Raw genomic sequence first — 57,671 nt, forward strand, 5'->3', positions numbered from 1 at the left:
GAAAGCCGTGAGCAGTGAATAGATCGCGGCTCCATGCATGAGCGGCGGGATGAGTAGCAGCACAGTCGGATTGATGTTCGCCACCGCCGCATCCACAACCTCTTCGAGACTCCGACGCGGCGGCCCGCTGAGGTTCGCTCCGGACAGCGCGGCGAAGAAGAAGTCCTCGTGCCGCCACACCACGCCCTTGGGCATTCCGGTTGTACCGCCGGTGTAGATGATGAAATGGTCGTCGTTGCTTCGCGGGCCGAAGTCGCGAGTATCAGTCTGCGCGGCAAGGGCGTTCTCATAGTCGTCGCCGACGATCAGCACGTGGGAGATCTCCGGACACTGCGGAACCACGGCCAATGCCGTCGGCGCGAATTCCTCTTCGACGAGTAATGCCACCATTTGAGAGTTGGTGTAGATGTACAGGAGTTCTGCATCGGTATAGCGGAAGTTGACGTTGATCGGCACTGCTCTGATCTTCAAGCAAGCCAGGAGCGCTTCGACGTACTCGACGCAGTTACGCATGTGAATACCGACGTGCTGCCCAGGCTCGACGCCGACGGACTGCAGATGATGTGCGAGTCGGTTCGATCGCAGTTCGAGTTCGGCGTAGTTCAACCGCGCGTCTTCCAGAATCAAGGGAACCCGATCGGGGATCGCATCGGCAACGGCCTCGAACAGATCGGCAATGTTCAGGGTCATCGAAATCCTCACTACACGCGTCTTCGCTTACCAGTACAGGTCTTTCGCGAAGCTAACACGTTGGTCGCACCCTGTAGTCCGAATTGCGTAGCGGTCCCGCTGAGCGAGACCTGACGCGCTGCTCACCTGGCATCAACGGTGCGGATACCTCTCTGACCAAGCCCGATAGCCGGAAGGTAGGGTAGCCTAATGCATTCACGCACCACTCTCCGGAGCCGCACGTCGGTCCGGGTCGCCATGCTTGCCCTGGCGACTGTTTTTGCCGCTACGGCCTGCGGTTCTTCCGACGCCGGCGGCAACGCAAACGGCAACACTGATGTCGCAACCGGCGGCAAGCTGTTCAGCACCGCCGACACGGAAACCGCGAAGCTCGGCAGCGATGCTGCGCCCGGCGAGTTCCCACGCACCATCACCCATGCTCTGGGCGAGACCACCCTCGAGGCCAAGCCGACCCGCGTCGTCGTCCTCGACAGTGGCGAACTCGACGAGGTCCTATCGCTCGGGATCACCCCGGTCGGCATCGCCAGCCCGGAAAGTGCCGCCGGTCAGCCGTCGTACCTGGCTGACAAATTGGTCGGCGTCCCCGATGTCGGCACGACCAACAACCTCAACCTCGAGGCGATCACCGCACTGCAGCCAGATCTGATCCTCGGCAGCAAGTTGCGCCAGGACAAGCTTTACCCGCAGCTCGCGGCAATCGCGCCGACGGTCTTCAGCATCCGCCCCGGCTTCCCGTGGAAGGAGAACTTCCTCCTTGCCGGTGACGCACTCGGCGAGGAGACCAAGGCCGAGCAGGTTCTCAACGACTACCAGACGCACGCGGATCAGGTCCGTGAGTCGATCGACGGTTCGCCGACCATCTCGCTGGTTCGCTTCATGTCCGGGAAGCTGCGCCTGTACGGCAACCTGTCGTTCATCGGCGTCATCTTGAAGGATGTCGGCCTGCCACGCCCGGCGATCCAGGACATCAACGAGTTGGCCGTCGAGGTCAGCCCGGAAACGATCACCGAGGCAGAGGGTGACCGAATCTTCTACTCCAGCTACGGAAATCCCGCAGACACCGGTCAGACCACCGTTGTTGCCGGCCCGCTGTGGGCAAGCATGGACGCAGTCAAGGAAGGCCGCGCCACCGAGGTGAGTGACGAGACCTGGTTCCTGGGCCTCGGCCCGACAGGCGCAGGCCTGGTTCTCGACGACCTGCAGGCCAAGCTCGGCAAGTAGCCGTCACCGACACAAAAAAGCCGCCCGACTCTCCGGAGTCGGGCGGCTTTTTTGTTCAGCGGTTGTCTTGCTCGAGGTGTTCGTTCATCGTCGAGTGCAGGTCGACGAGAAATTCCTCGAATCGACTGAGCAGTTCGGGCGGGTATTTCTCCATCATGGCGTCGAGTCGCACGGCAAGTGGGCCGAAGAACTCGTCCGCGAGGTCCTGCACATGCGCACTGCTGTGCAGCGTGACCACGCGACGGTCTGCATTCTCACGGGTCCGGACGATATGTCCCGCCTTCTCCAGGCGGTTGAGCAACGCGGTGGTTGCGCCCGACGTCAGCGAGATCCGCTCTCCGAGGCGGGCGGGCGAGAGCGGCGCCCCCTTCTCCTCGGCAGCGGTGATTTCCATCAAGGCAGTCGCGTCGGTGGAATGCAGGCCGAGCCACGACGCGAATCGATGACTGAATTCGGTGAACGTCCCACCGTACGCGCGGAATTCGTCCATCAGCCGCTCCCGCTCCACGGAGATGTCGCGCGGTGCTTCCACCCCGTGATCCCACCTTTCCTGTGCCAGACGGCGGCCGGTCGAGCCCAGCGCGCACGTTGACAACTTACCGCCTCAAATATACCTTCACTGTGAAGTTACTTCACAATGGAGGTTTATTCGTGAACATCTCACCCACCACTCGCAAGTGGTTGGGCCTGATCGCCATCGCACTCGGCGTGGCACTGATCGTCGTCGACACCACTATCGTCAACGTCATAGTTCCCTCGATCATCGAAGATCTCGGGATCAACTCCGTTCAGGCTCAATGGATCCAAGAGTCCTACGCAATCGTGTTCGCGGCGCTCCTGCTATTGGTCGGCAGAGTTGCGGACCTGGTCGGCGCCCGTCGCATCTTCATCGCCGGTGTCGTCGTGTTCGGCGCAACGAGCCTGCTGGCCGGACTGGCACCGAACGGCGGCTTGCTCATCCTGGCGCGATTCCTGCAGGGCGCCGGCGCGGCCATGATCCTGCCCACCTCACTGTCGCTTCTGAACGCGATGTTCACCGGCAAAGCCCGCGGCCAGGCCTTCGCAGTCTGGGGTTCCACCATCGGTGCTGCCTCCGCCCTCGGCCCACTACTCGGCGGCTGGCTTGCCGAACATGCCTCATGGCGTTGGGCATTCGGCATCAATATTCCGCTTGCTGCGCTCATTCTGATCGGCGCGGTGCTGTTCATCGCGCCCTCACCCCGCACCGCTGGGCGCATCGACGCCACCGGAGCGGCACTGTCCATCGCCGGCCTGGGCCTGCTCGCCTTCGGCCTCGTCGAGGGACGTACGTATGGGTGGCTGACGACGAAGGAACCCTTCGATCTGTTCGGCCTGTCGTGGTCCAGCGGACCGTCGCCGGTTCTGGTGGCGTTGGTTCTCGCCGTTCTGTCGCTCGGTGCGTTCGCCTACCGTCAAACCATGCTCACCCGCAGCGACGATCCGTCGCGGGCGCTGATGGACGTACGGCTGTTCTCCATCTCGTCGTTCCGCAACGGCAACATCGCGACGCTGATCATCGGGCTCGGTGAGTTCGGAATCGTTGCGGTGCTTCCCCTCTGGCTTCAGTTCACGCTCGGGTACAGCGCACTCCAGGCAGGGCTCGCGCTGGTTCCCATTGCCATCGGCAGCTTTGTCGCCAGTGGTGCGAGCTTCGGAATGGCGTCGAAGGTCTCGCCGTTGGGCTTGGTCCGTATCGGTTTGGCCCTCGAAGCGCTCGGTCTCGCCGGTCTCGGATTCATCGCTGCGACAGACAGCCCCTGGTGGACTATCGCCGCAGTGCTCTTCTTCTACGGCATCGGTGTCGGTTTTGCGACTGCGCAGGTGACCAACGTCGTGCTCGAGGAGATTCCCGAGCAGAGCGCCGGTCAAGGCTCCGGCATTCAGAGTGCGTTCCGCCAACTCGGATCCGCACTGGGCATCGCTGTCCTCACCACGGTCTTCTTCAGCACTCTCAATTCCACGCTGAACAACGACCTCACCGAGTCCGGTGTCGACCAAGCTCAGGCTGATCAGTTGACGCGTGCTGTCACCGACAGCGCGGGCGCCGCCATCGACTCGCTGGCCGGGTCACCGAGCACCGCTTTCGTCGCCGACGCTGCACAGTCTGCAATGACTCACGGGATCACACTCGGCGGATACCTTGCGGCCGGATTTGTCGTGGTCGGCCTGATCGCCACCGCGCTCATCCCGAACAAGCCTGCCCCGTCGACCGAGGAGGAAACAAAGGCAGCAGCCGACGCCTGACGGCCGGATCGGTGCAGTACGGTGCCGGTATGCGATTGCCCTGGTCACGGTCAGCACCGTCACGGTCAGCACGGTCACGTCAGCCTGCAACGGTGCTCAGCGCGGCCGACATCGTGGCCGTCCGTGAGCAAGCACGCGAATTGGTAGTCCCCGGGTTCGCGACGTTCGATGAAATCTGCGAAGCCGCCCGAGACTGTGTCGAGGGCGGTTTCGAGAACGATGAACTCGGCAGACAGATCGACGCAATAGTGCGTGAGGTCTGGGACCGAAGGCTCGGGGAGCAGACCCAGTGGGCGGGTCCCGGCGACTTCGAGCGCGTATCCGCCGCCTTCGCAGAACTCGAGCGCAACGGCATCGTGGCCCGCATGAACTTCACCTGCTGCATGCAGTGCGGCACTACCGAAATCGACGACGAACGCACGCCGTCCGAACCGGACGAGAACGGGTATCCCTTTGCTCAGTGGGCGTACACGTTCTTCCACATGCAAGATGCGGAGCGTCTCGGCGACGAGCCGTCCGATCTCTACTTGTCCTACAGTGCGTTTCGTCCGGCCCACGATCTCGATCCCGCGCTGGTCTCCGCCGCGTTCGGCGGCGACGAAACCGCCAAGGCACAGATGATCGCGCACACCGATCAGACCGTCGGGCGCCAGGTAGCCGACGCACTCCGAGCCCAGGGACTGAGCGTCGACTGGAACGGTGACAACAATCAGCGCATCCGCATCTCCGACGTGCGCTGGCGCAAACCACTACCGCAGTAGGAGATTCAGCTGGGTGGCAAGACGCGGTCGATGAACGTATTGCTGAAGACGCGGTGCGGGTCGTGTTCGTCCAGCGTGGCGATAGCGAAGTCCCAGTTCCCGTCGCCACCGGCACGGAAGGTGGCAGGCACTGTGCTGGTGAGGAATTCGTCGTCCTGGTACGCAGCTTGATCGGTGAATGCCCATCCCTTGGACCACTCCGGACGGAAAGTCGCGTAATCGCCGGAGTAGTTCGCGACCATCCACCGTTCCATCTCGCGAAGGAACGCGGGCAATCCCGCGGTGCCGGGAATCGAGACCACGTTCATCCAGATCGCCGTATCCCAGTCCTGACGATCCGCCCGGGGCCGCACCGCTGACAGATCCGGCACGCCGGCGCTGTCGACAAGGACTTCGCCACTGTCATCGACACCACAGAGACGCACTTCGAACGGCATGTTGACGGGATACTGCCCCAGCGACGCGTAGTGCGTCATTCGCTCGTTCAACCAACTCGTCATCTCGTGGACGACTCGGCCGAGGTTGGACCGCTTGGTGATCACCGCGCCGCCGCCCGCTACTACGCGCAACGTCGTGTGCCGCAGGTAGAACAGAACATCTTTTGACCAGCCCCACAGATCGTCGGTGTCGGTCAGCGCCAATCCTGCTGCTACAGCTCCGAACTGAGAGGCGCCGAACAGCGGTGTCGCAGCTTGAAGGCCCTGCGCCACCATCCCCAACGGGGTGGTGACTTCTTCGGGAATCGCGTCGGAGAAGAAGTAGTTGTACGGCCCGCTCACCTCTCGGGACTCCGGTGGTTTGACCGGGGTCGGCGTCCAGACCTTGAGCCACGGTGTTTGCGTGAACGGGAACCAGATCGCCTCCACCCGTCCGGATTTCTCGACAAAACTCTCGTAGGTACGCCCTGGTGAACCGGGAGCAGCAAAGAGTTCTTGCCACGGAATGTCGGTGAAACTCTGGCACCGCAGCCGATAATTCTCCCCGGCTTGCAGTGTCACGGAGGTGACGAAGGTTCGGCCCAGGTGAGTCAGGAAAGCCGTGATCTCGTCATCTGATCGGTGAAAAGTCTTCAGCGCGTAGCGATTGCTGCCTTCGTCCCACGCCACCACCGTGATCTCGGTGATCAGGTTGCTCAGCGAACCATACGACTGGCCAGGGGTGATCGTCTCCCCCACCGCCGGATAGGTTGCCCCGTGAGCACCGATCGCCAGCGCGCCGGCGATGGACAGCTCACCGATCGCCGGAGAGTTGGCCCACCCGAGCCCCTCGCGCTCGAGCGCTGTCAGAATCGCTTCGATACTGGCGCCGGCGCCCGCCGTGACTGTTGCGGGCGTGCCGTGCTGCACCACAACCGAATTCAAGTTCGCCATCGTATCGACCAGCAGAACTCGATCCGAAGGCGCGCCGGGCACCACCGTCAACGGACTCCACCCGTGCATCGTTCCCTTCGCACGCACTGTGTACCCGTTGTCGAACGCCCAGTTGGCGAGGGTGACGACGTCGTCGATATGACGTGCCGTCGCCGTCCACACGCTGTCGAGCATGATTTCTCGCGACCAGTTCGCGTATGCCTGCTGTGACAACGGAATGTCCGACGGAAATCCGGGCGGTGGCGCGATGGTCGATGCCGAGCCCCAGGGAACAGCTCCCGCCGGTGCCCAGGAAATACCCGCGAGAGCAGCTGCGCCGACACTCGCTGCGAGAAATCCGCGCCGGCTCACACCGTCTTCTCTCGAGCTGTGCTCCGCCTTGCGCTCTGCTTGATGCACCACTGCTCACTCCGTCAGCCGACTCGGTTCATGTCAGGGACGAACGTAGAACAAATATGATTACGATGCCAGTGGTTCCGTAATAAAAGATTTAGATGCTCACTGCACCATCGGAGCGAAGACGGCGTAGATCGCTTCCGGGGCGCCGTCGAAAGCACTGATGATCAACCAGGCAGTCAGGACCGTCAGCGCCGGCCCGATTAGAATCTTCTCGAGGTTCCCACCTGCGCGGATGGACAGAAATGACGGCAGCCGTTGTTCCCACCACCGCTTGCCGCCGAGCGGAATCAGGGGCGCGAGAAACGGCACCCCTTCCTTGGTGATCGCATCGCCGAGACAGTGTGTGGCGCAGCCCAGTGCCACTGCAACACCTAGCCCGGTGGATCCGGCCTCACTCGGATACCACTGCCAGGTGAGGGCCGAGAGCACCAACGCAACGGCGGAGACGGCGAGCCAACCCTTCTCCTTGGCCAATTCACCCGCCAATCCTCGGATCGCCAACCCGAGGCAGAAGAACAGCGTGATGATGATGGCGGGCTTCCCGAACTGAACAACCAGCGCCGAGACCCCGGCACCAAGACCGGCGGCAAACAGTGCGGTGTGCGTGAGCGTCCGATGCCCACCACGACGCTTGCCGTCCTTCTTGCCTTTGGTGATGCGGTAGAAGGTCACCGAAATTGCGTCGATACCTTTGGCCAGCGCTTTGCTGAGCGGACCGAATGATCGGGAAACCGTCGACTGACCGGTATCGAGGTCGGGAAGCAAGGCGGCTCCCGCGCACACACCGGCAAAGGTCAAGGTTTCAGCGGTGGATGTGGGCCCTCCCCAATCGAGAGGCAACAACTCTGCAACCACCAACCCCACAGCAGCACCGGACATCGCGTGGGTGGGGCCCATGACCATGAAACACAACACCTTTCGAAACGCGCCCCGCATCAGGCCGTACCGGACCCTCTGCAAGACACCACACACATGACGCCGTCGGCGACGGCCCCGGCATGCTCGCCGAGACCGCCCCGAACGTAGCAAGTGCTACCGACAGGGTTGACCAACCTCCGGACCCGGTTGAGTACGGCCGTACCGTTCCAGGTCAAAGCGGTTCATGCGGAGCTTTTTTCGCTCGTCAGCCCGCAGCAACCGCGCATGACAGGGCAACGCCTTCCTCCAGCGGAGCGACGCCTGCCATGTTGAGCACCTCTGCCGGAACACCCTCGATCGCCGGAGCCCATTCGACGGTCGGCAACGCCGGCACCCCTTCACGCGCAATGAATGTCGCGGCGTCGCCAGGGACTTCGATCGTGATTGCGGCTGTACCCGCCTCCTCGGCGCGCACGACCTTGCCCTCGTCGATGAGCTTCTGCAGTTCCTCGTCGGAAATCGGCGTCGCGGCACCACACGCTACTTCCGGAGCCACACCCGCCTCTGACGGAGCGGTCGCGATCGATCGCACCGCCACCGGCGACCCTTCGGAAATCGGGTTGGAAGCCCAGGCGATTCCCGGCGCCACGGCCATACCGAGGACCGCCACCGACGCCACCACCACACCGGTCCGGCTGGCCCGCTTGCCGTTCACTTTCAATCGCGTCATCGTTGTTCTCCTTGATCGAACGTTCTCGAATTCTCGGCGCGGTCGCATCCGAGAAACCCGAGGTTATGAAGCCAACACTGCAGATCTGTTGTCGGTTTCTTAGGAGTTGATGAGAATGCGGCGGCCCTCGCTCCGAGCGAGGCCCCAGGTCGCAATCCGATGGCACCATGGCTGGAGTGAGTACACGCGAGCGCATCCTGATCGTTGACGACGACGCGAAGGTTCTGAATTCGCTCGAACGTGGACTCCGATTGTCGGGCTTCGACACGGCAACTGCCGTCGACGGACGATCGGCCTTGTCATCGGTGAACAAGCAATGCCCGGCCGCACTCGTTCTCGACGTCAACATGCCCGGCCTCGACGGCGTCGGAGTGGTAACCGCCCTGCGCGCGATCGGCAACGAGGTTCCGATCTGCGTACTCAGCGCCCGAAGTTCCGTGGGTGACCGCATCGCGGGGCTGGAGGCGGGCGCCGACGACTACCTCACCAAGCCCTTCGAATTGGCCGAGCTCGTCGCCAGACTGCGCGCATTGCTACGACGCACGACGCGAGCCACTCCGTCGGTCGACCATCCGATCACGGTCGGACCGCTGACGGTCGATCTCCGTGGCCATCGAGCGCACATCGACGGTAGGCGAATCGAACTCACCAAAAGAGAATTCGACCTGTTGTCGGTACTCGCCGAGCATGCCGGTGTCGTACTCAGTCGCGCACAACTCCTGCGACTCGTCTGGGGTTACGACTTCGCTGCCGACACCAATGTCGTCGACGTCTTCGTCACCTACCTACGCAAGAAACTCGAAGTCGACGGCGCGCCCCGCGTGATCCACACAGTGCGCGGAGTGGGCTTCGTCCTGAGGGCCGAACGATGAAGCGGCCGCTGTCACTTCAGACCCGGGTAGCCATCGCGTCGGGCCTGGCCGCAGGAATCGTGATTGCCGCGATCGGAATTGCGTTCGCGGTCTTCTTGCGCGTCAACGGATCCGAACAACTCGAACGCACTCTCGATTCCGTCACCCTGGGCGTCGCAGCGAGTGCGCCGAGCCCCCTGTTCATCGAAACACCAACTGCAACCACAGAACCATTCGTGGTCAGCCCTGGATTCAACGCCACGACCGTCAGCGCCTTGGCTACCACCGATGTTCGCAGTCGGGATGTTCTCGTGCCCGGCGACAGCGGCGCCGCACTGGCCGTCAGCATCCCCGAAGACCCACTGACCCAGGCAATCCGTGAGCAGCAGTTCCAAGTGGCCGCTGCGGCAGTGGTCGCCATCCTTGCCGCGGCCGGGCTCGGCTGGTTCCTCACAGGCCGCGCCGTCCGGCCTCTACAGCAATTGACCGAGACCACCAGTTCGATCGGCAGCAACCTCGACGTCGAAGGACTCTCGCGCCGGGCACCGTCGGTGCGCGGAACGCGCGAAGCCGAAGAACTGTCGGAGGCAATCCACAGCATGCTCAGCCGCATCGAAACCGATAGAAGCCGCACCGAAGAGGCGTTGGAGTCGGCACGCGATTTCGCTCGCGTCTCCGCCCACGAACTACGCACACCTCTCACGTCGATGCGTACCGATCTCGAAGTTCTCGCAACACTGGATCTCACGGAAAGCCAACGCCGCGAACTGTCCAGCGAGTTGTTGGAGGCGCAGCGCCAGATCGAGCGCACCCTGACCGATCTCGAGACGCTCGCCCTGGGTGAAGTGGCCGATCCGGAGGATTGTGCCGACGTCGATCTCGTGGAGGTTGCCGATCGTGCCGTCGCTGACGCAGGCCGTCTGCACCCTCAGGTCGACGTTCGTTTGAAAGCACCGGAAGAACTTTCGGTTCAGGCCTTTCCCGCGGGCATCCGTCTGGTGTTGACCAACGCCGTCACCAACTCCGTTCGGCACGGCAATGCCGACGAAGTCGAGATCACCGTCCGATCAGGGGCTGCCACCGGTTCGGCGACGGTATACGTCGACGACAACGGCACCGTGATCGCGCCGTCGGAACGCGAAGCGATGTTCGAACGATTTGTTCGTGGTACCGGCGCCGGCGACGCCGGAAGCGGTTTGGGGTTGGCCCTCGTCGCGCAGCAGGCGCGGCTGCACGGCGGTAGCGCGCGACTCGACGCGAGCCCCCTCGGCGGAACTCGATTGATTTTCTCGATCAACCCAATTCGACGTGCAGAGCCTCGAGCAGTGGCTTGGCTGCCTCGTCGAAGAATCGGTCTTGGGTATCTCCACCGATCTGTACCAGCGCCACATCGGTGAACCCGGCATCGGTGTACGCCTTGACTGACTCCACGATGACATCGAGATCAGGACCACACGGAATACTTTCCGCCACATCCTCTTTGCGCACGAACTGAGTCGCACCTGCGAAACTCGCCGGTGTGGGTAGTTCGGAGTTCACAGACCACCCTCCACCGAACCACCGGAACTGCTGATGAGCGCGAGCGATGGCCGTGTCGCGATCAGGATCCCACGAGATCGGAATCTGACCGATGGTCCGGCCTGCTGGCGCCAACCCGTACGCCCGTCCGTGAACATGCTTCCACTGGTGCACCAGATCCGAATCCGGTTGCACGGCAATCAGGTCATCGGCCATCGGACCGAAACGCTCGACGGACTTGTCGCCGGACATGGCCAGCGCCAGGGGAACCGGGTTCTCCGGGAGATCCCAGATCCGCGCGGACTGAACGTCGAAGTACTCCCCCTTCCAGCTCACCAGATCTCCGGCAAGCAGTGCACGAATAATGCTCACTGCTTCCTGCAGCATGTCGTGCCGGGTGTCGACGGACGGCCACCCCTCACCGACCACATGCTCGTTCAGGCTCTCGCCACTTCCCAATCCCAGTGTGAAGCGCCCGTCCGCGAGGATCTGGATCGTCGCGGCTTTCTGCGCGACCACGGCAGGGTGGTACCTGACGGTCGGACAAGTCACATACGTCATCAACCCGACTCGCTCGGTGGCATGGGCAACTGCTCCCAGCACCGACCAGGCGTAAGGCGCATGCCCCTGCTCGGTCAGCCACGGCGAGTAATGATCACTCATCACTTCGAAGTCGAAGCCGACTTCTTCGGCCCGAACTGCATGGCGGACCAGTTCTTTCGGGCCGGCCTGTTCGGTCATCAAGGTATAGCCGAATCGTGCCATCACTGATCAACTCCCGGTATCTAGGCCTGAAACGAGTTCGGAAATCACACTGCCGTCGAGGTGGTCGAGAAGGTCGCGGGCGTCGTCGTACACCGTCGCCGCACCCGCGCCTTCGAGTTCGTCGGTCGACATGCCGCCGCTGCGCACTCCCACAGCCACAACGCCCGCCGATGTCGCCGCCTTCATGTCCCAGACGGCGTCTCCGACCATGACCGCATCGCCCGCGTCGACACCTGCCTTCGCGAGCGCGATTTCGATCAGGTGCGGATCAGGCTTGGCCTCGTCGACGGATTCCGAAGAGGTCGCGGCGTAGATCATTTCGTCGATGTCGAGCGTCTGGCGCAACAACTCCAGTTCGTCGTCGGGCGCCGAGGTAGCGAGCACGACGTGCAGTCCGAGCGAGTGAACTCGGCGGATCAATTCGCGCGCTCCCGGCAGTACTCGGAGACGGTCAGCCGACTGCCGGTAGTACTTGGTGTGAAGTTCCTTGGCCCGTGGCCCGCACCCGTCGATGTCTTCGCCGAGCAACGTCTCCAGTAGTTGGTCGCCGTCCATACCGATGCTGCGGTGCACCCGCCACGCGTCAACCGGGCGACCTACCTCGAAGAAGGCTCGCGACCACGCTTCTACATGCAGATAGTTGGAATCGACGAGCGTTCCGTCGATGTCGAAGAGAACTGCACCTGTTGCCATGGGAATTGACTGCCCAACACCTCGGTTCGCGAAACTTGTGCCCCGAGCATTCTCCGCTCGAGAAGCGGATCATGGAGAGTGCGGACAGCAGAAGTGCACGTCGAACAGGGGTGTCGTCATGGAGTCAGTGGTTGTGTTCCTTCTCGCATGCTTCGTCTACTGGTTCGCACTGCTGTAGTTGGGCAGACAAAAACGGACCGCTGCCGGGAAGTGATTTCCCTTGCAGCGGTCCGCATTCGGTAAACCTAGGCGATGCTCATGTCAGCGGGTCACTGACCTGCGCGTACACCTTCTTCGACGCGCTTGCCCAAATCTGCGTCGACGTTCTTCCAGTACTCGAAGACACGCAGTAGAACTTCTTCGCTGACGCCCGCAAGGGCGTGGCCGACGATGTTGCTCACCAGGCGCTCACGAGCTGCGTCGTCGAGAACTTCACGGACCAGCGTTCCGGCCTGCGTGAAGTCGCCGTCCTCGGCGTGCTCGATGTATCCGGCGCGCACTGCCTTGCCGTCGAACGACCACAGGCCTTCGTCACCGGCAACAGACGGATCGGCGTGAGGTCCGCCGTACGAGTTGGGTGCGTACACCGGCGTCGACGGGGAATTGAAGCTGTAACGCATGGCGCCCTCCTTGGAGTAGGAGTTCACCTCGTTCTTCGGCGCGTTGACCGGCAGGTCGGCGTAGTTGGTGCCGATGCGGTAACGATGTGCGTCGGCGTAGGAGAAGACGCGGCCCAGAAGCATCTTGTCCGGGCTGAATCCGATGCCGGGCACCACGTTCGACGGCTCGAAGGATGCCTGCTCGATCTGCGCGAAGAAGTTCTCCGGGTTACGGTTCAGCGTCCACTTGCCGACCTCGATCAGCGGGTAGTCCTTCTGGGACCAGACCTTGGTGAGGTCGAACGGGTTGAAGCGGTAGCCTTCGGCCTCGTCGACCGGCATGATCTGAACCTTGAGGGTCCAGCTCGGGAAATTACCGGCCTCGATGGCGTTGTACAGATCCGCGCGGTGGTAGTCGGGATCGCTACCGGCGAGGCTGTCTGCTTCTGCCTGCGTCAGGAACTCGATCCCCTGATCGGTCTTGAAGTGGTACTTCACCCAGAAGCGTTCGCCCGCAGCGTTGACCCACTGGTAGGTGTGCGATCCGAAGCCGTCCATGTTGCGCCAGGTCTTCGGGATACCGCGGTCACCCATCAACCAGGTCACCTGGTGAGCCGTTTCGGGACGCAGAGTCCAGAAGTCCCACTGCATGTCGTGGTCACGAAGACCGGAGCCTGGCAGTCGCTTCTGCGAACGGATGAAGTCGGGGAACTTGATGGCGTCCTTGATGAAGAACACCGGGGTGTTGTTGCCGACGAGGTCGTAGTTTCCCTCTTCGGTGTAGAACTTCATCGCAAAACCGCGCGGATCGCGCCAGGTGTCCGGGCTGCCCTGCTCACCGGCGACGGTGGAGAAGCGGACGAGCGACTCGGTCTTCTTACCCGGCTGCAGGAACGCGGCCTTCGTGTACTTGCTGACGTCGTGTGTGACGACGAGTTCACCGAAAGCGCCGCCGCCCTTGGCGTGGACGATGCGCTCCGGGACACGCTCGCGGTTGAACTGCGCGAGCTTCTCGATCAGGTAGTGGTCGTGAAGGAGCACCGGCCCCTGAATACCCGCGGTCAGCGATTCGTCATCACTTGCGACCGCGATACCGAAATTGTTGGTGGTGGGCTTGGTCATGGCGAAGCCTCCTAGCGTTGTGGGCTGGGCGTCAGAGGAGCGGGGCTGCATCCGAGCCGAACGCATGGGCTGCATGCGAAGGGGCCGGCTCGGAGGTTCTGGACGCATCAATTCGATTCTGCGAGACCGTGTCCGACGCGGTGTCGGATTCGGCAGAATTCTTCAGGCAATCTTCGCAACGGCCCCAGAACACGACCTCGGCTTCGTCGATTTCGAAGCCGTGATTATCGGAAGGTTCGAGGCAGGGAGCTTGGCCGACAACACAATCGACGTCGACGACCTTGCCGCAGCCGCGACAGACGAGGTGATGGTGGTTGTCACCAGTTCTCGTCTCGAACCGTGCGGGTGAACCCGCCGGCTCGATGCGTCGCAGCAATCCTGCGTTCACGCATGCCTTGAGCACGTCGTAAACGGCCTGTGTGGATACCGATCCGAGCTGCTGCCGCACGAGTGCTGCAACAGAATCGGCGTCTGAATGCGGTTGGGCTGTAACCGCATCCAGCACGGCGAGGCGCGGAGCAGTGATCCTCAACCCGACGGCGCGCAGTTGCGCTCGGGGGTCGAAGTCATGCTCTCCGTCTCGCATGTTTCCCAGTATGCCGCTTTTCTGGAATTAGTCAAGAAAAGGATTGCCTAAGTTGAATCGAGACCGGCGTCACACCCGGTGACATCACATCCAATACGTCGCACGCAGCGACTCACCCCAGGACGAACCAGATCGCCTTGACCGTCTGATCTGTCTCGTTGCGCAATCGGTGAGGAACATTCCCGACCAGGTGGATCGCTTCGCCCGACTTGAGCAGCCGACGCATTCCGTCGATGTCGATAGTCAGAGTCCCTTCCAGCACGTACCCGTAGTCGTCACCCGAGTGGGTCTGCGGTGCGTCGCCCGGCGCAGAGTCGGCGCCGGGCTCGTACTCCGTGAGGAGGAACTGGACGTGATGGTTCTCAGGAGTATTCGCCAACCGTTGCCAGCGGACACCCGATCGGAATGTGAGGCAGTCGGAAATGCGCGGCTCGTGGGTCTTCGATTCGGACTCGGATTCACGTTCCGGATCGACGCTGTTGCCGAGCAATACGTCCAACGACAGGTTGAGTTCGGTCGCGATCGCAAAAAGCGTGTTGACCGCCGCCTGACTCTGTCCCAGTTCGAACTGGGACAGGAACGACGGTGATACGCCGAGTCGCCTCGCCAGTTCGCGAACCGGGATTCCCTGTCGCGTGCGTTCGGCACGAACCGTCTTACCTACCGACGTCCCCAAACCGTTGTCCTCCGCCTTCTGTTTGCGCGCCGCCGCCTTGGTCGGCGCCGTCTTCTTCTGGGCCGTCGTCTTTTGGGGAGTCGTCTTGCGCGGTTGCGATTTCTTCGATGCAGCCGCTGTCGACTCAGCCGCCTTACGAGGTGGCTTTGCGCCGGTTGCCGTCATGTCCGAACTCGCTTCCGTAGGTCTCGGGGACCGCCTGTGCGGAGCCCAAGCCTAACGCTCGACGCAGGAGAAACTTCTGAACCTTCCCACTCTCCGTCCGAGGAAGCGACGCAACGGTCTCGACTCTCTCCGGAGCCTTCTGAACAGCAAATCCTTCGGACAGCAGGAAGATCCGCAGGTCTCGAACGCTTGGTGGTTCACCGTGCGGAACGACAAAGGCGCACGCGCGCTCCCCCAGTTCCTCGTCCGGATACCCGACCACTGCCACCTCTGCCACATTCGGATGAGCCTCGAGGACCCACTCGATGTCGGCAGCACTGAATTTCTCCCCTCCCCGGTTGATGATGTCCTTGATCCGCGAAGTGATCCGGATCTGACCTGGCCCGTCCACGGTGGCAACGTCGCCAGTCCGGAAATAGCCGTCCTCGGTAAATGATTCCGCGTTGATCGAGCTGTCGACGTAGCCGACGAACAGTTCCGGACCACGCACCAACAGCTCGTCGTCTTCGCCGAGCCGGAACTCGTTTCCGCCGATCACAGCTCCTTCGTCCTCGGCCTGCAGACCGATGTCACCGAAAGGATCACCCATCACGAGGGTCGGAAGTTCCGTCGATCCGTAGGTACGAACAACCGCTGTCCCCATCACGCGGTGGGCTCGACGTACCAGCTCGGGCGGAATCCCGGCCCCACCACACACGAATCGAGTCAGATGGGATCGTCGATATCCGTCCTCCTCGTAGGCGTCGGCAAGACCGCGGAGAAACGGTGTCGCGCTCACGGTGAACGTGCATTGTTCGCGCTCGATCAACGCAACTGCCTCCGCGGGATTCCAGCGTTGCATCAGAACCGTCGAGCAGGCTGCCGCTGCGGGAAGAACGACCGCATACGACATTCCGGTGATGTGGGGCAACGGCGAAGGCATGAAGATTCGGTCCTGCGAATCCACGCCGCAATGCGCGATCATGCTCGAACTCTCGGCCATCAGGGTCCGATGAGTGTGCAGAACGCCTTTCGGAGCCGAAGTGGTTCCCGACGTGTAGAGAACGAGGGCGACGTCGTCGGGATCCGCGCGGTGGTCGGGCCGGTTCGCCTCCATCCCGAAGTCCAGAAAGTCGTCGAACGTGGTGCGCCGCAACCCACCTTCGCCTCGAGCCTCCACCAGAAGAACCTCTCGGCCCAGATCACGGAGCACAGTCCCGAGTTGCTCGACGTGACGATATCCGCGGTATTCCTGCGGGGCGACGATCACCGACGGCTCAGCTTGCTCGATGATGAAGGACAGCTCGTGTGCGCGGTAAATCGGGACCACCGGCAGGAGAATGCCGCCGGCAAGCCACGTGCCCCAGGCCGCAACCACGGATTCCCACCAGTTCGGCAGCTGAACGAGTACCACTTCTCCAGGCTCGAATCCCGATTTATGCAGTGCGCCTGCAAAGCTCGTTGCAGCGTCCACCAATTCCTGGTAAGTCCACCGCACACTCTCGTCGACAAGGGCCAGTGCTTCGGGATCTCGACGCAGTGCGTCGAGAAGCATCTCGGGCAGCACCCCGCCACCGGTCATTGCCCGCGGACGGGTAGCGCTCAGCACGACATCACCCGCCGAACGGCTGCAACGATGTCGTCAGGTCCGACTTCCCACTCACGTTCGAGCACCGGCGCATAGGGCGCGGGCGCGTACCGTGCTCCCACCCGCACCACCGGCGCGTCCAGAGAATAGAAACCGGAATCCACCGCCATGGCTGCGATCTCGGCTCCGACACCGAAGTCCACCACCGCTTCCTGGGCGACGACCATCCTGTTGGTCCGACCGAAGGATTCGAGAATCGTCTCCCGATCGAGCGGAGCAATCGTTCGTAGATCGATGACCTCCGCATCGATCCCTTCCTCTGTCAACGTCTGCGCCGCAACCAAAGCGTGCATTGCCATACGCGACCACGAGACGATGGTGACGTCCGAACCTGGTCTCGTCACCGCTGCCTTTCCGATCGGAACCCGAAAATCCTTGCTCGGCAACGAACTTTTCTTCTCGTACAGCAGTCGATGCTCGATGAACATGACCGGGTTGTCGTCCTCGATCGCTGCCCGCAACAACCCGTATGCATCCGCGCCCGAACTCGGCATGAGCACAGTCAGTCCCGGTATGTGCGCCAACAGCGCCTCGAGACTCTGCGAATGCTGCCCACCCGACGATCTGCCGGAACCGAACTGCGTCCGCACCACCAACGGCAGACTCACTGCGCCGCCCGTCATGAACCGAAGTTTTGCCGCCTGATTCATCAACTGATCCAGGCACACCCCGAGGAAGTCGAGGTACATCAGTTCCACGACGGGCCTACGGCCCGCCATCGCGGAGCCGACGGCAAGACCCATGATTGCCGATTCGGAGATCGGCGTATCGAGCACTCGACCCGGATACTCCGCGGCCAATCCCCTGGTCAGACCGAAAACATTTCCGCCGGCAACGTCGATGCCAGCAAGAAACACATCCGGATCGGCTGCCAGAGAGTCGTCGAGCGCCGCTTTGATGATCTTGGACTGGGACACCGCCGCACCACCCGCGTCGACACTCACGTCGAGGTGGCCCGGCGGATAGACACGTCGCGGTGAATAGATGTACTCCATCACGCTCGACGCCTCCGGTTGCGGCGACGCCCGCGCGAAACGCTCCGCCTCGTCGACCACCGCCCTCACCCGCTTGTCCACCAGATCGAGGACATCGTCCCCGATGCCTCGCTCCCGGAGTCGGCCCCGCGTCACCGTCAGTGGATCGGCCGCGAGAATGTCTCGGGTCATCTCGTCCTTGTCGCGGTACACCTGCGGATCGCCCTCGTAGTGCCCGTGCACCCGCAGGGTCGTGACCTCGACGAACACCGGACCACTGCCGCCTCGCACCTGCGCGTACACCGGCCGAATACCGTCGGCGACTGCCTCGACGTCGTTGCCTGCCAGCGTGATCGATTCCATTCCGTATCCCGCTGCGCGCGCAGAGATCGGAACCGGATGCTGATCCACCGTCGAGGAGAACTCCGAGAATCCGTTGTTCTCGCACAGGAAAATGATCGGAAGTTTCCACAGCGCAGCCAAGTTCATCGCCTCGTGGAACGCGCCGGTCGCGATCGCCCCGTCACCGAAGAACGCCACCACCAGATCGCCCTCACCGCGATCCTTGGCAGCGAAGGCAGCACCGACGGCGATCGGCAACCCCGCGCCCACGATCCCGTTCGCGCCGAAGATCCCCAGGCGGGGATCGGCGACGTGCATCGAACCACCCCGGCCGTTGTTGGCCCCGGTAACCTTGCCCATCAACTCGGCCATCATCCGATCGGGCTCGAGGCCTTTGGCGAGAACGTGGCCGTGCCCGCGGTGCGTCGAGGTGATGACGTCACTGACCCGCGCATGAGTGAGAGCCCCCACCGCGCATGCCTCTTGACCTATCGAGGTGTGAACGAATCCGGGAATGATGTCGCCCTTGTAGAGCGCCGAGATGCGCTCCTCCATCACACGGATCAACAACATCTTTTCGTAGGCACACAGAACTTCTTCGCCGTTCACGAGCCGGAACACCTCCAATAATGCTGCGCTCGTTACGAATACATGCGCAGTGGGTGAGCAGGACTATACCGACGGATTTTCCTTGCTGTCCAGTGACACTTGACAAAGGCTGTGAGGTGACTCACGATTACGGGGTACTTCGGATCCGCGACGATCCGCTCGGGGCAGTTGACACGAGCGAACCGCGTCGATGCCGTAATACGCACGGCGACAAGACCGTCCGTTTTCTTTCGCACCTACTTCCATTCAGCTTTCACTCGTTACATGAGGAGTCGCGCAATGCGCCGTGAAGATGTCGAATTCTCCAGCGACGGAGTCACCGTCCGCGGTTGGCTGTACCGACCCGACACCGACGAAGACGTACCGGCCGTCGTACTGGCAGGCGGTTGGTGCTACGTCCGTGAGTTGGTCATGCCCTATTACGCCGAGGCCTTCGTAACGGCCGGTATGGCTGCGCTGGTCTTCGACTACCGCAACCTGGGCGTGTCGGACGGTGAACCCCGTCAACACCTGGACCCGAAGCAACAGATTCGTGATTATCAGAACGCGCTCAGCTTTCTCGAGCGCACTCCCGGCATCGACAACGACCGTCTCGGAGCCTGGGGCATCTCCTACTCCGGCGGCCACGTAATGATTCTCGCCGCGACCGATCCTCGGGTGAAGGCCATCGTGTCTCAGATTCCGGTGATCGACGGGTTCCGCAACATGCGTCGGATCCACGGGACCATGGGTTATCGAAAGCTGTGGGACGCGATCCTCGAAGATCGCCGACTCCGCTTCGACGATCCGGATCAGCGACTGCACATCGCTCACGCCAGTGAGAATCCCGAGGAAGAACTGTCTTCCTGGCCGTTCCCCGAGACGAAGACGACCTTCGCAGCTCTTCAAGCCACCGAAGCTCCTCTCTACCAAAACAGTTCGACTATGGAATCCGTCGATCTCCTGCTCGACTACGACGTCAACTATTTCGTGCCCAGGATCCTCGACACACCGTCGATGATGATCGTCGCCGAAGGTGACGACCTCACGTTGTGGGACTTGGAGATCGAGAGTTACAACAGCATCCCGACTCCGAAGAAAGAACTTGTCGTCCTGCCGCACACGTCGCACATGACGCTCTACAGCGACCAGTCCAAGCTCGCAGTGGCGGCCGAACACGCTTCCCGTTGGTTCACAACGCATCTGCTGGCGAAGTAGCGAAATCTCCCGTTTTCCCACATCTCGAGAAGACCTCTCGAGAACCTACTCTTGCGAGACCAAGGATGTGATCATGCCTTCGATCGAATCGAAGATCGTGGACGTCGCGCGGAACGCGACGTTCTCTCATCCACTGACCCGACGTTCCTTCTTCGCCGCAATGGGCGCAGCAGGCATCGCCCTCGGCGCAGTGGCCTGCGGAGCAGGCGGCAGTTCCACCAGTACCGCTGCCGGCGGTGGCGCCGGCGCGGGCAAAGTCCAGGAAAAGACCCTCTGCCAGGTGACAACACTCTCCAACGACTACTTCGTTGCCTTCTCGGACGGCGGCAAGCAGGCGATGGACGCGTTGGGCGTCAGCATGTCCTCGGTGGAGGATCAGGGCAACGTCAACACCGCACTGGGACAGGTAGGCAACGTCCGCGCTTCGGGCGGCAAGTCGATCTTCGGCACTCCCGCCACCGAAGCTCAGGCGGCAGCCGTCACGAAAGCCTGTCAGGCGGCCGGGATTCTGTATGCCAGCTCGTACACGGCACCCGCCTGGTACACACCGGCCGACGCGGACAAGTGGGTCCGTTTCATCACGCCGCCCTCCACCAAGATCGCCGTCGCAACCGCCAAGGCTCTTTTCGACAAGGTCGGCGGCAGCGGAACCATCATTCATGTTCCGGGACAGAAGGGTTCGTCCTCCGACGATCAACGGACAGCTGGCCTGAACGCCGCGGCCAAGGACTACCCGGGAATCAAGATCGTCACCGCCTCGCCCGGCAACTGGACTTCCGAAGACGCGAGAAAGGCATTCACGAACATCCTGCCTTCGGTGCCGGACTTCGTCGGAGTCTTCGCGCAGAACGACAGTCAAGCCGCCGGAGTCATTGCGGCACTGGACGCCGCGAAGATCACGGGCAAGATCGTGGTCGGATTCGACGGTAACAAGCAGAACGTCGAATACATCGCGCAGGGAAAGCAATACCTGACCAGTGCAACGGTCGGCGGACTCACGGCAGGAATTCTCGGTGTCACCATCTTCGATCAGCTCAACGGCGTCGACCTGTCTCTGCCGGAGCGCTTCCTTTCGCAGGGAGCACTCCTGGTGACTCCGGAGATCGCCGACGACGTACTGAAAACTGTTTACGCGCCCACACTTCCGTTCGACTGGGCAAAAATGAGCAAGGCCCTGCATCCTGACGACTGGGACCCGCAGACCGTACTCAACCCGATCGACCCGCGGGAGTACTACGCCGGTGTATCGCAGGACCAGTACACGCTGAACAGCGCCTGGAACTCTGCAGACATCACCGGAGTACGCACCGAGTACGCCTCCGCGTTCCGCTCGGGCCCGTTGCTGCAGTACAAAGATCAACTCGTGGCCTGAGAATGAGTCATACGAAGGTGAGCGACACAGCAACCATCAGCTTGCGCGGGGTCTGCAAGAGCTACGGCCCCGTTCACGCCCTCCAGGACGTTTCACTCGACGTCAGCAGAGGTGATGTTCTCGGCTTGATCGGCGAGAACGGTGCCGGAAAGTCAACGCTGATCGGTGTTTTGACGGGAACGGTACGTCCCGATGCCGGCAGCCTCGACGTAAACGGAACTCACGTCGAACTCGGCGACTCGCGCACTCTCCGCGAACTCGGAATCTCCGTGGTGGTCCAGGAGCAGTCGTTGGTCGATGCACTGCGCGTGTACGAGAACATTTATCTCGGACGTGAGGGCGAGATAGGTGGTTGGGGCCCCGGCCGGCGTCGGAGAATGCGCGACGCCGCCCAATCCCTCCTCGACACACTCGGCATCGAGGGGTTGCGCGCCGATGCCGTCGTCGCCGAATTGACGTACCCACAAAGGCAACTGGTCGAGATTGCGCGCGCCTTCTCGCGGATCACCGACGCCACCGAAGCTCCGGTGATCCTGCTCGACGAGCCGACCAGCGCGTTGACCGAGACCGAGGTGGAAATTCTCTTCGCGTTGATCGAAGGGTGGCGCGATCGGGTGTCGTTCATCTTCGTGTCCCACATCCTGCAGGACGTCTTGCGGATCAGCACACGGCTCCTCGTACTGCGCGACGGGAGGTCCATCGAAACCCTCTCCGCCGACGGCGTCACTGCGGAGCGACTGCACGAGTTGATGGTGGGTAGCGAGCGTAGCGCCGACTACTACCGAGAAGGAGAACAGACCGGAGCGTTGTCTCCGAAGCCTTTGATCGAACTCCGAGATGCAAGCAGCGCAGGCGAGTTCGAGTCGGTCGATCTGGTTGTCCGACCGGGCGAGGTAGTCGGATTGGCCGGAGTCATCGGTTCGGGGAAAGCATCGGTGGCTGCAGCAGTCGCGGGTGCGGAGTCGTTGTCGACGGGTTCGATTCACGTCGACGGTACTGCGCACGAGCACTGGTCGGTTCCCGCCGCCGTGGCAGCCGGAGTCCTGTACGTCCCACCGGAGCGTGCCCAGGACTCCCTGTTCCGCAGCGCGTCCATCAGAAACAACATCTCGATCGGCTTCCTCGATCTCCTCCGCCACCCGTGGACGCGGCTACTGCGTTTACGGACCGAAAGGGAGCGGACGACGCAGTTGGCCCGCGCGCTGCAGGTCAAAGCCCCGTCGTTGTCGACGCCTATCGGGGAACTCAGTGGCGGAAACCAACAGAAGGCGATCTTCGCTCGGTGGCAAGGTCGCGAATGCAAAGTGCTGGTCCTCAGCGATCCGACGCGTGGAATCGACGTCGGAACGCGAGAGGAGATCTACGGTTTGGTCCGATCGATGGCTGCGTCAGGGGTCGGTGTGCTGCTGTGCGCCGAATCCCTCGAAGAAGTGATCGGAATGTCCGACCGAATCGTGGTCATGAAGGACGGGGTCATCAGCGCAGAGTTGGCGGCCCCTGCAGAGCGCAAGCCCGCCGAAGTCGACGTGATCAAGCACATGATGTGAGGAATGCAGTGACCCAGACACTCTCGAAGCAATCGCCGGCCAGCGATGCCGCAGCGCCGTCAGGCGCGCGCGGTCTGCTGAGTCGACTCGATCAGCACCGCAACATAGTTGTTCCGACGGTTGCGGTGCTGATACTGATCATCTATTTCCAGTGGCGCACGGAAAGTTTCATCACTGCGACGTCCGCGCAGAACATTCTCAACCAGATGGCTTTCCTGACCGTGCTTGCGCTCGCCGGCACGTTTGTCATCCTGATCGGCGGTATCGATCTGTCGGTCGCGGCGACGGCCACTCTCGCCGGAATTCTGATCGCCACATGGATCGACAAATTCGGTGGCCCGTTGGCGATAGTCATGGTGATCGTCGCGGGGGCGGTTGTCGGACTGGTCAACGGGTTGATCACGACAATGCTCAAGGTGCCGTCGTTCCTCGTGACGCTGGGAATGATGTCCGTACTCGACGGCATTTCCAATACCGTCTCCAAAGGCGGTCCTGTTTCCTACAATTCGAATCTTCTCCAGAGCCTGGTGAACGAGTCGATGATTCCCAACGTCCCCAACGGGGCACTGATCGCAATCCTGCTGACCATCGGCGCGACGGTCCTTGCCTTCGGTACGTCATTCGGTCGCCACATGTACGCGGTCGGTGGCAACGAGCGCGCCGCAGCCCTCGTCGGTGTCCGCGTACGACGGACCAAACTTGCTGTCTTCGCCGTAGCCGGAGCCGTCGCTGCGATCGCCGGAATCATCTTCACCGGCCAGGCCAGCACCGGAGTCCCGATGGGCGCAGGTCCCAGCCTGCTCAATTCCATCGCGGCCGTGGTTGTCGGCGGCACCGCGCTGTCCGGTGGCGTCGGTGGCCCACATCGCACGATCCTCGGTGCACTCGTGATCGTGTTGCTGAGCGCCGGAATGGACCTGACGTCCGTCGACCCCTACACACAACTCGTCATCAAGGGCATCGTGGTGATTGCCGCAGTTGCACTGACCATCGACCGACGCCGATACGGAGTGATCAAGTGACCACCACAGCACGCACCACCGGAAGGGTTTCGGGCAAGGTCGCGTTCGTCACCGGCGCAGCACGCGGCCAGGGCCGGGCACATGCGATCCGCTTGGCCGAGGACGGCGCAGACATCATCGCGCTCGACATCTGCTCCGACATCGGAGGTGTTCCGTACTCGCTGGCAAGCGAAGCCGACCTCGCCGAGACCGTCCGGTCGGTCGAGGCCGTCGGCGGGCGAATTCTGGCCGAGGTGGCCGATGTTCGCGACTTCACCGCGGTCAAGGGTGTCCTGGACCGCGGGGTCGTCCAGTTCGGTCATGTCGACATCGTCTGCGCCAACGTCGGTATCAACATCCCCTCACCTACACACGAACTCACCGAAAGCCAATGGGGCACTGTCGTCGACATCGATCTCAGCGGCACGTGGCGAACCGCCAAAGCCGCGATCCCCTACCTCATCGAACAAGGGGGCGGGGGCGCAATCATCCTGACCAGTTCGGCGGCGGGGCTCAAGGGATACGGCAACATCGCGCACTACACAGCCGCGAAACACGGCGTCAACGGATTGATGAAAACTCTCGCGCAGGAACTGGCTCCCCACCGAATCCGCGTGAATACCGTGAACCCCACCCAGGTCGACACTCCGATGATCATGAACGACGCCATGTACAGGTTGTTCTGTCCCGACATCGACGAACCGACTCGTGAGGACTTCGCCCCGCTGTCGCAAGCGATGAATGCGCTACCTATCCCGTGGGTCGAATCCGTCGACGTCAGCAATGCCGTGCTTTTCCTCGCGTCCGACGAAGCCAGGTACATCACCGGCGTCGCACTGCCCGTCGACGCAGGCGTACTCGTCAAATAGCTCTCCGATCACCCACGTACACAACAATTTCAGCAACAGGAGGATCCCCATGACCGGACGATTCGAAGGCAAGGTCGCATTCATCACGGGTGCTGCTCGCGGGCAAGGGCGTAATCACGCATTGCGGCTGGCGCAGGAGGGCGCGAACATCATCGCTCTCGACTCCGTCAAGGACAACGACACCGTGCCGTACCCCTTGGCCACGGAGGACGACGTCCAGGAAACAATCCGCCTCGTCGAAGAAGCAGGCGGCAAGATCATCTTCTCGCACGCCGACGTGCGCAACTTCGACTCGGTCAAGCTGGCCCTCGAAGCCGGGCTCGATCGCTTCGGCCACGTCGACATCGTCATCGCAAACGCGGGCATCCTCTCCTTCGGGAACGCGCACGAATTGGACGAGGAGAAGTGGGGCGAAATGATCGACGTCAACCTCAGCGGCGTGTGGCGCACCGTCAAGGCCGCGATCCCCCACATGATCGAACAGGGCACCGGCGGCGCGATCGTCCTCACCGCCTCCGTTGCCGGTCTGCGCGCGTACACGGGTGTCGGACACTATGTTTCGGCCAAGCACGGCGTCGTGGGATTGATGAAGACCCTCGCCCAGGAACTCGCTCCGCATCGCATTCGCGTCAATACCGTGAACCCGACGCAGGTCGACACCGAGATGGTGCAGAACCAGGCGATGTACAACCAATTCGTTCCCGGCACCGACAATCCGGGTCGCGACGACTTCGCCAAGGCCTCCGGCGACATGATCCTCTACCCGATCCCGTGGGTAGAAAACGACGACGTCACCAACGCCGTCAAATTCCTCGCCTCCGACGAAGCGCGTTACATCACCGGCGTCGCGCTGCCCGTGGACGGCGGCGTCCTGGTCATGTGAGTGCCCGACCAGTTCAGGGGACTCTCGTGAACCGAGTGACGAAGATGCCACCTCAGCTCTGTGGAGCGACGAGCGTCGCAAACACCCACGAATGCCAGGTTCGACGCGCCAAACGCTCGCGAAATCGTGGATCGTACGCGGACGACCTCGTCGACTTCGCAATCCTGTGGCGACCGTGGAACGGTGCCACTGCCGAGGACATCTTCGTCACTTTCGGTCTGTCGCCGCGGACGTATTACAACCGATTGCGATCAGCTCTGAGTGGGCCGGCGGGATCGGATCTGTGTGTGGGACTGAAAAAGGAACTCGCCCATCTCGGCCCTGCCTGAACTCGTCGGCCCTGCTGGAATTCGCTGCACACCCTGTCGGAAACTACTTGGCGATCCCCGGGAACAAATCCGGGGAGACCACCGTTGAACACCCTGTCGGCGTCCGAACAAGCCCCGGGCCCCACCCCTTTTGTCGCTGCGAGCGACCACCCGCCGAGAGGCGCCTGTGGGACGTCGACACCTAACTTTTTACACAACACGAGCAAGGCCGCCCAATCACCGACTGGGCGGCCTTGCTCGTTCTTTCGCAGGTCAACCCCCCGCTATCGGTGCTTGGCTGCTCCCGTAGTCATTTTTCCGCCCAGAATCACGACGCCGTGATGAGTGCCCGATGCCAACCAGTTCGGCAGTGTCGGCCCCTCTGCCTCGACGCTCACGCGCGCATATCGGAACGACCCCGTCAGTCTGGCCGACGCGATCGCCAGACCTCCACCGGATTCCGGCTGCGCAAATCCCAACGCCCCGGCAATCGGCAGACGCGGCCCGAGCATCCGCGTGTCCGAACGCACCCGCCATCCGTCGCCGGTTGCAGTGAATTTCTGCTGCACGTCTCCGTCGAACTCGGCCAGGACCTTGGGTAGTTGCCAGTGGAACCGTCCGCCGTGCACCGACGGTTCCGAATCCACCGCGATGAAAGGGACCGCCATCCGCGGCATCGGCCCGATCCGTTTCCCTGGCGCATGCAAGACCGGACTGGCGAGGATCTCGCGATACGGGCCGACCGGCGAATCGAGGTAGTCCACCATCATGGCCACCGTCACCGGAATCGTTCGATCGTCGGGCCCGAGTTCCCGCGCCGCCGGCGTACTGCGGTGCCACCACAGTATTGCGCGAACGGAAGCAGGCCACGGCGGCGGATCGCTCACCGGCCAGTCGACGCGGTCACTTGTCGATTCAGGCACGCTCCACATCGGACACCTTCTCAGCTCGAACGGTCAGGGGAAGCCGCAAAGCACCTGGTGCATGCGTCGGCACCACCGGGTTGGACGGCAACGTCGGATCGATACGTACGTATGGTTCGCCGGTCTTCGGGCGGGCGTCTGCGGCACCTTTGTTCGGCCACATCGCGCACGCTCGTTCCGCCTGCGCAGTGATGGTCAGGGAAGGATTCACGCCGAGATTCGCGCTCACCACCGAACCGTCCATGACGTGCAGGCCGGCATGTCCGTAAGCACGGAGATACGGATCCACGACGCCACTCGCCGCGCTGTCACCGATTGCGCAGCCACCCAGAAAGTGCGCCGTCATCGGGATATTCACGATCTCGGCGATGGAACCGCCCGGGTCGCCGTCGATCTTCTCGGCGACCTTGCGAATAGCTGTATGGCCCTGCGGAATCCAATGGGGAGGTGGATCACCCGGTCCCGGCCTACTGGTGAGGGAACGCCCGAATCGTTTGGTGTTCTTGGAAAGCTCGAGGGAGTTGTCGTCGGTCTGCATCACCAGCGCGATGACGGTTCGCTCGGACCAGTTCCGTACCGACAAGGACCGGAAGAACGCACCTGGGTGCCGTGCCGCGACCGCCAGAGTCTTCAGCACCCGGGGAGTTCGCCCGCCGCCGTCACTCAGGACGGTCTGCAGAAGTCCTATTGCATTGCTGCCCTTGCCGTATCGCACCGGCTCGATGTGCGTGTGATCATCCGGGTGAAAGGACGATGTGATCGCTACGCCCTGCGTGAAGTTCCGTCGACGCGACTTCGACGTTGCGGCCAGTACGGCTTCGGAATTGGTACGTACAACGGTGCCCAGAGTGTCCGACAGGTCAGGCAGGGCACCGGATTCCTTCATACCGAGCAGCAGTCTCGCCGTTCCGTACGTTCCGGCGGCTACCACCACCTGATCGGCGGTGAACAGAACTTCTCGCCGGCGGACGCCGTCCGTTCGCCTCGCGAGCAGGTGATAACCACCGCTTGCGCTCGGCCGAAGTTCGGTGACGGTCGTGAGCGGATGAACCCTGGCGCCCGCTTGCTCGGCGAGATGGAGGTAGTTCTTGACCAGCGTGTTCTTCGCCCCGACTCGGCACCCGGTCATGCATCCCCCGCATTCGGTGCAGCCGGTGCGTTCGGGCCCTTTTCCGCCGAAGAACGGGTCCGGCACGGAAACTCCTGCCTCCCCGAAGAAAACACCGACGGGGGTGGACGTGAAGGTCTCCCCCACGCCCATCTCTTCGGCTACGTCTTTCATCACCGCATCGGCCGGAGTGAAGGACGGATTGGTGCGAACACCCAACATCCGTTTGGCCTGGTCGTAGTACGGCGCCAGTTCGTCGTGCCAGTCCGTGATGTGCGCCCACTGACGGTCTTCGAAGAACCGCTTGGGTGGCTGATACAACGTGTTGGCGTAGTTCAACGATCCGCCCCCGACGCCGGCTCCCGCCATCACGAGTACGTCCGGAAGAAGGTGGATACGCTGAACCCCATAACATCCGATCCACGGCGCCCACAGGTACTTTCGCATCCGCCAACTGGTTTCGGGCAACTCGTCGTCGGCAAACCGTCGACCGGCTTCGAGCACCCCGACACGGTAGCCCTTCTCCGTCAGGCGAAGAGCGGCGACACTGCCACCGAATCCCGATCCGATTACCACCACGTCGTAGTGCGTCGTGGTCATGCCTGGACGCTTTCGATCTTGCGAGCGGAGTAGTTCTCACGATCGAAATGTTCCAGTAGCGAACGGAATTTGAATGTGAACGTCGGCCACTGCACCGAGTTGCGCCCCTCCGGATCGATGTACCAACTCGAGCATCCGCCCTTGTTCCACACCGTGTGCTGCAACTCGTGCTGAATTCCCTTGTTGTAGTGCACCTGTACCGACTCGTTGACATCAAGAGCGTCCAGTCGCTCACGTTTCATGGTGTTCAACGCGTCGTTGACGTACTCGGCCTGGGACTCGAGCATGTACACGATCGAACTGTGTCCGAGGTTGGTGTTCGGACCGTACATGAGGAACAGATTCGGGAACCCGCTGACCGCAGTGCCCTTGTAGGCATTGGGGCTACCGTTCCAATGCGCGGCCAGCGTTTCGCCACGTTTTCCGGTGATCAGATGCGCCACAGGCGGTTCCGTCGGCGTGAACCCCGTGGCGAAGATGATGGTGTCGACCTTGTGCTCGACTCCGTGCCCGTCGACCACCCCGCTCTCGGTGACCGAGACGAGCCCGCTGTCGACGAGGCTCACGTCCGCGCGGTCGAGGGTGCGCAACCAGTCGTTGGACAGAAGCATGCGCTTGCAACCGATCGTGAAATCGGGAGTCAGTTTCCGGCGCAACTCCGGATCTTTCACCTGTCTGCGCAGATGGAGGCGCGCGGCCGCCTCGAAGGCCGGCAGGACCCACGTCGCATGTGACATCGCGGCACCGAGCAACTCGCGAAAACCGTAAACCGCTCCGCGAACAACTTTCTGCGTAGCGGGAATCCGCGAGTAGACGGCCTTCTGCGCCGCAGGCAGGGTGCGATCCATTCGCGGAATCACCCAGGCCGGAGTTCTCTGGAACACGGTGACATGGGCAGCAGGGTCGGCAATTTCGGGAACGAACTGAACCGCCGACGCTCCCGTTCCGATCACGGCTACGCGCTCACCACGCAGTTCGTGTTCGTGGTTCCACGTCGCCGAATGGAAAGTGGTACCGGAGAATTGGTCGAGACCGGAAAAATCCGGGATCTTGGGTGTCGACAACGCCCCGGTCGCAGCGACCAGCGCTTTGGCTGTCAACGACCCCAGGGATGTCCGGACACGCCACAGCGCCGCATCCTCGTCCCACACAGCGGCTTCGAGTTCGCAGTTCAGGATTACGCGATCCCCGATGCCGGTGTCTGCGGCCACTTTCTTCAGATAGTCGTAGATCTCGGGCTGACGAGCAAAGGTATGACTCCAATCAGCGCTCGGCGCAAAAGAATACGAGTACAGCGCCGTCGGCACGTCACAGGCACAACCTGGGTAGGTGTTGTCTCGCCAAGTGCCACCGATATCAGCTCCGCGCTCGATCAACACGACGTCCGCCGTTCGGTTGTCACGAAGCATTCTGGCCGCCAAGCCCATACCGGCGAATCCGGCACCGACGATCAATGTTTCGACATGTTCGGGAAGCTTCACTTCTTCTCCACTCGGGATTGCCAGGCCGGCAACAGTCGCGCTCTGAGCGCGTCGTCGGCTTCGGGTGTACGGAAAAGGGCTGAGACTGCAAGACCGCGGACGAGTTCGATGGTGAGTTCGACCGACTCGGAATCGAATCGATCGCCGAACAACTCGGCGCTACCGAACTCGAGTGCCTCACTGACCTTGCGTTCGAGGGGCACCGTCGCCGCATGCAGAACAGGATCGGTTCGCGCCGCGACCCACAATTCGAGGGCGGCGTAGAACAGTGGCCCGGAGAACGCATCCGCCAGGACCTCGAGACCTCGGCCGCGATCCACTTCAGCGGTGAGGATTTCTTCCAGTCGCTTGTCGACCAGATACTCGACGGCCGCAACGACCAGCGATTCCTTGGTCGGAAAATGATGCAGTTGCGTACCTCGCGAGACCCCTGCGCGGCGGGCGATCTCCTGGGTGCTGGTCCGGGCGTAGCCCAGTTCGACAAGCGATTCGACAGCGGCGTCGAGCAGGCGCCCACGCATCGCGGCAGTTCGTTCGGCCTGCGTACGGCTTACTTTCGCATCGGAAGTGGTCTCGGTCACAAAGACAACTGTAGAGCCGAAACGTAAAACAGTCCAGGCTGACTTCAAATCTTGATACGTAACATACCGATCAGTCAGCTCTGCCTGATAACGTCCTCGCATCGAGCGGAGGGAAACAATCGCTATGCCAGAGCAAACTGCATTTCCACACCGCCGTGTCGGACTGGTGGAAGACCACGAGTCGGTGGCTATCGGCTTGTCCGTGATGCTGAAGGACGAGCCAGATATCGAGTTGGTGTGCATCGCGACCACTGTGTCCGAGATGCTCGCTCAGAACGTCAGCTTGGATCTGGCAATTCTCGACCTCCGACTGGCCGACGGTTCATCGCCCAAGAGCAACGTCGAGGAACTGCGGGCCGCGGGGCTCGAGACATTGATCTTCACCGGGGCGGAAAACCCGTTCCTCGTTCGCTCGGCCGCCCGTGCCGGCGTACTGGGCGTTGTGCGCAAGTCCGAACCGACTGCCGTCGTGATTGATGCAATACGCGCTGCCGCGTCGGGAAGGCAGGTGGTGACGACAGAGTGGGCTGCCGCAATCGACGGGGATCCAGGTCTCGACGAGGTGGGTCTGAGTCCTCGACAACTCGAGGTCCTCGAACTTTACGCATCCGGAGAGAAGGCAGATCGGGTTGCGCGACTCACCGGTTTGGCGCCGCAGACGGTCAACGATTATCTCCAACGCATCAGGCAGAAATATGCGGCTGCCGGACGGCCGGCCCCCACAAAGACAGATCTGTACAAACGCGCGGTCGAGGACGGGGTGCTACCGATTCCGGAACGCAGAAATCTCGGTAGAAATCTGACCTTGACTAACAATGACCTTCAGTAATGAAAAAGTTCGGTAACGATTGCTTTCGCTGAGGCTGCCCCTGGAAATATGGGCAGAGGAATTGATGTCTGGGAAAAATGGCCAACTTCGACTTACATTCACCTGGTAAGAAGACGGCACTGTCGGGGAGTCTGTCATTCCGCTAGACGAAAGAAAGACGAAACTCATGACCGTCACTGTGGAAAACTGCATGACACAAGAGCCTGTCGGACCGCACCTTTCGGAGCGCGAAGTCGAGGTTCTCAGGGAATGGCTACTGAGTGATTCGAAGTCACGCGTCGCTCAAAACCTCTACATAAGCGTGGGAACGGTGGGAACCCACCTGTCCCGGATTCGCGAGAAGTATGCCGACGTTGGAAGGAACGCACCGACGAAATGCGAACTACTCGTGCGAGCGATACAAGATCAGATAGTGACGATCGACGAACTCTGATCAGACTGCCTCACCCATCCTTGGCGGATGATTCAGCAGAGAGTCAATCAAGTACTACCGATTCCACCTTCACCGACAAGATCCTTCGTCTGTTCGGTAGATTCGTATGCGCCGGCTACTTGTTCTACCTGCTCATTCTAATTCCGAATATCAGAGACGCAGCGGCAACCACTGCGGCCTGGTGGACACCTCTGGCCATCTCCGCGATATTCGGAACAGCAGTGGCATTGGGGCTTTCGACGTTCCTGCCCCAGACAATCTGGATTCGTCGAACTGCCGCAGTTAACGCGATTGCCTATATTCTCGTTGCGTGCGCGTGGTGGCCTGCCTGGACCGGCGAACATGTCCAAGGCTTCGGGACGTGGCTCGCCAACATCCCTGGTGTCGCCGGGCTCGCGGCCGCCGCTGCATGGCAGCCCGCCTGGGCTCTGCTGTACCTCGGAGTGGGAGTCACGCTCGTCCAACTGATCAACCACACCATCCGCGAAGCACCCCTCTTCTATCTTCTGATTCCGGACCTCAGTGCTGCGCTGATGTTCTGCACAGTTTTTGTTGCAGCATCCGTTGTCGCCCTTCGCACCGGGCAAACCCTTGACGCCACCATCGCGAGTACCCACGCTGCGGCCGCCGGAGCCGCGGCTGCAGCTGCAAAAGACGTCGAACGAGAACGCTTCAACGCCCTGATCCACGACACCGTGATGTCGACCTTGTTGGCTGCTGCGCGAACGGACTCCGACTCCACCGTCGCCGAGCAGTCACGGCGCACACTGGCCCGCCTGGACCATCTTCGTTCGGGAGTCGAGTCCGCAGAGCGATTGGACCCGGATGCGGTTCTCGCTCAACTCCGTTCGGCAGCCTCGGAAGTCGATGAGAATGTCGCCTTCACATCACACGTCGGGTCAAACGCCAACACTGTCGAGTTTCCGTCGGAACCGGTGAGTGCTCTCGCCGCAGCCTTGAGTGAAGCGCTGCGTAACAGTAAGAAACACGCCGGGCCGGACGCACGTCGTTCGGTCGACGCAATTGTCGAAGAAACTCGAATAGAGGTGACGGTATGTGACAACGGAATCGGTTTCGATCCCCGCGCCGTACCGACGCATCGACTCGGCATCGCCGTGAGCATTCATGCCAGGCTACGCAGTATCCCCGGAGGGGCAGCAGACGTCGCGTCCACTCCAGGAGCAGGAACCACAGTCACTCTGTCCTGGCAACGAGCTGAGAAAGCTCCACGATGAACTTCGATGCAGGGAACTTCGCTGTCGGCAAAGACATCCGCGACCTACTCGGAATGCGTAGTAGATCCGCTCTCCTTCTCGTTGCCTGCTTCACCGTCACGTACTCGATTTCCGCCGCGTACGGGACAAGCGGAGTCAAGTCCTGGTGGCCGCTGGCGGTCGCGGTACTCGTTGGGTCAGCGGCTGCTTTCTCCATCGTCCTGACCGACGGGGACCCCATGCCCCTGCACCAGAGCATCCTGCTCAGTGCTACCGGCTTAGTCGCCTGTGGCGCGGTGTTCATGGTATTGCCGGTACCGGTGCATAATCCGGCCCAACTCTGGCCTTTCGGAATGTGTACTGTCGTCTTCACCTTCATGTGTGTGCGGGGAAGGACGGGCTACGCATGGCTCGGCGTGATTCTTCTGATTGTCTCCTCGGTTGCCTGGGCGACTGTCACAGGTCAAGGACCGTTGTACGGCTTCGCCGAGTCCTTCGCCAACGTCGGACCAGTTCTGATGTCGACGGTCTTCGCACTTACGATTCGGCCACGAGCCAAGACGATCTTCGCACTACGCCAAGCGTCTACCGACCGCATCGCCGCGGGAGCAGCCACGTCGGCAGTCATCGAAGAAAGAGACGCCCAACTCGACAGGCTCAACATACTGGCCCGACCTCTGCTCGAGCGGATTGCTTCAGGCGTGCCGATGGATTCCACCGAGAAATTGGCATGTGAATTACTCGAAGCTCAACTACGTGACTCGCTCCGAGCGCCGGGATTTCAGAAGAATCACGTGATCGATGCTGTGCATGCCACTCGAAACCGCGGCGTCGAGGTAGTCCTGCTCGACGACCACGGAATGGATGGCGCTGACCCCGCCGTGCGCGACCGAATCCACGCGAGCATCGTCCGGGAACTCACCGCGATCACGCGAGGCAAAGTGACCATTCGGATCCTTCCACCTCGGCGCACCGCAATGGCCACGATGCTGGTCGACACTGAAGACGTTCGACGAATCGAGTTCGATCACAACGGAATGCAGCTGTTACGGCAGGGAGATCAGAGGGAACTCGGCGCCTCGTCCATGTCCGTCGATCCGACTACAGACAGCGCCGTCTATCCCGAATAGCTTTCGAGGAGAGTGAGATTCACCGCGTCGATCACCAGGAGAAATGAATGATCTTCGAACTGCGTCCAGCACATGTTGCACGCGCCCTTGCCGCACTGTGTGCCCTTCCGATTCTGTGGACCTTCGCAGTCGAGGGAATCACCACGACAACGGAATACGACTACAGCACGGGCGAAGTATCCTCATCGAGCGACCTGGGCTCTCAGATCGGAAGCGTAGCGATCTGGATCGTCCTCGCGATCGCATGTGCCGCCGGTGCATGGTATCTGGAGAAACAGCGCATCGGTTGGCCGCCGGCGGCACACGAGCAGCTGGTCAAACTGCAGCTGGCATCACCCAACCGAGAAGAGTAAAGGTCCCTATCGCTTCCGATCGCCGGCGCGGAGAAGATTACTGGGAACCGTATGGCCCACTATCTCCTCTGCAACGGCAGCGGCACGAATGCTCGCATCCAGGTCGATACCTGTCGCAATGCCCATGTCTTCGAGCATGTAGACCAGTTCCTCAGTCGCGATATTGCCACTGGCACCAGGAGCAAACGGGCAACCGCCCAGGCCACCGGTGGACGCATCCAGGTTTCGAACTCCGTGCTGCACAGCCGCCAACGCACTGGCAAGACCAGCGCCACGCGTGTTGTGGAAGTGCACACCCAAGCCGAAGTCACCCACTCTTTCGCCGACAGCGTCGATCAACCGTCCGACGCGTCCCGGTGTGGCAGTGCCGATGGTATCCGCGATCGAGAACTGATCAGCGCCGAACTCTTTGGCCTGCTCCGCAATCCGCAGAACACGGTCCGGATCGGTTGGACCGTCGAACGGACAGTCCCAGGCTGTGGCCACGATGACCTCCACCCGCCCACCAGCCTCGTGGACGATCCGGACGACCTCTCCGATACGTTCGGTCGCTTGCTCCGTCGTCGACCGAGTATTGGCCTCGCTGTGGCTATTCGATGCCGACACCACATATTCGACGGTTTTCATTCCTGCAGCAACGGCCCGTTTCGCTCCACCGATTCCGGCGACCAATGCCGAGAACTCGATGCCTGGCCACTGGTGCAACTCTGCGGCCAACAACTCCGCGTCGGCCAGTGCCGGCACCGCACGCGGTGACACGAACGACGTCGCCTCGATGCGCGAAACACCTGTCGCAGCCAGAGCTTCGACAAGACGAAGTTTCTCCGCCAGCGAGACCGGGTCTTCGATCTGCAACCCATCCCGTGGCCCGACTTCACGAATGCTGACCGCGGGAACACCTGCTTCAGGTACCGACACGTCAGATCACGCCCTTCTTCTTCAGTTCTGTCTGCTCGTCGCCCGAGAGTCCGAGGAGCCCACCCCAGACCGAAGCGTTGTCGTACCCCGGCGACGCTGCTCCCGCGTTGCGCACGGATCCGGGTGTCTCACTGAATGTAGGCACGACGCCCAGGCCGAGGACGTTTTCCCCGATCCGCTCGTCGTAGTGGTCGACGAGCATCCCCCGTTCGATCAGCTGCGGATCCTTGACCACATCTTCAACCGTATTGATCGGCCCGGCAACAACTCCCACTTCGGTGAGGCGTTCCACGAGACTGGTGGGATCTTGGAGCGCAACCCAGGCGCTGATCAATTCGTCGAGCTCGTCCTGATGTTTGCCACGCGCAACATGATTGGAGAATCGGTCGTCTTGCGCTAGTTCCGGTCGACCCATGATGGTGCACAGACGCACGAAGAGCGTGTCCTGATTGGCCGCGATCACCACCCAGTTTCCTTCAGAGGTCTGGTAGATGTTGGACGGTGCGATACCCTCCAACCTCGTTCCCGAGGGCTGCCGGATGATCCCGCCCCGATCGTAGTCCGGGATCGTGGATTCCTGCACCGCCAGACAGGATTCCGTGAGGGCAACGTCGACCACCTGACCACGGCCGGTCCGCTCTCGCGAGAGCAACGCCGCCAGCACTCCCTGAACGGCGAACATCCCACCGAGAGAATCTCCGAGTGAAAGGGCAATACGCGGGGGTGCCTGCCCTGGATAACCGTTCAGATGCCGAAATCCGCTGACTGCTTCGGCAACCGAGGCGTAGCCGGCGCTCTTGGCTTGCGGTCCGCTCTGCCCGTAGCCGGATACCCTGGCCAACACCAACTTCGGATTGCGCGCGCTCAGCACGTCGAATCCCAGACCCCACTTCTCGAGGGTGCCCGGCCGGAAGTTCTCGACCACCACGTCGGCATGTTCGATCAGATTCAGAAACAGGTCGCGGCCCGCGTCGACGCGAAGGTCCAACGTCACACACCGCTTGTTGCGGGCGTGAACCGTCCAGAAGAATCGATGACCGTCCTGCTCTGCCTGACCCCAGGTACGAAGCGGGTCTGGACGGTCCGGTGATTCGATCTTGATCACGTCGGCTCCCATGTCGCCGAGCAATTTCCCGGCGAAGGGCCCGGCGATCAAGGTTCCGAGTTCAATCACCCGATATCCGTCCAGGGGCCCGGTGGGCGCACCTTCCGACACAGCTGCCTCCTCTGGGAACTTTTCTCCCTTTGAAGGCTACGTCACCACCCGGTATCGCAACATCATGTCGTGGTCTTCGTGATCGAGCATGTGGCAGTGCCAGACGTACCCCTGCAAGTCCCCCATGCCAGCTTCTCCGTGCGCCGAGTGATCTGCCATGGAACCTCTCGCGAAAGTTGCATCCGGATCGAAGCCCAACTCGTCGGCCGTCGGAAAGCGCACGATCACGCGGGTGATCGAGTTGGCATCCACGATGACCGTGTCCTTCTCCCCCGTTTCCCACACTTCGGGAGGCCGCAGCGAAGAGGTCACGAATTCCTCCGCCGACGGCGTCCACCGGACCCCCAAGTCAGGCACCGGATACCGCTGCATCAGTGCTGCAGTGTCGAGGCTCTGGCGTCCCACAACGCGGAACGCCACCAGGTGCAGATGAATCGGATGTGGTTCCGTGGTGATGTTGATCAGATTCCATTGCTCGACGGCCCCCTGACGTGGCAGTTCGATATCCGAATCGGTGAACCTCAAATTGTTGAGCGACATAGTGATCGACGGGTAATCCGACGGACGCGACAGCTGCATGATCGTGAGATTTCGCACCACATCCGGGGACGCCGGTTCGGCGGCAACGGAATTCAGCTGCTGCGGGATCGAGCCGGTGAATCCCTTTGCGCTGCCCACGTCGAACCGACAGAACACCGGCATCACCTGCGTGCCGCGTTGAGCCACCGCAAGGGGTACCGGTTCGTCGTTGCGCAATTCCACCGTTGTGCCCGGCTCGAGCATACTGAAGTCGACCAGCAGATCAGCGCGTTCACCCGGACTCAACCGGACGTGATCCGTCGGCGCCGGAGCGGCCAGTAAACCGCCTTCGGACCCGATCACCCAGAACCGCATACGATTTGCGAAATGCAGATTCCACACCGAATAGGTTGCGGCGTTGAGCAGTCGCAATCGATACAGGCCGCGGGCAACCTCCACTTTCGGCCACACGACGCCGTTCACCACGCCAACGTCACCGGGGGTCGCCGGATCCCATGAACCTTGCGGAGTGAGCCACGTGGAACGGACACTCTGCTGACCGTCGGAAGTGAATACCTTGTCCTGCAGAATCATCGGGAGTTCGAACTCACCGGTCGGCAGGCCGAGAGAATTCCCGGCGGCGCCCGTGTCAACGTCGTCACGGAGAAAATACATCCCGACCAATCCGGCGTAGACGTTGAGGCGCGTCATTCCCATGGCGTGATCGTGGTACCAGAGATTGCCGGCGGCACGACCATTCGTGTATTCGTGGACCAAACCTTCGCCCGGACGCTGGATCAACTCCGGATGTCCGTCGAACTGTGGTGCAGTAACTCCTCCGTGCAGGTGAAGCGAGGTGGGGACCTGTGTGCGGTCGAGGTCGCTGACGCCGTGCAGACCCGGATCGACATCCGCGGCAAGCGGATACGCAGAAATGTCATTGGCATATCGGACTGTGACGAGCTGATCGACGTGAGCTTCGATGGTGGGGCCCAGATAATCCATTCCGCCGTAACCCAGCGACGGCGACGACGGTAGGTCCGGATGGAAACGGTGCATCGACGAAGCCGCGCGAAGCTCCAGGTTGCCACCCGAAATGCCCGGCAGGACAGGAAGGGTCTCCCGAAACGGTTCCAGCCGGGGTGACGGAAGTTGGAATGGGCGTAGCGGATCGATGTCAGGGGGTCGAGCTGTCGCTGATCCAGCGGACAATGCACTCAGGCCGGCCAGCAAGCCAAGCCCTTGAACAAACGATCGTCGACGGATCTTGTGTGACTCGTCCACTCACGGCCCCCTCACGCTGACGGCATCCGGAGCGGGTTACCCGTGTGCTCGCACGGTCAAACACCGACCACCTTCTCCAACCAAGGTTTGAGAATGGGTAGAACATGAGCCGGTTGCATTGCCTGCGTGTGATCCAGACCGTCTAGTACCTCGATATCCCACCCTGCTGACCGAGCGGCGTCGAGGTCGAGATCGGCCGGCGCGACCCGTACCCCACCCCATCGGTCACCGTATTCGATGACGTCTTGCGAACCGACGAAACACATTCGCGGACAAAGGATGCGCCCTTGTATTGTTCGATCGTCGAATTCACCAAGTGCGCGGTACAGCGTCACGAACTGCCGGGTCTGCGCTCCGGTCAACGCAATGTCTATGGAGTTCCAATCGAACTCGTCTGATGATGCCGTGGGTTGTGATGTGCGCTGGGGCGGTTCACTCGTCATGCGGTGTGTAGCTTCGGTAACCTGGAGCATCGCCTTGTACGGCCCATCCACCGGCGGGAAACCACCCATGACCAGTGCGGTCAGACGATCGGTGCGCAGCGCCAACTGCAATCCGCGCAGAGCCAGCCAGGAGTATCCGTAGTAGGCGAACTGGTCGATCCCAGCCGAATTCGCCACAGCCAGAATGTCGGACGTGATGTTGTCGGGAGTGAGCGTGTCCGGAGCGGGCGACGCCATCCGGTGCCCTTCGTAGTCGAAGGCAACCACAGTGAAGTTCGACGCCAACCCTTCCGACCGAGCGAGGGGTCAACGCCCCAGGCGCGCAGTTCGTCAGCCTTGATGCCGGTAGCCGAAATCGGATTCACGGGCATCAGCACGGCGGGGCCATGTCCGAGAACCTCGACATCGATAGTTGTCCCGTCGTGAAGTCTTGCCTCAACCATGCCCACTCCCAAATCTTTACACTGTAAAGTAATTAAGAATAGCGCGACTCCACGAAAGCGACAAGATGAACAAACAGGCAGGCCGACGCGATATCGCACGCACGATTTCACTTCTATGGCGTCAACCCGAGACGCCTTCCGGCCGCCGAGGACCGAAGCCCGCGCTGTCCACGGACTCAGTCGTTGACTCCGCGATCGAAGTCGCCGACGCCAACCCCACGACACCGTTGTCGATGCGCATGATCGGCGACCACCTCGGCCGCACTGCGATGTCTCTGTACACCTACATACCGGGAAAGGACGAACTACTGGACCTGATGTACGACCGGGTGCATGCCGAGCTACCGCCGATCGCAGACACCGGCGACTGGCGCATGGCACTGTCCGACTGGGCCGCCGCACTCTTCGCCCTACATACACGCCATCCGTGGACATTGGATGTCTCGTTGGCGCGCCCCGTCCTGGGTCCGCACGAGCAGGCAGGACTCGAATCACTCCTGTCCATTCTCTACTCCACGGGTCTCGATGCTCCGACCATCCGCAGATCGGTGAGCATGCTTTTCCATTTCATCCGGGGGTCCGCGCGGACCTTAGCTGAGATCCGGAGCGCCTCGACCATCGGAGATTCCGAATCTCATTGGTGGGCAGAGTCTTCTGCTGCACTGGCCGATGCTGCACCGGATTTCGCGGACGACTTCCCCCACACGGTGCAGTTGGGTCGGGAGGCACCACCGATACCGGGCGGCGACTTCTATCTCGAACGAGAAACCGAAGAGTCATTTACTCAGGGCCTACAGATCCTCCTTGACGGGATCGAATCGAGGATTCGAAAACACTCTTGACTCGAACGCATGTTCGAGTATTCTTGTGTGTAGGGGATCGGGGGATTCAATGAGTGTTCTGTTGTCGGATGTGGTGTCTGGTTCTGCGGTGGGGTTGCGCGGACGCCTGTGGCGGTTGCCTGCTTCTGAGTTGCGTGCTGCTGCGGTGTCGGCGAGCGCGGAGATTCTTCGTCTCGAGGCTGTTCGGGTGGCGGTGGTCGACGAACTCTCAATGCGCCCGGATGATCAGGTGATTGCCAGCCGCGGAGTGGGGTCCTGGTTGGCGGCGAACACGATGCTGCAGATCCGGGACGGGAAGAAGATCGCCGCCCTCGGTGCGGCGCTGCGGCCGTTTCCCGCGGTGGCTGCTCGGTTCGATGTCGGGGACTGCTCGTTCGAGCATGCCGTGTTGATCGTGGCGTTCTGCGAATCACCACCGAAGGGGATGCCGGAGGAAGCGCTACCGAAGTGCATCGATTTGTTGTTGGCTGCTGCGTCGGGCGTGGAGTCGACGACCACGAAAGTCCGGAGTGTTATCGCGACCTTGGAGCGAATCTTCGAATCCGATGAGATTCCACCCGCCGAAGACATCGACCGCAACGAGTTGCGGATCGCATCGACACTGAACGGTCGAGTGGTGGTGCGCGGTGATTTCGATGCTCTCACCGGTGAAATGCTGCTATCGGCCCTGTCGAATCTGACGATGCCCACCCCGGCACCCGATGGAACCCCGGATTCCCGGTCGGCGGCGAAGCGGACCGCGGACGGGTTCACCGAACTGATCCGCCGCTATCTGGACTGCGCCAAAACCGGCACCGATGGTGGTCAGCGGCCGCACGTGAACGTGCACATCAACGCACGTGATCTCGCGGAGCATCGGGACTGCGCCGCCGCACCCGCTGCTTCTGGTGACGGAGTGGCTGTGTCGGATCTTGATGTCGGACATATGCCGTGGCTCGGACCACTGTCCGTCTCGCAGACAAGGCTTCTCGGGTGTGATTGTTTCCTGTCCACGGTGCTGCTCGACGGTCACGGCGCGCCGTTGGATGCGAAACCCGGGAAACGGTTGGTGTCCGCCGAGCAGCGAGTGGCGCTGATCGCGAGAGACAAAGGCTGCGCTTTCCCGGGCTGCACGTGTGTGCCCGCGTGGACCGACGCGCACCACATCCGGCACTGGGCCAACGGTGGCCCCACGGTGATGAACAACCTTGTCCTGCTGTGCCGTTCACATCATCGGTTGATGCACCGCAAAGCCGGGTTCGTCGGGAAGTGGGTGATCCGCATCGGCGTCGACAACAAACCGTGGTTCATCCCACCACCCTCGATCGACCCGCAGCAGCACCCGCGGCCGGCGAACACCACATTCAAAACCTGAGGTAGTACTCCTCAGGCACAACAGAACACGTGCCAGCACCGCATCGAGCAGATCTCGATGCGGTGCCGAAAGCCGTGAATTCCGTCAGACCGCCTGCGGAACTTTGGTGGCGCGTGGGAATCGCTCCCGAATCTCCGCCGGGGTGACAACTCTCGGGTCGAGGGGTTGCTCGTCACGCAGGTGGCGCTCCAACACCTTGCCAGTCATCGGCGCGATGACCTTCAGAGCAGTGGTCATGTTCTTCGGTGAACTGCCGACCCGGACCGCAGTTCGCACCGCGGGCGCAATTGCCCTGTCCAACAAAGCGGGTTGATCGAAGCCGCCCATGGTTCGCATCCAGCCCGGCAATGTTGCAATAGTGGCCGGCGCGACCAATCGGCTGAACGCCGCGAACTTCGTCTTCCCCTGCGCCCTTGGCGTTCTCAACAAGTAGTGCATCGCCCGGTTGGCACGCTCGGAGGTACACAATCTGGGCCTGACTTCAGCGAAGTACTCCCGTACCTCGTCTCGCGAGCGCGGAACGTCGGACGCTTTGCATGTCTGCAGTTCGGCAGCGATCACGCATTCTTCCCAGTACCGCTGCTCTTCGACGGCGGAGAGTGGGCCCGGCCCGTACATCTCGTAGCACTTGAGCACCGAATGCCAACCGGTCACGTGGATCCACAGTTGTGACGCCGGATTGTTTGCACTGTAACGAGTTCCGGTGATCGGTTCGATACCCGTGGCCTGAGCGTGAACCGTCATGAGATGGTCGGACAACGCCAGTGCCGTCCGCCCGTCGGCAGTGGCGACGGTCAGGAAGTATGCCAAGGTTCGGTCGAGTCGCCCGGCGGGATCGCTGTAGATCCCGCTCATATCTGCCACCGCGGCAGCAAGGAAGGGGTCGAAGTGCTCGAGCACCACTGACCGCTGGAAACCGATCAATGCTGTCGGAGCCGCCCAGATCTTCCAACTGGGTGATCCTGGGCCGAAGAAGCCGTAATCCTCACGCGGTCGATTCATCGTCAGTTCAGACATTTCATTCCTCCCCGTTCGTTGACCCTGCACAGTTCATTTCGTAGGCACCAGACAAGGCGACTACTTGCTGCCAGACGTACTCGAATCGCTCGGCCGCGAACGCGGGGCGCCGAATAGATGCGAGAGCCAACCGCTGCTGATCTTCACTGGCGCTGGGTTTTCCGTACAACTCCACCGCTGCAGCACTGAAGTCGCGGACCAGGACGTCGAAGATCTGATCCAGCACCCCATCGCTCCGCTGCCCCTCGTCCAATCCCAAGATCTCGGCTTGTTCGAGGATCAACTGACCGTAGACGACGAGGGTGAAGAGTTCGGTGATCGCCAGGCCGAAGTCCAAGTCGACCTGCTGCGCCGCATCCGGTGCAGCTTCGGCAAGGAGGGTCACGAGAGCTTCGGCCTGCTCCACGAACAGTGCGACGTTGGGAACATCCGCAAACTTCGCGTACACCGCTCGCCAGTCGTCGAATCGAACCTTGGACAACCCCCGTGCCGGGCCCTGACGGAACAGGAACTCGTCGTCGGCTGCGTCGTTACGCGTCGGAACCGCCGGAAATGACTCGGGGGCAAAGAGGTACGCCGGCATGAACTTGGCGATCAGGGCGAGATTGACGGCGACGGTCCCCTCGAGCTTGGGCAGCCCGTCGACATCCATCTTGGCCACCGCGAGGTAGCTGTCCTTCTCGAAGCCCTTTGCCGCAGCGATGTCGGAGAGCAGTCCGATCACCTTCTGTGCCTCGGTTGTCACCTTCATCTTGGTGACGGGATTGAACAAGAGGTAGCGGCGGTCCTCGGGCGATGCGGTGCGGAAGTAGTCCACCGCACGATCCGAGAAGAGCCTCATCGCCAGCAGGCGCGCGTACGCGTCGACGAATTCACGTCGTACGTGTGGGAACGCCGTGACGGGATTGCCGAACAGGATTCGATTGTGCGCGTGGGTAATCGTCTCGTACAAGGCATGAGTCGACATACCGATTCCGCCGAAACACAGGTTGAATTTTCCGATGTTCACGGTGTTGAGCGCGGCACTGAATGCTGCCTCGCCGGTATGCAGGATATCCTCTGCCACAACGGGATATTCGGCGAGTGAGAACTCCGCTACGTACATCTGGGCCGGAACGATGTTCTTCACCACGGTGAATGCCGGATGGTCCGAGTCGGCGTAGAAGAAGACGTACTGATCGGCGCCCTCCACTCCGTCGACGCGACCGAAGACAGAGACCGTGTTGGCGCAGTTGCCATTTCCGATGTAGTACTTCGAACCGCTGGCCAGGTACCCGCCGCTGCCGTTCGACGTCAAGACCATGTCGGTGGAGTAGACGTCGGCGCCGTGCTCTTTCTCGGACAATCCGAATGCCGCAACGCCTCCGGAAGCCAAAGCGGAAGCTGCTCGCGCCCTTGCAGTCTCGTTGTCGCTCTGCCACACCGGCCCGAGGCCGAGAATGGTCACCTGCCACGGGTACCAGTAGTTGAGTCCGTAGAAGCCGAGGATCTCGGACAGCGCGGCGATACGGCTGGTATCCCAGCGCTTGTCGGAGTCACCGCCGCTGTCGCGGGCGGGGGTCAGGAAAGTCGCGAACAGGCCTTCCTTTGCCGCGAAGTCGAGGAAGTCGGAGTAAAAGGTCTTGTCGTGATAGTCGGCCAGAAGTCGATTCTTTCCACGCGCCTCGAACCAGTCGACGGTCGCGCCCAGCAGTCTCCGCGTGGTCGCGTCGAATTCCGGCCGATCGTAAGTGGAGGGATGGAGCAACAGATCATTCGGCACTAAAGAGGTCGACGCTGTCATCGCGGTTGTTCTCCTAGAGATCTCGGCAGAGGCGCCTCACTGACCGCCTCTTCGAATACAACGCCACCGTAACAATTGATGACGACGAATACAACGGTTGCGTATGATTCACGAAGAATTGGCAGGCAGATTATGGTGGGAGCGGAGGTGAGGCACACGATGACCAGGTCACAAGCTGACGCAACGGATACACCGCGACGCAAATACGCCCCTCGCATGGCGCCCGAGCAACGACGCGAACAGCTGCTCGACGCAGCATTCGAGGTCACCGGCCGCGTAGGCCTGCACAACCTCAGCATGGAATCCGTCGCTGCCGAAGCCGGCGTCGGCAAGCCCGTCCTCTACACGATTTTCGATACCAGGACCGATCTCGTCGCTGCACTCCTGCGCCGCGAGCACGAGCGAGCCATCGCTCAGGTGCTCGAAACCATGCCGACAGATCTGAGCGAACTCGGCCCAGCGGCGTCATACACCGGAACCGTTGGCGCCTTCGTCGACGCCGTACTGGAGAACCCGACGCGCTGGCGCCTGATCCTGACGTCTGTCGAGAACGCCCCCAGCGAGTATCACGGCTTACTGAAGCTCTCTCGCGGAGCTGTCTTCGCCCGCGCCGAAGAACTGGCGCGTGCCGGGATTGCCCTCGAACCGAAGCTCGAAGGCCTTGATCCGGTTCTCCTCGCACACACCATGATGTCGTTTGCCGAAATGCTCGGACGACTGGCCGTCAGCGACCCCGAAACCTATACCCGAGAACGCCTTTCCAGCTTTGCCGTTGCGCTCGCTCAGTCGGTCGGGCGTTAGCAGACCACTGAAACCTGTCGGTCGGATCTGCTTCAATACACGCATGACATCACCATCGATCGAACCGCTACAGCTTTTCGAAACGTCTCCGGGCAACTGGTCACTGATGCTCACCGACCAGCACTTCGGCAAGGTAGCAGCGGTATTCGAGCAGGTAGAGGGTTTCGAAGGCTCCGGTTACGACTGGGCGTCGGTGGCCCATGCGGTGGTAGGCCGCGATGCACCGCATCTGGAGGGCCGCTTCGGCACCGATCCCGAAGCCGGCATGTTTGTTGCGTACGGCAGCGACAACGAAGCTCTTGGTGAACTCGGAGTGCTTCTCGCCAAAGCGTATTCGGATGCCGAGTACCTCGGCGGCCTGGTCGCCATTTCCGAACTCGACTAGAGCTCCTGCTGAACGACACCGGCCCCACACCTAGGTGCGGGGCCGGTACCGAACGAAAGATCTAGCCGACCAACAGCTCGGCAATCTGAATCGTGTTGAGAGCGGCGCCCTTACGGAGGTTGTCACCCGAAACGAAGAGCGCGAGTCCGCGTCCCTCCGGGACACCCGGATCCTGACGGATACGACCGACCAGCGACGCGTTGCCGCCGGCAGCGGCCAGCGGCGTCGGAACCTCGACCAACTCCACTCCGGGAGCGTCGGCGAGGATTTCCTTCGCACGAGCGACCGAGAGCGGGTTCGCGAACTCTGCGTTGATCGCGAGCGAGTGTCCGGTCACGACGGGAACGCGCACGCAGGTGCCCGAAACCAGCAGATCAGGAAGTCCGAGGATCTTGCGGCTCTCGTTACGGAGCTTCTGATCCTCGTCGGTCTCGCCGCTTCCGTCGTCGACCAGCGAACCTGCCAGCGGCAGGACGTTGAACGCGATGGGGGCGACGTAGTTGTTCGGGGCCGGGAAGTCGACGGCGCTGCCGTCGTGAACCAACTTCTCGGCGTCACCGACAACGGCGCGCACCTGGCCGAGGAGTTCCTCGACGCCGGCGATTCCGCTACCGGACACAGCCTGGTAGCTGGAAACGATCAGACGCTGCAGACCGGCTTCGTCGTGCAGAACCTTGAGCACCGGCATCGCTGCCATGGTGGTGCAGTTGGGGTTCGCGATGATGCCCTTGACCAGGTTCTTCGTGTCCTGCGGGTTGACCTCGCTGACCACGAGGGGAACCTCGGGATCCTTGCGCCATGCGGAAGAGTTGTCGACAACCGTCGCACCGGCCGCGGCAAAGCGCGGAGCCTGCGCACGAGACAGCGTCGCACCGGCGGAGAAGAGGGCGATGTCGATGCCCTTCAGATCCTCGTCGGACGTTGCTTCGGCATCCTCGACAACGATCTCTTCGCCGCGGAACGTCAGCTTCTTACCGGCGGAGCGTGCCGATGCAAAGAACCGCACCTTGTCCGCGGGGAAGTTACGTTCTTCGAGCAGAGTGCGCATGACGATGCCGACCTGACCGGTCGCACCGACAACAGCGATTGTTGTCATCAGAAATTACCGTCCTGTTCCTGCGTGTACTACGGCTTCTTCGTCGCCGCCGAGACCGAAAGCGGCGTGGATAACGCGCACGGCGTCGTCGAGTTCGGTGTCCTTGACCAGCACGGAGATGCGGATCTCGGAGGTCGAGATGAGATCGATGTTGATGTCGGCCTTGGCCAGTGCCTCACAGAACGTGGCCGTGACGCCCGGGTGGCTCCGCATTCCGGCACCGACCAGGGAAACCTTGCCGATGTGGTCGTCGAACAAGATCTGTGTGAAGCCGATGTCTTCCTGACGCTTGGTCAGGATCTCGACGGCGCGGGGGCCGTCGGCGGTCGGCAGCGTGAAGGTGATGTCCGTCTTGTTGGTCTCCACCTTGGAGATGTTCTGCAGCACCATGTCGATGTTGATCTCGGCATCGGAGACAGCGCGGAACACCTTGGCAGCATGTCCCGGTGTGTCCGGCAATCCGACAACGGTGATCTTGGCTTCGCCGCGATCGTGCGCGACTCCGGTGATCAGGGCCTCTTCCACAGGAATGTCCTCCATCGATCCGGACACGATTGTTCCGGGCTTGGTGGTGTATGACGAACGGACGTGCACGGGCACGTTGTAACGACGGGCGTACTCGACGCACCGGAGCATGAGCACCTTGGCACCACACGCTGCGAGTTCGAGCATTTCCTCGAAGGAAACCGTCTCGAGGCGGTGAGCGTCGGGGACGATGCGCGGATCGGCGGAGAAGACGCCGTCGACGTCGGTGTAGATCTCGCAGACGTCAGCGTTGAGTGCAGCTGCCAACGCCACGGCGGTGGTGTCGGAGCCACCGCGTCCGAGCGTCGTGATGTCCTTGCTGTCCTGGCTGACGCCTTGGAATCCGGCGACCAGAACGATCGAGCCTTCGTCGAGGGCGGTGCGAACACGGCCCGGCGTGACGTCGATGATCTTGGCGTTTCCGTGGCTGCCGGTCGTGATGACTCCGGCTTGTGAGCCCGAGAACGAACGAGCTTCGGCGCCGAGGGAGTGAATTGCCATCGCTACCAAGGAGTTGGAGATGCGCTCACCCGAGGTCAGCAGCATGTCCATTTCACGGGCCGGCGGGGAAGGGCACACCTGCTGAGCCAGGTCGAGCAGCTCATCGGTGGTATCGCCCATCGCTGACACCACGACGACGACATCATTGCCGGCCTTCTTGGTCTCGACGATCCGTTCAGCGACTCGTCGGATGCGCTCGGCGGTTGCCACCGAGGATCCGCCGTACTTCTGGACGACGAGAGCCACGCGTTTCTACCTCCAGGTCGAAATTGTTTACAGATACCAGAGGTCGAGCTTACCGAGGTGGTCCTGGGACTTCCCGATGCGTACTGCTGTTCGCCTCAGATCCGCGCGGGATCAGTTGCGAGATCCGCGCTCGCATCAACGTCGCAGAACGCGAACCACCGGCAACGTAACCGACCACCGCGACGGCAACTCCGCAGGCGAGAAGCACGCGGATACTGCTGACCAGGGAAACTGCCAGCGCGTCGTACACCGCCACAGCCGCCTCGGACGACGGTATGTCTGAATTCTGTAAATAGACCCGGCGCACGACGGCCAGCGCCACCAGCAGGGCGATCATCGCCACCGCCGTCGCCAGCCCGACCAGGGACAGCGCGCGCATTCGCCCCGGTGCAACTGCGACGGCCGTAATCGCGCAGGCCACCGACGCCCACGGCAACCAGGCTGCTGCTCGGTCGAGAGTGTTCGAGAAATCCTGGGCCCGCACCAACTCGTCGGATTGCAGGATCTCGAACTGCGGATCGAGCGCCGGGAGGCGATCGATCACGGTGAATCCGCGATCGCGGAGGTTCGTCCTCAGTTCCGTCATGACCGGTTCGAGGGAGACGGTGACCGTTCCGCTGTCGTCGGCCCGAACTATGCCGTCGGCGGCTCGGCCGGTCACCATCGCGGCAAGTTGCGCGTGCGCTCGACGGTTGGCCGCGGTCCAGAGCGTCGCAAACTGGTCGCTCGAGACCAACGACTGAGCGGCCTCACGAACAAGTCTCTCGGCCTGTCTCGTCACCACCTGCGGAAACCCGTCCAACCGCTGCGTCAATTCCTCGGTCAGCCGATCAACGACCGCCGATTGGACAGCGGGGTCGGCAGCCAGCGGGGCAACGGACTCGACATAGCTGTCGGTGTCGTTCACTTGGGTGTGGACGAACAGCGCGAGCACCGAGCCGGCAAAACCGAGACCAGCGAGAACGATCAGCAGTGAACAGACGATCCAGCGGATCGAGCGCATCACGTGTGCTTGGCGCGCGCCGGTCGAATCTTCGCGGTGATGTGGTGAATGCGGTGATCGTCAGCGGGTATCCGGAAGGTCTCGGTAACCCGAACGGTCATCAGGTTGCGCCCGAACAACCCGGCGTCAAGGAGGTAGTCAGCCGTCAGGTCGTCCCCGTCGACCGTCCACTCCACCTCACGAATGTCGCGGATCACGCGATACTGAGGACCTCCGGAAAGGCTGCGCCGCAAATGATTCCCCGAAAATCCGGTCTTCAACCCGACCTCGTGACGTACCGCGTCCGGAGCCAGCGGTACGGAACTGCCATCGTGACTACGGAGCGCGTCGAGGTACGTGCTCGCCACGGCGATTCGGGGATCCATGGACGACAGTCCACCATTTTCGAGGCCGAAACGGCAGCACAATTCGGCGACAAATTGGACATGAGGGCGAACCCCACCGATTTCTCGCGAAATCCAGGAGTAGAGTGCTGTGCATGCAGCGCGCACTCCTTCTTGGTTGCCGCGACGGGGTCTGATCCAGACTGGCCTCCCGCCGCGGGGTTTTTGTGCGCCGGTCGACCAAGCCTTCCGGACTCATGGTCTTGACCAACAGGTCATCAGGCCAGGTCCACAATCCTGGAGATCACACCAATGTCCCCCGCTGACGCATTCACCACCGGCACTCGCACCATTACCCCGCCCACGAAGCCGGCACCTTCCGACCAGCCTGCGTGGAACACGCAGAAGAACTCGTCCATGCCGACGTTCCGCTACCGCCCGTTCGCCGAAGAGGTCGAGACGGTCACGCTGCCCGACCGCACCTGGCCGGACAAGATCATCGACCGAGCACCCCAGTGGTGTGCCGTTGACCTGCGCGACGGCAACCAGGCGCTGATCGATCCGATGAGCCCGGCGCGCAAGCGTCGTATGTTCGATCTCCTGGTCCGTATGGGCTACAAGGAGATCGAGGTCGGATTCCCGTCCGCGAGCCAGACCGACTTCGACTTCGTTCGCGAAATCATCGAAGACGGCGCGATCCCGTCCGACGTCACCATCCAGGTGCTGACGCAGTCGCGTCCTGAACTGATCAAGCGCACATTCGAGGCGTGCGAAGGTGCCGAGAACGCAATCGTGCACTTCTACAACTCCACCTCGATCCTGCAGCGCCGCGTCGTGTTCCGCGCCGACAAGGACACGATCAAGAAGATCGCCACCGACGCCGCCGAACTGGTCCTGGCCGAGTCGAAGAAGTACCCGGACACCAACTGGCGCTGGGAATACTCGCCCGAGTCCTACACCGGCACCGAGCTCGAGTACGCCAAGGAAGTATGTGACGCCGTCACCGAAACCCTGGGTGCGACGCCTGCCAACCCGGTCATCCTGAACCTGCCCGCCACCGTCGAGATGGCGACACCCAACGTGTACGCCGACTCCATCGAGTGGATGCACCGCAACCTGGCCCGCCGCGATTCGGTCATCCTGTCGCTGCACCCCCACAACGACCGCGGCACCGGCGTCGCGGCAGCCGAGCTGGGCTACCAGGCCGGCGCAGACCGCATCGAAGGCTGCCTGTTCGGTAACGGTGAGCGCACCGGCAACGTCTGCCTGGTGACCCTCGCACTGAACATGTTCACGCGCGGCGTCGACCCGCAGATCGATTTCTCGAACATCGACGAGATCCGTCGCACGGTCGAGTACTGCAACCAACTTCCCGTCCACGAGCGTCATCCGTACGGCGGCGACCTGGTCTACACCGCGTTCTCCGGCAGCCACCAGGACGCCATCAACAAGGGCCTCGACGCCATGAAGGTCGACGCCGACAACCAGGACTCGGACGTCGACGACATTCTCTGGCAGGTCCCCTACCTGCCGATCGACCCCAAGGACGTCGGCCGCAGCTACGAGGCCGTCATCCGCGTGAACTCGCAGTCCGGCAAGGGCGGCGTCGCGTACATCATGAAGGCCGATCACGGTCTGGTGCTGCCGCGTCGTCTGCAGGTCGAGTTCTCGCAGTCGGTCCAGAAGATCACCGACGGTGAGGGCGGCGAGGTCTCGCCGAAGGAAATGTGGGACGTCTTCCACGAGGAGTACCTCGCCCCCGTGACCCCGCTCGAGCGGATGAAGCAGAAGGTCACCGCCTCCGAGGAGGACGGCGGCACCGACGCCATCACCGCCATCGTCAAGGTGAACGGCAAGGAGCAGGAGATCTCGGGAACCGGTAACGGCCCGCTCGCTGCCTTCGTCGACGCGCTGGGAAGCATCAACTTCGACGTCCGTGTCCTCGACTACTCCGAGCACGCAATGTCCGCCGGCGACGACGCCCAAGCGGCGGCCTACGTCGAGTGCGCGGTGACGGGCCCGGACGGTCAGAGCACCGTCGTCTGGGGTGTGGGTATCGCCACGTCGATCACGACGGCGTCGCTGCGCGCCGTGGTTTCGGCAGTGAACCGCGCGAGCTGACAGTCACGCAATACGAACCCGGCTCTTGAACAAACCCTGGTCTCACCCGATTTTCGGGTGAGACCAGGGTTGTTTTCACGGCACAGAAGTTCTTCGGTCCGCGTTTTCGCTTCGGCATGACATAGGTCCCGAAAGAGTCGCTTAGCGAAGTTAACAAACAGGATTCACCCATCGAGGATGATGCAGCCGACCTCGGCACGTGAGATAGTCACCTCAGACAAATCCGACTTGTGAAATGGGGCTCGACAATGGATTCCTTTTGGGACTTCCTCTGGCTGATCATCATCAGCTTCGCGTTCATCGCGTACCTGATCCTGCTCTTCTCGATCATCACCGACCTATTCCGTGATCACAAGACTTCCGGCTGGGTAAAGGCAATCTGGATCGTCTTCCTGTTCTTCATTCCGCTGCTCACCTCGCTCGTCTATCTGATCGTCCGAAGCGACGGAATGGCCCAGCGCTCCATGGAGGCTGCTCAGCAGGTCAAGAATGCACAGGACAGCTACATCCGTGAGGTTGCCGGAAAGTCCCCGGCCGAATCCATCGCAGATGCAAAGGCGCTTCTCGACGCCGGCACCATCAGCGAAGAAGAATTCGCAGCGCTGAAGGCCAAGGCCCTCGCCTGATTCAGGCCCTCACTAATCAGTGAGGATTGCACTACCGAAACGGGAGCGACACTAATCGTGTCGCTCCCGTTTCGTATTCATTCACCATCCGCCGTTCATTCACCGACCGCCCGGGCGACGTCGCGAAAAGCGTCGAGAACCACTCCGATAGCCGGGCTGCGGTCGATGTGTAATCGAGTTGCCAATTCATAAACGCGTGCAGCGCGCACGCCTGCCACCGGTTTCCTCGACACTCCAGGATGTGTGATCGCGTAACGCGGCATCAAAGCCACACCGTGGCCCGCCGCCACCAACTCTTCGATAACTCGGAAATCGTTTATCCGATGAGCGACTCGAGGTTGGACCCCGGTGACGGATGCAACGGACAACAGAACGTCGTCGACCGGAAACCCGCCGCGCACGCTGATCCAGTTCTCGTCGGCCAATTGTTCCAACCGGACCGAATCCTGCTCGGCGAGTGGATGATCAGGCCGCAGCACCAGATCAATCGGTTCACGCATCAGCGGTTGCACGCTGACCCGGGGAAACGAGGTCTCGGCGCCGCGTTCGTCACGGTGGGTGAGGATCACGTCGTGATCGGCCAACAGTCCAGGGACGGCCGACGCCGGTTTGTCGACGTCGTGTGCGTCGATGTCCACGTCCGAGTTCTTCAGCGCCGTCAGGACGCCGGGCAGCAGGAGAGCTGCTCCGGAGGGAAAGAACGCGACTCGCACCTTGCCGCGCGGCGAGCCTCGGTACGACGCCATCTCGTCCGCTGCCCGGTCGAGCGCCGCCACCACGTCGTCGGCGCGGAGCACCAGCGCTCGACCAGCGTCGGTGAGGCGCAGCGTGCGCCCGTCCGGTTCGAGGAGCGAGACCCCCGCCTCTCGGCCGAGGATCTTGAGTTGTTGCGAGACGGCGGACGGTGTCATCGAGAGAGCGAGAGCAGTAGCGCCGACGGTTCCTCGGTCGGCGAGCTCACGGAGGATCCGCAAGCGCGTGGCATCCATACGGTGACGAATATCCATGTAGCAAAACTACATGGATATTGCATCTATATTCGCTTGTTCTGATGCTTCGTACGGCTCACGATTAACGTCATGACTCCCCGCGACCGTCTCCTCGGCCTGACCGTGATCGTCTTGTGGGGTCTGAACTTCCTGGCCATTCGCGTCGGCCTGGATCATTTCCCGCCGTTCTTCTTCGCGGCGCTGCGGTTCCTGATCATCGCGATTCCGGTGGTCATCTTCGTGCCGCGTCCGCAGGTACCGCTCCGTTGGTTGCTGCTCTACGGATTCGGTTTCGGATTCGGCCAGTTCGTCTTCCTCTTCTGGGCGATGCATTCGGGGATGCCGACGGGTCTCGCATCACTGGTCCTGCAGTCGTCCGCGCCGTTCACCGTCGTCCTCGGCGCGTTCCTACTCCGCGAGAAGCTCAGCGTCTGGCAGGTCTCCGGGATCGCCGTCGCCGTAGTCGGTATGTCGTTGATCGGCTGGGACCGTTCACACCACGCGGCACTGCTGCCCGTGATCCTCACGCTCCTCGGCGGCCTGTCCTGGGCGTTCGGCAATCTCGGCAGCCGCTTGGCCGCGGCGAACACCGTCGGCGAGCCCGCACCGATGCGCTTGATGCTGTGGATGTGCGTCATCCCGCCGTTGCCGATGCTCGCCCTGTCAGCGGTGGTCGAAGGCCCCACCGTCGGATGGCACGCGCTCGGCACCGCGTTCAGCGCCGACGCCTGGCCGTCACTGGTCGGGCTCGCCTACATCATTCTGCTCGGCACCATCGCCGGATCCGGGCTCTGGACGATGCTCATGGGCCGCTATCCCGCCGGCATGGTGGCGCCGCTCTCCTTGCTGGTACCGGTAGTGGGAATCGGCGCGTCCTGGCTGTTCCTGCACGAGGATCCGAGCCCGTTGTCACTGGTCGGGGCAGTCATCGTGATCGCCGGAGCGAGTGCCGCACAGATGAGGCGCAAGCCCGCGAACACTGTTTTCTCGGACACACCTGCAGCCTCACCACCGGCGCGACTCGGCGTCTGACGATGCCCTGTGCCAAACTCGGGCCGTGGGAACTGGACTATCGATCACAGTGCGCGGAAAGCTCGCCATGCGAGCTGCCGCAGCAGCATCTTGGGCATCGCAGAAGGCCGGTCGCGGCAAGGGTTCGATGATCGGCGGGTTGATCGCCCTCAAGATCGACCCGACGCTCATGACTCAGCTCGGACGCGGCAAGCGCACCGTCGTGGTCACGGGCACCAACGGCAAGTCGACGACCACGCGTATGACCGCCGCAGCGCTCGCGACACTCGGTGACGTCGCCACGCAGGCCGACGGCGCCAACATGGATGCCGGGATCGTGGCCGCTCTGGCCGCGCGTACGGACGCAACGCTGGCAGCACTCGAGGTCGACGAACTGCACGTCCCCCACGTAGCCGACGCCGTGAATCCGGAAGTGATCGTGCTGCTCAATCTCAGCCGCGATCAGCTCGACCGGGTCGGCGAGATCAACATGATCGAGCGGAAGCTCCGCGCGTGCGTCAATGCGCATCCGAACGCGGTGATCGTCGCCAACTGCGACGACGTACTGGTCACCTCCGTGGCATACGACGCCACCAACGTCGTGTGGGTTGCTGCCGGCGGCGGCTGGGCCGGCGATTCCGTCAGCTGCCCGCGCACCGGTGAACCCATCGTGTGGGAGGGAAAGCACTGGCGCAGTACCGGTTCCGACTTCGCGCGGCCCGAGCCGACCTGGTGGCTCGACGACGACAATCTCTACGGCCCCGACGGCCTGAAGATTCCGATGACGTTGACTCTCCCCGGAAAAGCCAACCGCGGTAACGCCGCTCAGGCCGTAGCTGCTGCGGCTGCTTTGGGCGCAGATCCGGTCGGGGCAGTTGCCGCCGCGTCGACGGTCCAGGAAGTCGCCGGCCGCTACAGCACCGTCGAGGTCGGACCGCACTCCGTCCACATGCTGCTCGCGAAGAATCCCGCCGGTTGGCAGGAAGCGCTGTCGATGATCGATCCCACGGTGGACGGACTGGTGATCGCGGTGAACGGTCAGGTGCCGGACGGCGAGGACCTCTCCTGGCTGTGGGACGTGAAGTTCGAACACTTCGAAGGCGTAAAGGTAGTGGCCGCCGGCGAACGCGGAACCGATCTCGCCGTTCGCCTCACTTACGCAGGCGTCGAGCACACCCTCGATCCGGATCCGTTGCGCGCCATCGCTTCCTGCCCTCCCGGACGCGTGGAAGTACTGGCGAACTACACAGCCTTCCGTGACCTCAACACCGCCATCGCGAAGGAATCTCGCAATGTCTGACTCGACAATTCGCATCGGACTGGTTCTCCCCGACGTCATGGGCACCTACGGCGACGGCGGCAATGCCCTGATCCTGCGTCAGCGTCTGCGGATGCGCGGGTACGACGCCGAAATCGTGGACATCACCTTGAGCGATCCGGTCCCCGACTCGCTCGACGTGTACACATTGGGTGGCGCCGAGGATTCCGCTCAGCGACTCGCAACGCGCCATCTCGCGAAATACCCTGGCCTGCAACGCGCCGCCGAGCGTGGCGCACCGGTTCTGGCGATCTGCGCTGCCATTCAGGTGCTCGGCAACTGGTACGAAACCTCCAGCGGCGAACGCGTCGACGGTGTCTCGATGCTCGACGTCACGACCTCTCCGCAGGAGAAGCGTTCCATCGGCGAGGTCATCACGAAGCCCTTGATCGACGGGCTCACAGCACCTCTCTCAGGTTTCGAGAATCACCGCGGCGGAACAACTCTGGGTAGCTCAGCCTCTGGATTCGCACGTGTCACCCATGGTGTCGGAAACGGCGTCGGTGACGGATTCGAAGGCGTCGTGCAGGGTTCGGTGATCGGGACGTACATGCACGGACCCGCCTTGGCCCGGAATCCGGAACTCGCGGACCTCCTGCTCATGCGGGCCTTGGGCGTCAACGAACTCGAACCCCTGCATCTGCCCGAGGTCGACAAGCTCCGCAAGGAGCGGCTCGCGATTCGCTGAGCCTGTCGTCCGTTCGGACGACTGTTGGTGGGCGGCGGCACCTCGTAGCCTCATTCCATGCGTCTTCGTGTGGCGATCTGTATTGCGGCGACTGCGATCATTGCCGTCGGGTGTTCGACGCAGGGCAGTGGCGGGCCCAAAGAAGCAGGTGGGACCCAGGAAGTAGGCGGGCCCCAGCAGGCAAGTGTCACTGCTGATCCGGTTTCAGAGGCGAGCGCAACGGCGCCTAGCATCATCGTCCTGGACGCCTCGGGGTCGATGAAGCAGGACGACGCTCCCGGTCCTCGAATCGATGCCGCCAAGAACGCGATTCACACTCTTGTCAGTGGTCTTCCAGACGACACAGCGCTCGGTCTGATCGCGTACGGCACCGCCACAGGTAGCAGCGACGCCGAGAAGGACGCGGGTTGCCGCGACATCAAGACCGTCGTGCCACTCGGACCGCTCGATCGAAATGCATTCGCAGCGGGAATCGACGGGTTGTCCGCGTCGGGATACACGCCGATCATGGCTGCGCTTCAACAAGCCGCCGCCGCACTCCCGACCGATGGCGAGCGCACGATCATCCTCGTCTCCGACGGAGAGGACACCTGCTCAACCGAACCTCCATGTGAGTCCACGGAAGCGATACCTCACGATCCTGACCTGACTATCCACACAATCGGATTCAAGCTCGACGCCGCTGCGTCCGGCCAGTTGAAGTGCATCGCCGACGCGACCGGGGGCATGGCGATCGACGCCGCCAACGCAGCGCAACTCACCGCACGGCTGGCGGTTGCCTCGAATCCCGAATCCGCACGGGAGCGACTCTCCACCAGCGGCTTCCGTGACCTTCGGATCGGCATGACGGTGGAGGACGCACGGAAAGCGGCCGGCGATCTGGCGTCGGTATCGAAGACCGGAACGGTGGTGGTCGAATGGCAAGACTGCGAATTGAACTTTACCGATGGCGTTCTCGTCGAAATTGCACCCCGGACCGGTGCTGTCACACTGGACGGACTGGCCGTCGGCCAGAAGATGCAGCGCGCCGCCGAACTGTACGGTCCCTTCACTGCCACAACCAATTCCGACGGCGAATCGGTTGCAGTCTTTCCGGCCGACTCCGAAGCAGGAACCGGGTATCGCATCACCTTCACACCCGAAGGCAAGAAAGCGGATGAGGGAACTATCACCCGCATAGTCCTCTGCCGGTGCTTGCCCGCGACTGCGGGATCGTCAGCGGGCGGTACACCCACCGAGATCGTGAATCTTGTTGCCGTCGACGGTTCCGGCAAACCCAAATCCGGTTGGAGTGTCAAGACACCGGCCATGAAGATCAGCGAGTGCTACGGAGCATCTCAGTCGGCCGTCACGCCGGGAGTCATCACCTGCGGAAGCACCACAGACGGGGCGGACGCGTGTTGGGTCGGCCCGGAGCCCGATTCGATTCTCTGCCTGCAATTTCCCTGGGGAACAGAACTGATCACCGCTCGAGGCGTGGACGGCGTCGAGGCCTATCCGCCGCCCGCCGGTCCGACTCCCTTCGGGCTCGAACTCGAGAACGGCCTTCTCTGCCGCGTCCGGCACGGC

The 57,671-nt window shown here is 62.0% G+C and carries 54 protein-coding genes (2 of these 54 cut by a window edge); 27 read left to right on the forward strand and 27 right to left on the reverse strand.

Annotated elements, in window-relative coordinates; translation table 11 throughout:
• On the reverse strand, positions 1–690 hold the beginning of the coding sequence (locus H351_RS00770) for an acyl-CoA synthetase (RefSeq protein ID WP_029254325.1). Its footprint begins 867 nt before the window's first position; the window shows 690 of its 1,557 coding nt (coding positions 1–690); it begins with the start codon at positions 688–690; the stop codon falls past the left edge of the window.
• A gap of 189 nt (positions 691–879) precedes the next feature.
• On the opposite strand from H351_RS00770, the gene H351_RS00775 reads away from it, so the two are divergent.
• Positions 880–1,911, forward strand: coding sequence for an ABC transporter substrate-binding protein (locus H351_RS00775; protein ID WP_029254324.1), 1,032 nt, complete (start codon positions 880–882; stop codon positions 1,909–1,911).
• Positions 1,912–1,966: 55 nt separating this feature from the next.
• Here H351_RS00775 and H351_RS00780 read toward each other — a convergent pair whose 3' ends face one another.
• On the reverse strand, positions 1,967–2,443 hold the full coding sequence (locus H351_RS00780) for a MarR family winged helix-turn-helix transcriptional regulator (protein ID WP_020905958.1): 477 nt from the start codon (positions 2,441–2,443) through the stop codon (positions 1,967–1,969).
• 119 nt (positions 2,444–2,562) lie between these two features.
• On the opposite strand from H351_RS00780, the gene H351_RS00785 reads away from it, so the two are divergent.
• Both H351_RS00785 and H351_RS00790 read left to right on the forward strand, forming a co-directional pair.
• A complete protein-coding gene (locus H351_RS00785) occupies positions 2,563–4,176 on the forward strand; it encodes a DHA2 family efflux MFS transporter permease subunit (RefSeq protein ID WP_029254323.1) in 1,614 nt (537 codons plus the stop codon).
• Positions 4,177–4,268: 92 nt separating this feature from the next.
• The gene (locus H351_RS00790; protein ID WP_029254322.1) at positions 4,269–4,937 is read left to right on the forward strand and encodes a DUF6891 domain-containing protein; all 669 of its coding nucleotides are present in this window, start codon (positions 4,269–4,271) and stop codon (positions 4,935–4,937) included.
• 5 nt (positions 4,938–4,942) lie between these two features.
• On the opposite strand, the gene H351_RS00795 is transcribed toward H351_RS00790, so the two are convergent.
• From H351_RS00795 to H351_RS00805, 3 genes are all read right to left on the reverse strand, one after another.
• Positions 4,943–6,709 (reverse strand): cholesterol oxidase substrate-binding domain-containing protein, encoded by a 1,767-nt coding sequence (locus tag H351_RS00795; RefSeq protein ID WP_029254321.1) that lies wholly within the window; start codon positions 6,707–6,709, stop codon positions 4,943–4,945.
• A gap of 96 nt (positions 6,710–6,805) precedes the next feature.
• Entirely contained in the window at positions 6,806–7,609 is an 804-nt protein-coding gene (locus H351_RS00800; RefSeq protein ID WP_007732353.1) for a metal-dependent hydrolase, read from the reverse strand.
• A 220-nt stretch (positions 7,610–7,829) separates the two neighbouring features.
• Positions 7,830–8,294 carry a hypothetical protein gene (locus H351_RS00805; RefSeq protein ID WP_029254320.1) on the reverse strand — a complete coding sequence of 155 codons (465 nt, stop codon included), beginning with the start codon at positions 8,292–8,294 and terminating at the stop codon, positions 7,830–7,832.
• A gap of 167 nt (positions 8,295–8,461) precedes the next feature.
• Here H351_RS00805 and H351_RS00810 point away from each other — a divergent pair, with 167 nt between their 5' ends.
• Together H351_RS00810 and H351_RS00815 are read left to right on the forward strand one after the other, a co-directional pair.
• Positions 8,462–9,166 carry a response regulator transcription factor gene (locus H351_RS00810; RefSeq protein ID WP_003943475.1) on the forward strand — a complete coding sequence of 235 codons (705 nt, stop codon included), beginning with the start codon at positions 8,462–8,464 and terminating at the stop codon, positions 9,164–9,166.
• Positions 9,163–10,542: a sensor histidine kinase gene (locus H351_RS00815; protein ID WP_037119149.1), complete on the forward strand. Its 1,380-nt coding sequence runs from the start codon at positions 9,163–9,165 to the stop codon at positions 10,540–10,542. Before H351_RS00810 ends, H351_RS00815 begins: the two co-directional genes overlap by 4 nt.
• On the opposite strand, the gene H351_RS31290 is transcribed toward H351_RS00815, so the two are convergent.
• The 7 genes from H351_RS31290 to H351_RS00850 form a co-directional block, all read right to left on the reverse strand.
• Complete coding sequence (locus H351_RS31290) at positions 10,439–11,428, reverse strand: LLM class F420-dependent oxidoreductase (protein WP_029254318.1); 990 nt, start codon at positions 11,426–11,428, stop codon at positions 10,439–10,441. The genes H351_RS00815 and H351_RS31290 overlap by 104 nt on opposite strands.
• A 6-nt stretch (positions 11,429–11,434) precedes the next feature.
• Positions 11,435–12,121 (reverse strand): HAD family hydrolase, encoded by a 687-nt coding sequence (locus tag H351_RS00825; RefSeq protein WP_020905950.1) that lies wholly within the window; start codon positions 12,119–12,121, stop codon positions 11,435–11,437.
• Positions 12,122–12,390: 269 nt separating this feature from the next.
• Positions 12,391–13,842, reverse strand: a complete 1,452-nt coding sequence (locus H351_RS00830) for a catalase (protein ID WP_020968244.1) — start codon at positions 13,840–13,842, stop codon at positions 12,391–12,393.
• A 31-nt stretch (positions 13,843–13,873) separates the two neighbouring features.
• Entirely contained in the window at positions 13,874–14,428 is a 555-nt protein-coding gene (locus tag H351_RS00835; protein ID WP_019746588.1) for a Fur family transcriptional regulator, read from the reverse strand.
• 112 nt (positions 14,429–14,540) lie between these two features.
• The gene (locus H351_RS00840; RefSeq protein ID WP_029254317.1) at positions 14,541–15,269 is read right to left on the reverse strand and encodes a helix-turn-helix domain-containing protein; all 729 of its coding nucleotides are present in this window, start codon (positions 15,267–15,269) and stop codon (positions 14,541–14,543) included.
• Entirely contained in the window at positions 15,238–16,857 is a 1,620-nt protein-coding gene (locus tag H351_RS00845; protein WP_020905947.1) for an AMP-binding protein, read from the reverse strand. The genes H351_RS00840 and H351_RS00845 overlap by 32 nt, the downstream gene beginning before the upstream one ends.
• Positions 16,851–18,821 carry an alpha-ketoacid dehydrogenase subunit alpha/beta gene (locus H351_RS00850; RefSeq protein ID WP_029254315.1) on the reverse strand — a complete coding sequence of 657 codons (1,971 nt, stop codon included), beginning with the start codon at positions 18,819–18,821 and terminating at the stop codon, positions 16,851–16,853. Before H351_RS00850 ends, H351_RS00845 begins: the two co-directional genes overlap by 7 nt.
• A gap of 279 nt (positions 18,822–19,100) precedes the next feature.
• Here H351_RS00850 and H351_RS00855 point away from each other — a divergent pair, with 279 nt between their 5' ends.
• The 7 genes from H351_RS00855 to H351_RS00885 all read left to right on the forward strand — a co-directional run bounded on the left by H351_RS00855 (position 19,101) and on the right by H351_RS00885 (position 26,019).
• The gene (locus H351_RS00855; RefSeq protein WP_020905944.1) at positions 19,101–20,018 is read left to right on the forward strand and encodes an alpha/beta hydrolase; all 918 of its coding nucleotides are present in this window, start codon (positions 19,101–19,103) and stop codon (positions 20,016–20,018) included.
• 73 nt (positions 20,019–20,091) lie between these two features.
• The gene (locus H351_RS00860) at positions 20,092–21,390 is read left to right on the forward strand and encodes a sugar ABC transporter substrate-binding protein (RefSeq protein ID WP_127159959.1); all 1,299 of its coding nucleotides are present in this window, start codon (positions 20,092–20,094) and stop codon (positions 21,388–21,390) included.
• 17 nt (positions 21,391–21,407) lie between these two features.
• Positions 21,408–22,937, forward strand: a complete 1,530-nt coding sequence (locus H351_RS00865; protein ID WP_024488271.1) for a sugar ABC transporter ATP-binding protein — start codon at positions 21,408–21,410, stop codon at positions 22,935–22,937.
• An 8-nt stretch (positions 22,938–22,945) separates the two neighbouring features.
• Positions 22,946–23,959, forward strand: a complete 1,014-nt coding sequence (locus H351_RS31830; RefSeq protein ID WP_169801348.1) for an ABC transporter permease — start codon at positions 22,946–22,948, stop codon at positions 23,957–23,959.
• A complete protein-coding gene (locus H351_RS31835) occupies positions 23,956–24,807 on the forward strand; it encodes a mycofactocin-coupled SDR family oxidoreductase (protein WP_029254313.1) in 852 nt (283 codons plus the stop codon). The genes H351_RS31830 and H351_RS31835 overlap by 4 nt, the downstream gene beginning before the upstream one ends.
• A gap of 49 nt (positions 24,808–24,856) precedes the next feature.
• Positions 24,857–25,690 (forward strand): mycofactocin-coupled SDR family oxidoreductase, encoded by an 834-nt coding sequence (locus H351_RS00880; protein WP_020905939.1) that lies wholly within the window; start codon positions 24,857–24,859, stop codon positions 25,688–25,690.
• A gap of 26 nt (positions 25,691–25,716) precedes the next feature.
• Complete coding sequence (locus H351_RS00885; RefSeq protein WP_042950475.1) at positions 25,717–26,019, forward strand: hypothetical protein; 303 nt, start codon at positions 25,717–25,719, stop codon at positions 26,017–26,019.
• 263 nt (positions 26,020–26,282) lie between these two features.
• On the opposite strand, the gene H351_RS00890 is transcribed toward H351_RS00885, so the two are convergent.
• Genes H351_RS00890 through H351_RS00905 form a run of 4 tightly spaced genes read right to left on the reverse strand, consistent with a single transcriptional unit; the run spans position 26,283 to position 30,631 of the window.
• Positions 26,283–26,930 carry an acetoacetate decarboxylase family protein gene (locus H351_RS00890; protein WP_029254312.1) on the reverse strand — a complete coding sequence of 216 codons (648 nt, stop codon included), beginning with the start codon at positions 26,928–26,930 and terminating at the stop codon, positions 26,283–26,285.
• The gene (locus tag H351_RS00895; protein WP_029254311.1) at positions 26,914–28,629 is read right to left on the reverse strand and encodes a GMC oxidoreductase; all 1,716 of its coding nucleotides are present in this window, start codon (positions 28,627–28,629) and stop codon (positions 26,914–26,916) included. The genes H351_RS00890 and H351_RS00895 overlap by 17 nt, the downstream gene beginning before the upstream one ends.
• Complete coding sequence (locus H351_RS00900) at positions 28,626–30,110, reverse strand: flavin-containing monooxygenase (RefSeq protein WP_029254310.1); 1,485 nt, start codon at positions 30,108–30,110, stop codon at positions 28,626–28,628. Before H351_RS00900 ends, H351_RS00895 begins: the two co-directional genes overlap by 4 nt.
• Positions 30,107–30,631, reverse strand: coding sequence for a TetR/AcrR family transcriptional regulator (locus H351_RS00905; protein ID WP_020968240.1), 525 nt, complete (start codon positions 30,629–30,631; stop codon positions 30,107–30,109). Before H351_RS00905 ends, H351_RS00900 begins: the two co-directional genes overlap by 4 nt.
• Before the next feature lie 184 nt (positions 30,632–30,815).
• Between H351_RS00905 and H351_RS00910 the strand changes: the two genes are divergently transcribed.
• The 5 genes from H351_RS00910 (at position 30,816) to H351_RS00930 (ending at position 34,650) form a co-directional block, all read left to right on the forward strand.
• Positions 30,816–31,520, forward strand: coding sequence for a response regulator transcription factor (locus tag H351_RS00910; RefSeq protein ID WP_019746583.1), 705 nt, complete (start codon positions 30,816–30,818; stop codon positions 31,518–31,520).
• Between the two features lie 190 nt (positions 31,521–31,710).
• A complete protein-coding gene (locus H351_RS00915) occupies positions 31,711–31,953 on the forward strand; it encodes a LuxR C-terminal-related transcriptional regulator (RefSeq protein ID WP_029254309.1) in 243 nt (80 codons plus the stop codon).
• A gap of 20 nt (positions 31,954–31,973) precedes the next feature.
• Entirely contained in the window at positions 31,974–33,188 is a 1,215-nt protein-coding gene (locus H351_RS00920) for a sensor histidine kinase (RefSeq protein WP_029254308.1), read from the forward strand.
• Complete coding sequence (locus H351_RS00925; RefSeq protein ID WP_029254307.1) at positions 33,185–34,297, forward strand: hypothetical protein; 1,113 nt, start codon at positions 33,185–33,187, stop codon at positions 34,295–34,297. Before H351_RS00920 ends, H351_RS00925 begins: the two co-directional genes overlap by 4 nt.
• A 47-nt stretch (positions 34,298–34,344) precedes the next feature.
• Positions 34,345–34,650 (forward strand): hypothetical protein, encoded by a 306-nt coding sequence (locus tag H351_RS00930; protein ID WP_019746579.1) that lies wholly within the window; start codon positions 34,345–34,347, stop codon positions 34,648–34,650.
• Positions 34,651–34,656: 6 nt separating this feature from the next.
• Here the strand turns inward: H351_RS00930 and H351_RS00935 are convergent, their stop codons facing one another.
• Genes H351_RS00935 through H351_RS00950 form a run of 4 tightly spaced genes read right to left on the reverse strand, consistent with a single transcriptional unit; the run spans position 34,657 to position 39,267 of the window.
• Positions 34,657–35,568 carry a hydroxymethylglutaryl-CoA lyase gene (locus H351_RS00935; RefSeq protein ID WP_019746578.1) on the reverse strand — a complete coding sequence of 304 codons (912 nt, stop codon included), beginning with the start codon at positions 35,566–35,568 and terminating at the stop codon, positions 34,657–34,659.
• A gap of 1 nt (position 35,569) precedes the next feature.
• On the reverse strand, positions 35,570–36,784 hold the full coding sequence (locus tag H351_RS00940; protein WP_019746577.1) for a CaiB/BaiF CoA transferase family protein: 1,215 nt from the start codon (positions 36,782–36,784) through the stop codon (positions 35,570–35,572).
• A gap of 36 nt (positions 36,785–36,820) precedes the next feature.
• Positions 36,821–38,587: a multicopper oxidase family protein gene (locus H351_RS00945; protein WP_020905930.1), complete on the reverse strand. Its 1,767-nt coding sequence runs from the start codon at positions 38,585–38,587 to the stop codon at positions 36,821–36,823.
• A gap of 56 nt (positions 38,588–38,643) precedes the next feature.
• Positions 38,644–39,267 carry an alpha/beta fold hydrolase gene (locus H351_RS00950; RefSeq protein WP_244891416.1) on the reverse strand — a complete coding sequence of 208 codons (624 nt, stop codon included), beginning with the start codon at positions 39,265–39,267 and terminating at the stop codon, positions 38,644–38,646.
• A gap of 271 nt (positions 39,268–39,538) precedes the next feature.
• Between H351_RS00950 and H351_RS00955 the strand changes: the two genes are divergently transcribed.
• On the forward strand, positions 39,539–40,315 hold the full coding sequence (locus tag H351_RS00955) for a TetR/AcrR family transcriptional regulator (protein ID WP_029254306.1): 777 nt from the start codon (positions 39,539–39,541) through the stop codon (positions 40,313–40,315).
• A 49-nt stretch (positions 40,316–40,364) separates the two neighbouring features.
• On the forward strand, positions 40,365–41,669 hold the full coding sequence (locus H351_RS00960; RefSeq protein ID WP_059016312.1) for an HNH endonuclease signature motif containing protein: 1,305 nt from the start codon (positions 40,365–40,367) through the stop codon (positions 41,667–41,669).
• A gap of 84 nt (positions 41,670–41,753) precedes the next feature.
• Here H351_RS00960 and H351_RS00965 read toward each other — a convergent pair whose 3' ends face one another.
• Both H351_RS00965 and H351_RS00970 read right to left on the reverse strand, forming a co-directional pair.
• Positions 41,754–42,686 (reverse strand): oxygenase MpaB family protein, encoded by a 933-nt coding sequence (locus H351_RS00965; protein WP_019746572.1) that lies wholly within the window; start codon positions 42,684–42,686, stop codon positions 41,754–41,756.
• Position 42,687: 1 nt separating this feature from the next.
• Complete coding sequence (locus tag H351_RS00970) at positions 42,688–44,469, reverse strand: acyl-CoA dehydrogenase family protein (protein WP_029254305.1); 1,782 nt, start codon at positions 44,467–44,469, stop codon at positions 42,688–42,690.
• A 159-nt stretch (positions 44,470–44,628) separates the two neighbouring features.
• Between H351_RS00970 and H351_RS00975 the strand changes: the two genes are divergently transcribed.
• Together H351_RS00975 and H351_RS00980 are read left to right on the forward strand one after the other, a co-directional pair.
• Complete coding sequence (locus H351_RS00975; protein ID WP_020905924.1) at positions 44,629–45,270, forward strand: TetR/AcrR family transcriptional regulator; 642 nt, start codon at positions 44,629–44,631, stop codon at positions 45,268–45,270.
• A gap of 43 nt (positions 45,271–45,313) precedes the next feature.
• Positions 45,314–45,655, forward strand: a complete 342-nt coding sequence (locus H351_RS00980) for an Imm51 family immunity protein (protein ID WP_021332919.1) — start codon at positions 45,314–45,316, stop codon at positions 45,653–45,655.
• Between the two features lie 61 nt (positions 45,656–45,716).
• Here H351_RS00980 and H351_RS00985 read toward each other — a convergent pair whose 3' ends face one another.
• From H351_RS00985 to H351_RS01000, 4 genes are read right to left on the reverse strand one after another with little or no spacing between them, the layout of a single operon-like run.
• On the reverse strand, positions 45,717–46,751 hold the full coding sequence (locus H351_RS00985; protein ID WP_019746568.1) for an aspartate-semialdehyde dehydrogenase: 1,035 nt from the start codon (positions 46,749–46,751) through the stop codon (positions 45,717–45,719).
• A gap of 6 nt (positions 46,752–46,757) precedes the next feature.
• Entirely contained in the window at positions 46,758–48,023 is a 1,266-nt protein-coding gene (locus H351_RS00990; protein WP_019746567.1) for an aspartate kinase, read from the reverse strand.
• A 49-nt stretch (positions 48,024–48,072) separates the two neighbouring features.
• A complete protein-coding gene (locus tag H351_RS00995) occupies positions 48,073–49,026 on the reverse strand; it encodes a hypothetical protein (protein ID WP_019746566.1) in 954 nt (317 codons plus the stop codon).
• The gene (locus H351_RS01000; RefSeq protein WP_003943492.1) at positions 49,026–49,391 is read right to left on the reverse strand and encodes a DUF8021 domain-containing protein; all 366 of its coding nucleotides are present in this window, start codon (positions 49,389–49,391) and stop codon (positions 49,026–49,028) included. Before H351_RS01000 ends, H351_RS00995 begins: the two co-directional genes overlap by 1 nt.
• Before the next feature lie 270 nt (positions 49,392–49,661).
• On the opposite strand from H351_RS01000, the gene leuA reads away from it, so the two are divergent.
• A complete protein-coding gene (leuA, locus tag H351_RS01005; RefSeq protein ID WP_019746565.1) occupies positions 49,662–51,470 on the forward strand; it encodes a 2-isopropylmalate synthase in 1,809 nt (602 codons plus the stop codon).
• Positions 51,471–51,718: 248 nt separating this feature from the next.
• Positions 51,719–52,096, forward strand: coding sequence for a PLDc N-terminal domain-containing protein (locus tag H351_RS01010; protein WP_020968226.1), 378 nt, complete (start codon positions 51,719–51,721; stop codon positions 52,094–52,096).
• A 95-nt stretch (positions 52,097–52,191) separates the two neighbouring features.
• Here the strand turns inward: H351_RS01010 and H351_RS01015 are convergent, their stop codons facing one another.
• On the reverse strand, positions 52,192–53,085 hold the full coding sequence (locus tag H351_RS01015) for a LysR family transcriptional regulator (RefSeq protein WP_020905920.1): 894 nt from the start codon (positions 53,083–53,085) through the stop codon (positions 52,192–52,194).
• A gap of 90 nt (positions 53,086–53,175) precedes the next feature.
• On the opposite strand from H351_RS01015, the gene H351_RS01020 reads away from it, so the two are divergent.
• The 4 genes in view from H351_RS01020 to H351_RS01035 are tightly spaced (at most 57 nt apart) and all read left to right on the forward strand, a layout consistent with a single transcriptional unit that may run on beyond the window.
• Positions 53,176–54,117 carry an EamA family transporter gene (locus tag H351_RS01020; protein WP_019746562.1) on the forward strand — a complete coding sequence of 314 codons (942 nt, stop codon included), beginning with the start codon at positions 53,176–53,178 and terminating at the stop codon, positions 54,115–54,117.
• Between the two features lie 25 nt (positions 54,118–54,142).
• Complete coding sequence (locus H351_RS01025; protein WP_021332917.1) at positions 54,143–55,396, forward strand: Mur ligase family protein; 1,254 nt, start codon at positions 54,143–54,145, stop codon at positions 55,394–55,396.
• Positions 55,389–56,102: a type 1 glutamine amidotransferase gene (locus H351_RS01030; protein ID WP_019746560.1), complete on the forward strand. Its 714-nt coding sequence runs from the start codon at positions 55,389–55,391 to the stop codon at positions 56,100–56,102. Before H351_RS01025 ends, H351_RS01030 begins: the two co-directional genes overlap by 8 nt.
• Before the next feature lie 57 nt (positions 56,103–56,159).
• A protein-coding gene (locus H351_RS01035) for a vWA domain-containing protein (protein WP_051636444.1) crosses the window boundary here: on the forward strand, positions 56,160–57,671 show its 5' portion. The gene runs 207 nt beyond the window's last position; only the first 1,512 of its 1,719 coding nucleotides appear in the window; its start codon is at positions 56,160–56,162; its stop codon lies off the right edge, out of view.

The sequence above is a fragment of the Rhodococcus erythropolis R138 genome (assembly GCF_000696675.2).
Classification (GTDB): Bacteria; Actinomycetota; Actinomycetes; order Mycobacteriales; family Mycobacteriaceae; genus Rhodococcus_F; species Rhodococcus_F erythropolis.

Excerpts from the sequence above, each read along its gene's own strand:
- H351_RS00905 (WP_020968240.1), bottom strand. The coding sequence starts at position 30,631 with ATGCGTGGGCGCCTGCTCGACGCCGCTGTCGAATCGCTTGTCGAACTG.
- H351_RS01030 (WP_019746560.1), top strand. The coding sequence starts at position 55,389 with ATGTCTGACTCGACAATTCGCATCGGACTGGTTCTCCCCGACGTCATG.
- H351_RS00985 (WP_019746568.1), bottom strand. The coding sequence starts at position 46,751 with ATGACAACAATCGCTGTTGTCGGTGCGACCGGTCAGGTCGGCATCGTC.
- H351_RS01000 (WP_003943492.1), bottom strand. The coding sequence starts at position 49,391 with ATGGATCCCCGAATCGCCGTGGCGAGCACGTACCTCGACGCGCTCCGT.
- H351_RS00925 (WP_029254307.1), top strand. The coding sequence starts at position 33,185 with ATGAACTTCGATGCAGGGAACTTCGCTGTCGGCAAAGACATCCGCGAC.
- H351_RS00805 (WP_029254320.1), bottom strand. The coding sequence starts at position 8,294 with ATGACGCGATTGAAAGTGAACGGCAAGCGGGCCAGCCGGACCGGTGTG.
- H351_RS00980 (WP_021332919.1), top strand. The coding sequence starts at position 45,314 with ATGACATCACCATCGATCGAACCGCTACAGCTTTTCGAAACGTCTCCG.
- H351_RS00995 (WP_019746566.1), bottom strand. The coding sequence starts at position 49,026 with ATGCGCTCGATCCGCTGGATCGTCTGTTCACTGCTGATCGTTCTCGCT.
- H351_RS00860 (WP_127159959.1), top strand. The coding sequence starts at position 20,092 with ATGCCTTCGATCGAATCGAAGATCGTGGACGTCGCGCGGAACGCGACG.
- H351_RS01010 (WP_020968226.1), top strand. The coding sequence starts at position 51,719 with ATGGATTCCTTTTGGGACTTCCTCTGGCTGATCATCATCAGCTTCGCG.
- H351_RS00965 (WP_019746572.1), bottom strand. The coding sequence starts at position 42,686 with ATGTCTGAACTGACGATGAATCGACCGCGTGAGGATTACGGCTTCTTC.
- H351_RS31290 (WP_029254318.1), bottom strand. The coding sequence starts at position 11,428 with ATGGCACGATTCGGCTATACCTTGATGACCGAACAGGCCGGCCCGAAA.
- H351_RS00955 (WP_029254306.1), top strand. The coding sequence starts at position 39,539 with ATGAACAAACAGGCAGGCCGACGCGATATCGCACGCACGATTTCACTT.
- H351_RS00975 (WP_020905924.1), top strand. The coding sequence starts at position 44,629 with ATGACCAGGTCACAAGCTGACGCAACGGATACACCGCGACGCAAATAC.
- H351_RS00835 (WP_019746588.1), bottom strand. The coding sequence starts at position 14,428 with ATGCGAGACGGAGAGCATGACTTCGACCCCCGAGCGCAACTGCGCGCC.
- H351_RS00930 (WP_019746579.1), top strand. The coding sequence starts at position 34,345 with ATGATCTTCGAACTGCGTCCAGCACATGTTGCACGCGCCCTTGCCGCA.
- H351_RS00960 (WP_059016312.1), top strand. The coding sequence starts at position 40,365 with ATGAGTGTTCTGTTGTCGGATGTGGTGTCTGGTTCTGCGGTGGGGTTG.
- H351_RS00880 (WP_020905939.1), top strand. The coding sequence starts at position 24,857 with ATGACCGGACGATTCGAAGGCAAGGTCGCATTCATCACGGGTGCTGCT.
- H351_RS00840 (WP_029254317.1), bottom strand. The coding sequence starts at position 15,269 with ATGACGGCAACCGGCGCAAAGCCACCTCGTAAGGCGGCTGAGTCGACA.
- H351_RS00775 (WP_029254324.1), top strand. The coding sequence starts at position 880 with ATGCATTCACGCACCACTCTCCGGAGCCGCACGTCGGTCCGGGTCGCC.
- H351_RS00855 (WP_020905944.1), top strand. The coding sequence starts at position 19,101 with ATGCGCCGTGAAGATGTCGAATTCTCCAGCGACGGAGTCACCGTCCGC.
- H351_RS00910 (WP_019746583.1), top strand. The coding sequence starts at position 30,816 with ATGCCAGAGCAAACTGCATTTCCACACCGCCGTGTCGGACTGGTGGAA.
- H351_RS00950 (WP_244891416.1), bottom strand. The coding sequence starts at position 39,267 with ATGGCGTCGCCCGCTCCGGACACGCTCACTCCCGACAACATCACGTCC.
- H351_RS00830 (WP_020968244.1), bottom strand. The coding sequence starts at position 13,842 with ATGACCAAGCCCACCACCAACAATTTCGGTATCGCGGTCGCAAGTGAT.
- H351_RS01015 (WP_020905920.1), bottom strand. The coding sequence starts at position 53,085 with ATGGATGCCACGCGCTTGCGGATCCTCCGTGAGCTCGCCGACCGAGGA.
- H351_RS00895 (WP_029254311.1), bottom strand. The coding sequence starts at position 28,629 with ATGACCACGACGCACTACGACGTGGTGGTAATCGGATCGGGATTCGGT.
- H351_RS00815 (WP_037119149.1), top strand. The coding sequence starts at position 9,163 with ATGAAGCGGCCGCTGTCACTTCAGACCCGGGTAGCCATCGCGTCGGGC.
- H351_RS01020 (WP_019746562.1), top strand. The coding sequence starts at position 53,176 with ATGACTCCCCGCGACCGTCTCCTCGGCCTGACCGTGATCGTCTTGTGG.
- H351_RS00970 (WP_029254305.1), bottom strand. The coding sequence starts at position 44,469 with ATGACAGCGTCGACCTCTTTAGTGCCGAATGATCTGTTGCTCCATCCC.
- H351_RS00890 (WP_029254312.1), bottom strand. The coding sequence starts at position 26,930 with ATGTGGAGCGTGCCTGAATCGACAAGTGACCGCGTCGACTGGCCGGTG.
- H351_RS00825 (WP_020905950.1), bottom strand. The coding sequence starts at position 12,121 with ATGGCAACAGGTGCAGTTCTCTTCGACATCGACGGAACGCTCGTCGAT.
- H351_RS00810 (WP_003943475.1), top strand. The coding sequence starts at position 8,462 with ATGGCTGGAGTGAGTACACGCGAGCGCATCCTGATCGTTGACGACGAC.
- H351_RS00915 (WP_029254309.1), top strand. The coding sequence starts at position 31,711 with ATGACACAAGAGCCTGTCGGACCGCACCTTTCGGAGCGCGAAGTCGAG.
- leuA (WP_019746565.1), top strand. The coding sequence starts at position 49,662 with ATGTCCCCCGCTGACGCATTCACCACCGGCACTCGCACCATTACCCCG.
- H351_RS00800 (WP_007732353.1), bottom strand. The coding sequence starts at position 7,609 with ATGGTCATGGGCCCCACCCACGCGATGTCCGGTGCTGCTGTGGGGTTG.